This window comes from Actinoplanes sp. NPDC051470 (assembly GCF_040682035.1).
GTDB lineage: Bacteria > Actinomycetota > Actinomycetes > Mycobacteriales > Micromonosporaceae > Actinoplanes.
Genome location: NZ_JBFBAA010000003.1, coordinates 1 through 56,756 on the forward strand (window position 1 = coordinate 1; position 56,756 = coordinate 56,756).

The window sequence follows — 56,756 nt, forward strand, 5'->3', positions numbered from 1 at the left end:
ACCGCACCGACGCCCAGAACCTCACCACCGCCGCACCCTGGACCTCACCCTGGCTACCCCAGAGTTACGGGAAACAGTTCCTGCCAGGGGCTTAGATGATCATCTCGACGGCCAGCGCGGCGATCACCGCGCTGGAGGTCAGGGCCGTCACGAGCCGGCCACGCGTACCCGTCAGCAATCTCCCGACCAGCGATCCCCCGCCCGCGATCAGCAGTTGCCAGCTCGCCGAGGCCAGGAACGCGCCCACCACGAACCACAGCCCGCCGCCCGCGCCACCGCGCCCCAGCACGAGCGCCGCGAAATAGACCACCGTGGCCGGGTTCAACAAGGTCAAGCCCATGATGCCGAGGTACGCCCGGAGCACGCCGGTCGGCCGATCGCGCTCGGCCGGCCGGGTCCGGCGCCGGCGCAGGGCCCCCACCGCGGTGAAGCCGGCGAACACCAGCAGCGCGATCGCCCCGATCCACCGCAGTGGCGTGGCGACGGGCGCGATGATCCCCGCGATGGCCGCGCCGCCCGCGACCGCGAGCAGCGCGTAGATCCCGTCGGCGGTGGCCGCCCCGAGCCCCGCGGCCGCCCCGACCCGCAACGATTCCCGGGCACTGAGCGTCACGATCAACGCACCGATGGCCCCGACGGGCACAGCGATGCCGTAGCCGGCGATCACGCCGGCCAGGAACGCCCCGCTCATGACCGCTGGAGAAGGACCGCCATCCGGCCGGCCGGCTTCTGCTGTCGCGCGGCGACGAGGCCGGCGCGAACAGAGACCCGGGTCCTGCGGTGAACGATCACGCGCCCATGATGCGCACCACACCGGCGATCACGCGACCGAATTCCGTGACGCGCCCTAGGGTGGAGCGGTGCCAGTCGTCTCGGAACTGATCCTGCTGCGCCACGGGCAGAGCGCCGCCAACGTGGCCTTTCCCGCGGCCGATGCCCAGGGCCTCGTGGACAGCGGCCTGACCGGTCGCGACCGTGATGTCGAGCTCACCGAGCTCGGCGTGACCCAGGCCCGAGCCGTCGGGGCCTGGCTGGCCGGGCTCCCCGCCGACCGCGTTCCCGAGATCCCGATCACGTCGCCCTACCTGCGCGCCCGCGAGACCTGGCGGATCGCGGCCGAGACGTCCGGCCTGGGCTTCCCGCCCGCGACGACCGACGAACGCCTCGTCGACCGCCTGCTCGGCGACCTCGAGATGATGACCCGCGCCGCGGTGGAACGAGACTTCCCCGACGACGCCCGCTTCCACGGCACCAGCGACTACCAGTGGCGGCCCCGGAACGGCGAGTCCTTCGGCGACATCCGCATCCGGCTGAAGTCGTTCCTCGACGACGTCAACGAGCAGCACGCCGGCCGCCGCGTCGTCGTCACCGCCCACGACTCCGTCGTCCTGATGATGCGCGCGATCATCGAAGACCTCGACTGGGACGGCGTCGACCGCGTCGCGGCCGGCAACACCGTTCGCAACGCCTCGATCACGGTCTTCGACGGCCGCGGCGGCACCCTGGTGCTCGACCGCTACAACACGGTCGACCACCTCGACGATGTCCCACCCCTCACCCTGCTGCCGCCGGTTCGGGCCGTCTTCGACGCCACCAACGCCGCCGACTCGGACGCCTTCGTGGCCGCGTTCGCCCCCGACGGCGTGATCGACGACTGGGGCACCACCTACCAGGGCCACGACGGCATCCGCGGCTGGAACAACACCGACAACATCGGCGTCCAGGCCCGGCTCGACCCGTCCGGCGCCGCCTGGGAACACGACGAGTACGTGGTCACCGCCACCGTCTCCGGCAACGGCTTCAACGGCGAGAGCCACTTCCGCTTCCAGGTGGCCGACAACCTGGTCACCCGCATGACGATCCGCGCCTGACGGTCGCCCGGGTCCATCTCCACTTTGGATGGTTATGGTGAACCTGGAAGAAATCGTGGCCGCCGGATCGTCGAGCCGCTCGGCCTGACCGGAACGCACCTGCCGGGAGCACAGACCACGCTGCCCTCGCCTCATGCCCGGCACTACTCCCCGCTCATGGTGCCCGGCGCGGAGCAACAAGACGTGACCGAGCTGAACGCGAGCTACGCCTGGGCGGCCGGCGGCGTGATCTCCACCCTCGACGACCTCACCCGCTTCCTCGCCGCGCTGCTGGCCGGTCACCTCCTGCAGCCCGTCCTGCAGGAGCAGATGTTCACCGGCGCGCCCGGCAGCACCTACGGCCTGGGCATCATCCGCTGGCCGCTGGCCGGCAACCGAACGGTGTGGGGCCACAACGGCATGATCCACGGCTCCTTCACCATCGCCGCCGGAACCCGCGACGGCACCCACGTGGCCGCCGCCAACATCAACAGCGACAACCGCGACTACCCGATCGACGCGTTCAGCGACCTGTTCAACGCCTGACGCGCGGGCACCCGGCTGCCCCTCCCACCGGGCGGAGCCGGTGCGGAACGGGCCAGCCGCGTCCGGTCGGTCATCCTTTCGCCACCACCGACGCGCGGGCACCCCTCGCCACCACCGGCACGCGGGCACCCCTCGCCACCACCGGCGGGCGCATCGTCTCGACCCTGGCACCGACGCAGAGGCGGGGCGCTATCGCCAGCCCGTCTCGATCAGCATGAACGGCCAGCGTTCGCGGGGGTGGGCGAAGACGGCCGGCTTGCCGCGACGGACCAGACGCACCGCCTCGGCCAGGGCCTCGGCCGGCGGGTGACCCTCGGACAGGGACCGATAGAACGCCTCGACCAGTGTGCGCATCGGGCGGTCATGAACCGGCCAGCGGGTCAGCAGCACGGCCCGAGCGCCGGCCGCGAACAGCGCCCGGCTCAGCCCGACAATGCCTTCACCGGAGCGGTCCGCGCCCACGGCCGACGCGCAGGCCGACAACGTGACAACGTCGGCGCAGAGGTCGAGCGAGAACAGCTCGTAGGCGTGCAGCGGCCCCCCGGCCAACGCCAGGGCGGAGTAGAGCGGCTCGTCGTCGCGGGCCAGCGCATGCACCGCGAAGTGGACGTACCGGCTGCCGGCCGCATAGGTGCGGACGGCCTCGGCGGAGGCATCCGGTCCGGAGAGGCACACAGTCTCGCCACTCAGGCACGCCGCCGCCGACTCGATCTCCCGCCGGGATCCGCGGCAGCCCCGGCGCCTCGGCCACCGCAAAGCCCGCGAACTCCCGCGTCACCCGAGCCCGTCGCCGACCCCCGAACCGCACCACCGTCGTAGCAGACGGCGCATAGGAGACAACGCGTTCGGTGAGCGCCTCGAACGGAAGGTAACCCAGCGTCACATCAGCGCAGACAACCAGCCGGCCGTCCGTCGGCATCCCCGCGAGCAACCACTCCCCCAGCCGCCTCCACGCTGCCTCGGGTGGCGCCGCGGCTCCAGGGTCTCGACAGCTGTCGAGCACCTCGCCGACCGCCACGCGCAGCTCAGCCGCGCCGGGCTCCAGCCGCCGGAAGTCGAACGAGTCACAGGTAACCGTCCAGCGAAAGACTTCGTCGTCGGTGACCTCGTAGAGCGCCAGCATGACTCCACCGCCCAGCACCGCCTGAATCTCCGCAACGGTGCACGGCACGGGGTAATCACGCTGCGCCGACACCGGCTCACCGGCCAGCCGCCGCAACCGCTCCCGCTCGGCCCGCGCCTCCAACGCGTCACGCTCAGCTTCCAGCACCCGCCGGACATCGTCAGCGGCGCCACCTTCCGCCCCGGCCGCCCGGTGACCGGCAGCGCCGCCTTCCACCCAGGACGCCCGGTCAACGGCGCCGTCCAAGCCATCAGGTTCCGCCTCAGGCAACGGGCGGACGACGCGGCCAGGTTCCACCTCCGGTGACGGCCGGACAACGCGGGCAGGTTCCACCTCCGGTGACGGCTGGACGGCACGGGCAGGTTCCGCAGGTGGTGACGGGGTGGCGGTGGCGGCCAAGGTGTCGAGTTCCGTGTAGATCCCGGCCAGGCGGCGCTGGATCGGGTCGGCGGCGATCGGCGCGGGTGTGCCGGCCGACAGGAGTTCGGCCAAGGTTCGGGCGCGGAACGCCTCGGCGGCGGCGAAGGCGGCCTCGGCGTCCCCGGGCGCCTGCCGACGGGCCGACACCTCGATGCGCCCGTGGTAGACCTCGCGGGTAGCGCCGAACCAGCGCTCCAGCCCGGGCTCCCTCGCCGAGCCGAGCCGGTAGCGCTCGGCCAGCGCGATCGCCTCGTCGTAGCGGGCCGCGGCGGCGTCCAGGTCGTCACGCCGGCGCGCGAAGTCGCCGAGCATGGCGAGGATGGGTTGCAGCTCGCGCAGGCGGGTGGAGACCTTCGAGCAGATTTCGTACGCCCGGAGCGCCATCGCCTCGCCGGCCCGCGGGTCGCCGAGGAGGTCGTGCGCGCGGGCGGCGACGAGGCAGGCCTGGGCCAGGTTCCGGTTGGCCGCGGGCGCCGCGTCGATCGTCTGCCGGGCCAGGCTCAGCGCACCGGCGTAGTCGCCGGCCTCCAGCAGCTCGCCCGCCCGGTGGGCGCGGGCCACGGCCAGGGCGGGCGACGCCGGCGCCACCCGGCGGCCCAGGCCGACCGCTTCGTCGAGCAGCTCGGCCGGTGGCGGCCGGTCGGGCAGCCCGGCCAGGTTGCCGATCGCGTTCGCCAGCTCGATCGAGCCCGGGGCACACATCCGGCGCACCCGCACCGCCTCTTCGAAATGGCGCCGCGCCTCGGTCCAGTTCCGCAGCTCGGAGTAGCAGGCCCCGATGTTGTTGAGCACCGTGCCGCGCTCCCGCGACGGTCGCGGCAACGTCCCATCCCCCTCGCGGCCGACAATGGTGTCCAGGCTGCGGCGAAGCATGACCAGCGCACCCGCGAAGTCACCACGGTTCATCCGCTGGTAGGCCTGCTCCTGCTCAACCCGCTCACGCCGCTTCGGACCAAGTCCGGGCAACCGCAACGCCTCAGCCAGCGCCGCCTCGGCTCCGTCGGGGTCTCCCGCCGCTTGCAACGCAAGCGACAGATTGGTGAGCGTGGTGTGCTGTGAGGCCGCACTCTCGTGACTGCGCCGCTTCCACTCAACCGCCCGACGCAACAGACCGACCGCGTGTTCAGGGCGACCAAGCAACGTGTACGCCCGACCGAGATTCCCCAGCGCCGCCGAAGCCAGCGCATCGCTGACCCCAAGCGCCGCATAGCCGCCCATCGCCACCTCGAGGCAGACGCGCGCAGCCTCGAGATCTCCACGTTCAAGCGCGGCATACCCCTCGGCCGCCTGCGCGTCGACGTCGCCCCGGCTCCTCCGCTTCACATCAGAACCTGACGGACCGCCCGCAAACACACGTCAATCCGCCCAGCCACCCGACCCAGACCCAGATCAATCCGACGGCCGCCCACGCGAAGCCCGGCAGAGCCCGGCAGAGCCGACGACCGCATCACGCGAGACGCGCGTTCACGGCCTTGCGCACCGGCCCCGGTCGCGGAGTGCCACGACGGGTCGGTGTTGCGGTTGGTGGAGGCCGTTGGGCGTACCTTCGCACGGTTTTGATCGTCAGTCGGTGTTGACCCAGGCGCGGAGGCGGTCGAAGGTCTGGTCGCCGGTGGTGGAGAGGGCGGCCAGCGGGCTGCGGCCGTAGAGGCCGAGGAGCAGGTCGCTGGCGGTGCCGGTGACGGTGGCCGTTGATGACGACGGTGGGGCGGTGAGCAAGGACGCGCCGGACGGGGTGAGGTTGGTGGACCAGGAGCGGCCCTCGGTGGCGGTCAGGGTGAGGACGGCCGGTGGGTGGGGCCAGGCGCCCATCGAGCCCAGGCTGACCTCGACGAACTCGGCGATCGCGTCGGACGCCACCTCGACGGGGAGTGGGCTGGGCTTGCCGATCGCCTCCTCGGCGTCCCAGGCGTGGACCGCCGCCTCCTGCACCTGGTGGCGGGCCACGGCGCCGGCCGTCTGGGGCGCACCGGACGCGCCCCACCAGGTGAAGCAGGGCTGGTCGGGGGACGCCTCGCGTAACGCTGACAGCAGGTCGGCGGTCGAGGCGTCGAACCAGGTCAGCAGCTCGTCGGCCGGGGACGGCTCGTGCCAGGTGGGACGCTCGCCGCGCAGGCGGACCGACTCGGCCCAGAAACGCTGCACGCCGCCGAGGTGGGTGGTGAGGTCGTGCAATGTCCAGCCCGGACAGCCGGGGACGCGGGCCTCGACCGAAGGGGCGGAGGCGACCGCGTCTCGCAGCGTGGCGGAACGGGCGGCGATCTGAGCGAGGTAGTCCATGGCCGATGTTCTATCAGCGGGCTACGACAAAAATCGGCTCAGACGTTGAAGCCCAGGGCGCGCAGCTGGTCGCGGCCCTCGTCGGTGATCTTGTCGGGGCCCCACGGCGGCAGCCAGACCCAGTTGATCCGGAAGTCCTTGACCAGACCGCCGCCGGGGCCGGTGGTCAGGGCGGCCCGGGTCTGGTCCTCGATGACGTCGGTGAGCGGGCACGCCGCCGAGGTCAGCGTCATGTCCAGCGTCGCCACGTTCTCGTCGTCCACGTGCGCGCCGTAGACCAGACCGAGGTCGACGACGTTGATCCCGAGTTCGGGGTCGACGACGTCTTTCATGGCTTCTTCGATGTCCGCGATGGAGGCCTTCGAGACCTCCGACGGAACGGTGGACTCAGTCATACCGTTACCTCCACACCGGCGCGTGCCGCGGCGTCCTTGAACGCCATCCACGGCAGCAGCGCACACTTGACCCGGGCCGGATAACGCGCCACCCCGGCGAACGCGATCCCGTCACCCAGCACCTCTTCGTCCGGCTCGACCTGGCCGCGACCCTGCATCAGCTCGACGAAGGCGTCGTGAATCTTCGCCGCCTCGCCGATCGGCTTCCCCTTGAGCAGCTCGTGCAGCACCGACGCGGACGCCTGGCTGATCGAGCAGCCCATGCCGTCGTACGAGATGTCGGAGAGGTCGTCGGTCACCCGGATGGTGATCTCGTCACCGCACGTCGGGTTCACGTGGTGCGCCTCGCCCGAGTAGGGGTCGCGCAGCCCGCGGCCGTGCGGGTGCTTGTAGTGATCCAGGATGATCTCCTGGTAGAGCGCATCGGTCATGGCCCGAACACCTTCTTCACCTGCTCGACCCCGGCCGCCAGAGCGTCGATCTCGGCGGTCGTGTTGTAGAGGTAGAACGACGCGCGGGTCATCGACGAGACGCCGAACCGCGCACACACCGGACGTGCGCAATGATGCCCCACCCGGACCTCGACGCCCAGGTCGTCCAGGATCTGCCCGACGTCGTGCGGGTGAACCCCGGCGACGTCGAACGACACCGTGCCGCCACGGCCGTCGGGGGTTCCGGGGCCGAAGACCCGGACGCCGTCGATGCCCGCGAGCGTCTTCAGCGCGTACCCGGTGAGCTCCATCTCATGCTCGTGGATCGCGGCCATGCCGATGCCGGAGAGGTAGTCGATCGCGGCACCCAGCCCGACCGCCTCGGCGATCGGCGGGGTGCCGGCCTCGAACCGGGCGGGCGGCGCGGCGAACGTCGTGTGTTCCATCGTGACGGTCTCGATCATCGAGCCGCCCCCGAGGAACGGCGGCATCTCGGCCAGCAGCGTGCCACGCCCCCAGAGCACGCCGATGCCGGTCGGGCCGAGCATCTTGTGGCCGGTGAAGGCGATCAGGTCGGCGCCCAGGTCGACCACCGAAAGAGGCAGATGGGGTACGGACTGAGAACAGTCGAGCAGCACCGTCGCACCGACCTGGTGGGCCCGCTCGACGATCCGGGAGACGTCGTTGATCGTGCCGAGGATGTTCGACATGTGGACGAGCGACACGATCCGGGTCCGCTCGTTGACCAGCGTGTCGAGGGCCGACTCGTCCAGCCGGCCGTCATCGGTCACGCCGAACCAGCGCAGCGTGGCGCCCGTACGCCGGCAGAGGAGCTGCCACGGGACGATGTTCGAGTGGTGCTCCATCTCGGAGACCACGACCTCGTCGCCGGGGCCGAGCTCGAGCAGCTGGCCCAGCGAGTGGGCGGCCAGGTTGATCGCCTCGGTCGAGTTCTTGGTGAACACGACCTCGTCGGCCGACCGGGCGCCGATGAACGTGGCCACCTTGGCCCGGGCGTCCTCGTACGCGGTGGTCGACTCGGTGCCGAGGGTGTGCACCGACCGCGACACGTTGGCGTTGGACCGCTCCCAGTACGAGCGCATGACGTCGAGCACCTGCACCGGCTTGTGCGAGGTGTTGGCGCTGTCCAGGTAGACCAGCGGATGCCCGTTGATCTCCCGGCTCAGGATCGGGAAGTCCTCCCGCACCCGTGCGACGTCGAAGCCACTCATGCTGCGCCTTCCTTTGGCATGCCCTTCTGGCCCTCGCCTGCGACGCCGTCCGCAACCGCCGGGCAGTGCCGCTCGGTGCAGGCGGTCATGCCGGCGAGCCCGCCTTCTCGACGAACTCGGCGTAACCCGAAGCCTCGAGCTCCTCGGCCAGCTCGGAGCCGCCCTCCTTGACGATCTTGCCGGCCACGAACACGTGGACGAAGTCGGGCTTGATGTAGCGCAGGATCCGCGTGTAGTGGGTGATCAGCAGCAGGCCGGACTCGCCGGTCGCGCGGACCCGGTTGACGCCCTCGGACACGACCTTGAGCGCGTCGATGTCGAGGCCGGAGTCGGTCTCGTCGAGGATGGCGATCTTCGGCTTGAGCAGCTCGAGCTGCATGATCTCGTGGCGCTTCTTCTCGCCGCCGGAGAAGCCCTCGTTGACGTTGCGCTGGGCGAACGCCGGGTCCATGTGCAGCTTCTCCATCGCGCCGCGCAGCTCGCCGGCCCAGGTGCGGAGCTTCGGCGCCTCGCCGTCGATGGCGGTCTTGGCGGTACGCAGGAAGTTCGCCACCGACACGCCGGGCACCTCGACCGGGTACTGCATGGCCAGGAAGAGGCCGGCCCGGGCGCGCTCGTCGACGGTCATCGCCAGCACGTCGTCGCCGTCGAGCGTGACCGTGCCGCCGGTGATCTGGTACTTGGGGTGGCCCGCGATGGAGTAGGCCAGCGTGGACTTGCCGGATCCGTTCGGACCCATGATGGCGTGCGTCTCGCCCGACCGCACGGTCAGGTCGACGCCGGCCAGGATCGGCTTGAGCTCGCCCTCGGGCAGCTTCACCGACACCTGCAGGTCGCGGATCTCCAGGGTGCTCACGGCATTACTCCATTGCTCGGTGTCGTCGATACGTAGATGTCGCCGTCGCGGATCTCGACGGGGAAGGTCGCCACCGGCTCGGTGGCGGGCAGGCCGCTGGGCTCGCCGGTCCGCACGTCGAAGCGCGAGCCGTGCAGCCAGCACTCGAGCGTGCAGCCGTCGACCTCGCCCTCGGAGAGCTGGATCGAGGCGTGGCTGCACTCGTCGCGTACGGCGTAGAACTGGTCGTCGTCGGCGTGCACGACCGCGATCTCGACGCCGTCGACCTCGGTGGCCAGGACCGAGCCCTTCGCCACCACGTCGGCCGGCCCCACGAACTGGAAACTCATGCCCCGGCCTTGGCCAATCTCGCCTCGATCGCGTCGCCCAGCCGCTCGCGCAGCTCCTCGGACGGGATCTTGTTGATCAGTTCGGCGAAGAAGCCGCGGACCACCAGCTTGCGGGCCTCACCCTCGGGGATGCCGCGCGCCATCAGGTAGAACAGCTGCTCGTCGTCGAAGCGGCCGGTCGCGCTCGCGTGTCCGGCGCCGGCGACCTCGCCGGTCTCGATCTCGAGGTTGGGTACGGAGTCGGCCCGCGCGCCGTCGGTCAGCACGAGGTTGCGGTTGATCTCGTACGTGTCGGTGCCCGTGGCCGCGGCCCGGATCAGCACGTCGCCGACCCAGACGGTGTGCGCCGACGCACCCTGCAGGGCGCCGCGGTAGCCGACGTAGCTGCGGCAGTCGGGCACGCCGTGGTCGACGAGCTGTCGGTGTTCGATGTGCTGGCCGGCGTCGGCGAAGTAGAGACCCCACAGCTCGGCGTCGCCGCCGCGCCCGGTGTACTCGACGCTGGCGAACTGCCGGAGCAGGTCACCGCCGAGCGAGACCTGCACGTGCTGGACCCGCGCGTCCCGGCCGACCTGGAACTTGATGTGCTGGGCCTGCACCGCGCCGCGGTCCCACTCGGTGAGCGTGACGAACGTCAGCTGGGCGCTGTCGCCGAGCACGACCTCGATGTTGTCGGCCAGCGTCACCGTGCCGGTCTGCTCGAGGATCAGCGTGAGCTTGGCGAAGTTGCCCACCTTGACGAAGGTGCGCGCCCCGGCCGCGTCGCCGCCCCGGCCGACCCGCCGGATCAGCACCGGCTCGTCGGCCTCGGTCTCGGCGGCGACGTCGATCAGCGTCACGCCGGCCGCGGAGCCGTAGGCGAGGGCGCTGATCCGGTCGAACGGCGTGAGGATGTCGTCGACCGACTCCACGTCCTTGATCGACACGCCGGGCGGCAGCTGGTCGTGCTGCCACTCCGGCGCGGTGCCGGTCAGGGCGGACGCGGTGATCAGCTCACCGAGCCGCTTGATCGGGGTGAAACGCCACTCCTCCTCGAGCCCGCCGACCTTGGGGAAGTCGGTGACGTCAAAGGAGCGCAGCACCTGGGACTTGGTGCTGGGCGGCGGAGCTGCCAATGCGTCGGTACTCATCTCATCCTTCGGCTTAAAGCTGGACCACAGGTGCGGGGCATCTGGGCGGCTAGCCCACTGCCCCTTCCATCTGGAGTTCGATCAGGCGGTTCAGCTCGAGCGCGTACTCCATCGGGAGTTCCTTGGCGATCGGCTCGATGAAGCCACGGACGATCATCGCCATCGCCTCGTCCTCGGTCAGGCCCCGGCTCATCAGGTAGAAGAGCTGGTCGTCGCTGATCTTGGAGACGGTCGCCTCGTGGCCCATGTTGACGTCGTCCTCGCGGATGTCCACGTACGGGTACGTGTCCGACCGGGAGATCGTGTCGACCAGCAGCGCGTCGCACTTGACCGTGCTCTTGCTGTGGTGCGACCCGTCCAGCACCTGCACCAGACCGCGGTACGACGTGCGGCCACCGCCGCGGGCGATCGACTTGGAGATGATCGTCGAGGAGGTGTGGGGCGCGGCGTGCACCATCTTGGCCCCGGCGTCCTGGTGCTGGCCCTCGCCGGCCATCGCGACCGAGAGCACCTCGCCCTTGGCGTGCGCCCCGGTCATGTAGACGGCGGGGTACTTCATCGTCACCTTGGAGCCGATGTTGCCGTCGACCCACTCCATGGTCGCGCCCTCTTCGCAGGTGGCGCGCTTGGTGACCAGGTTGTAGACGTTGTTCGACCAGTTCTGGATGGTCGTGTAGCGGCAGCGGGCGTTCTTCTTGACGATGATCTCGACGACCGCGGAGTGCAGCGAGTCGGACGAGTAGATCGGCGCCGTGCAGCCCTCGACGTAGTGCACGTAGGCGCCCTCGTCGACGATGATCAGCGTCCGCTCGAACTGGCCCATGTTCTCGGTGTTGATCCGGAAGTAGGCCTGCAGCGGAATGTCGACGTGCACGCCCTTCGGCACGTAGATGAACGAGCCACCCGACCACACCGACGTGTTCAGCGCGGCGAACTTGTTGTCGCCGACCGGGATCACGGTGCCGAAGTACTCCTTGAAGACGTCCTCGTGCTCACGCAGGGCCGTGTCGGTGTCGAGGAAGAGGACGCCCTGCTCCTCGAGGTCTTCACGGATCTTGTGGTAGACGACCTCGGACTCGTACTGCGCCGCGACGCCGGACACCAGGCGCTGCTTCTCGGCCTCGGGGATGCCCAGCTTGTCGTACGTGTTCTTGATGTCGGCCGGCAGGTCGTCCCAGGTGGCGGCCTGCTTCTCGGTGGAGCGCACGAAGTACTTGATGTTCTGGAAGTCGATGCCGGTGAGGTCGGCGCCCCAGTTCGGCATCGGCTTGCGGTCGAACAGGCGCAGGCCCTTGAGCCGCAGGTCGAGCATCCACTGCGGTTCGTTCTTGAGCGCGGAGATGTTGCGCACCACGGCCTCGGACAGGCCCCGCTGGGCGGTCGCCCCGGCGGTGTCGGCGTCGGCCCAGCCATATTCGTACTTGCCCAGGGCGGCGAGGTGCTCTTCCTGAGTGACGATCTGGTCGGTCATATCTGTGTCCTAACCGTGGTTGCGTTCTCACGCGCCGGACCCGGGATGTGCGTGGTGCACACCCCGTCGCCGTGCGCGATGGTGGCGAGACGCTGCACGTGGGTGCCGACGAGCCGCTGGATGACCGCGGTCTCGGCGTCGCACAGCTGGGGAAACTCGGCGGCCACGTGCGCCACCGGGCAGTGGTGCTGGCAAAGCTGGCCGCCGGTCGCGATCGTCGTCGCGCTGGCAGCGTATCCCTCGGCGGTGAGCGCCTCGGCAAGCGCCTCCGCCCTGGCGATCGGGTCGTCCCCGGCCTCCAGCAGAGCGGTGCGGCAGCGCTCCTCGAGCGACGCGACCTGGGTGGCGGCGAAGGCGGTGACCGCTTCGGGACCGCACTGGTCGGCGATCCACCGCAACGCGGCGGTGGCCAGGCCGTCGTAGAAGTGTGGGAAGCTCTCGCGCGCGGCCGCGGTGAGCACGAACGCCTTGGCCGGACGGCCCCGGCCGCGGGGCGCCGAGTTGCGCGACTCACGAACCTCGACCAGCTGGTCGGCGAGCATCGCGTCGAGGTGCTTGCGGATCGCCGCCGGGCTCAGCCCGAGATCGGCGCCGAGCTCGGCCGCGGTGGCCGCGCCCCGCTCGAACAGGAGCTGGGCGACCCGGTCACGGGTGCGGACGTCCGGCGCGGCGGCCGTGGCCCCCGCGTTGCTCCGGATCTGCACCTCGTATTTCACTACGACAACGTTACGTATTTCGGCGGGCCGCCGCAAACCAGCCCGCCGGTGATCCGGAACACCCGCGTACGATCCGCCTGGTGAGCGTTCGCCTCCCCCTGCGCCCCCTGGCCCTCGCGTCCCTCGTGCTGAACGCGCTGCTGGTGGTGACCGGCGGCGCCGTCCGCCTGACCGGCTCCGGTCTCGGCTGCCCCACCTGGCCCAGATGCACCGACGCGTCGTACACGACGACCGCCGCGATGGGCGTGCACGGGGCGATCGAGTTCGGCAACCGGCTGCTCGGCGTCGTGATCGGGCTGGTCGCGCTGGCCACGTTCATCGCCGCGCTGTTGGAGAAGCCGCGGCGCCGCGGGCAGGCCCGGCTGAGCTTCGCGCTCGGGCTGGGCGTGGTGGCGCAGGGCGTGGTCGGCGGCATCACCGTGCTGACCGGCCTCAACCCGTGGATCGTCGGCGCGCACTTCGTGATCTCGATGGTGATGACCGCCGGGGCGTACGTGCTGTGGAAGCGCACCGCCGAGCCGGACGCCCCCCGCCTCCCGCTCGTGCCGGGGCCGCTGCGCACCCTGGCCCGCGTCACGGCCGTGGTGAGCGCGGCGGTGATCCTGGTCGGCGTGGTCGTCACCGGCAGCGGCCCGCACGCCGGCGACGCCGAGACCCCGCGCAACGGCTTCGACCCGACCACCATCTCCCAGGTCCACGCCGACCTGGTGTTCCTGCTGATCGGCCTGTCGGTGGCGCTGTGGTTCGCGCTGCGGGCGGCGGACGCGCCGCCGGCCACGGTCCGGGCGGCCGGCGTGCTCGTCCTGGTCGAGCTGGGTCAGGGGCTGATCGGCTTCGTGCAGTACTTCACGCACCTGCCGGTCCTGCTGGTCGGGGCGCACATGCTCGGCGCCGTGTTCGTCTGGCTCGCCACCCTGGCCGCGGTACGCGCCCTCAGCGCGAGCCCCGCGCCCGCCCCGGCCACGCCGGCCGCCGAGCCGGTCCCGGCCACCAGCGCCGCCTAGGGGTCGTTGGGGGCGATCCGGCCGAAGCCGGCCAGTCCGCCGTGCTGCCGCAGGTGCTCGACGTCCTGGTAGTCCACCGGCCGCCCGGGCAACGGCGACGCGCGCTCCGGACGGAACGCGTCCATCATCAGGGCGAAGAGCCGGTGGAAGGCCATCTCGCCGAGGTCGTCGTCGGCCGCCGGCACCAGCCGTGACACCGCCGCCAGCATCAGCAACAGGTCGCCGCCGTCGATGTCCGGGCGGATCGAGCCCTGCTCCTGACAGCGGCGCAGGAGCCGGCTGACCACGCCGAGGAGTTCGTCCCGCTGCTCCTGGATCACCGGGTTGTCCTTGATCGCCTGGACCGCGACCGCCGAGACGGACGTCATGACGATGCCCAGGTAGAGGTCGCGAATGGCGTGCAGGAGGGCGTCGAGGGCCACGGCCGGATCCGGCTCGTCCCGCTCCAGCCGACCGGCCAGCTCCGCCATCCGCCGCAGGTTGTCCTGGCTGACCGCCTTGATCAGCTCGGAGCGGTCCGGGAACCGCCGGTAGAGGGTGCCGACGCCCACCCCGGCCGCCCGCGCGATCTCGTCCATCGGCACGTCCGGACCCTTGCGCAGGAACATCGTCCGGGCCGCCTCGATGATCTGTTCCCGGTTGCGCCGGGCGTCGGCACGGAGCGTGGCCGACGTCTGCTGATCCACCGCATCTCCCTCCGACCCGCTGACCTGGCCGTGGCCCGGAGTATGGCATGCATCGCGCGGAACTCTTCCGTCCGCTGTGGACGAACGGTGCGCTGCTGAGTACGCTGCGTTAAGCGGAAGAAAATCCTCCGGATAACCCATTGAGGTGATCATCGTGACGGAACCAGAGCCCTTCCCGGTCGCGCGCCGCTGCCCGTTCGCCGAACCCGCCGAGTACGCGCAGACCCGCGACGAGGCGCCGATCAGCAAGGTCCGGCTCCAGGGCGGCGCCGAGACCTGGTGGGTCGCCCGGCACACCGAGGGCCGGGCCATCCTCGCCGACCGCCGGTTCTCCTCGGACCGCCGGCGGCCCAACTTCCCGGTCCCCGGCGCCGCCAAGGGCCTCCGCGAACGCCTCCGGGCCCAGCCACCGTCCATGATCGGCATGGACGGCGAGGAGCACGCCGCCGAGCGCCGCGCCCTGATCGGCGAGTTCACCGTCAAGCGGCTGGCCGCCCTCCAGCCGCGCATCCAGCAGATCGTCGACGGCTTCGTCGACACCATGCTGGCCGCACCCGAGCACCCGATCGACCTGGTCCGGGCGCTGTCGCTGCCGGTGCCGTCGCTGGTGATCTGCGAGCTGCTCGGCGTGCCGTACGACCAGCACGAGTTCTTCCAGAGCCGCACCACGGCGCTGATCCGCCGCGGCACCCCCGAGGACGAACGCACGCGGGCCCTGGCCGAGCTCCGCGGCTACCTCGGCGACCTGATCGTGCGCAAGGAGTCCGAGCCGGGTGACGACCTGTTCAGCCGCCAGATCGCCCTGCGCCGCGAGGCCGGCCCGCTCGACCACCCGGGCCTGGTCAGCATGGCCTTCCTGCTGCTCGCGGCCGGCCACGAGACCACCGCCAACATGATCTCGCTCGGCGTCGTCGGCCTCCTGAACCACCCCGCCCAGCTCGCCCGGATCAAGGCCGACCCGGGCCTGACGCCGATGGCCGTCGAGGAGCTGCTGCGCTACTTCACCATCGTCGAGACGGCCACCTCACGCGTCGCGACCGAGGACGTGGAGATCGGCGGGGTGCGGATCAACGCGCACGACGGGGTGATCGTCTCCGGCCTGTCCGCCAACTGGGACCCCCGGGTCTTCCCCCGCCCGGCCGACCTGGACATCGATCGTCGCGCCCGCAACCACATCGCCTTCGGGTACGGACCGCACCAGTGCCTCGGCCAGAACCTGGCCCGCCTCGAGCTCCAGATCGTGTTCGACACCCTGTTCCGGCGGATCCCCGGCCTCCGGCTCGCCGAACCGGTGGACGAGGTCCCGTTCAAGAACGATTCGGTCATCTACGGCGCGTACGAGCTGCCGGTCACGTGGTGAGGAGGCCATCTTGCGGATCAAGGCGGACACCGGCGTCTGCGTCGGCGCGGGTCAGTGCGTGCTGACCGATCCCGACGTCTTCGACCAGGACGACGACGGCATCGTCGCGCTGCTCACCGACCGGCCGGAGGGCGAGGCGGAACGACGCGCCCGGGACGCGGTCATGCTCTGCCCGTCCCAGGCGTTGTCGATCATCGAGGAGTAGCACCCAGGCGGGCGACGATCGCGTCGGCCATCCGCTCGGCCGAACCGGGCGCGTAGGTCCAGAACAGCGACGGCTCGGTCAGCTCCACCTCGACCAGCAGCGGCGCGTCGTCCGGGCCCGGGATCAGGTCGACCCGGGCGTAGAGCAGGCGGTCCGGCGAGGGCAGGGCGGCGATGGCGCGCTCGCCGACGGCCAGTTCGGCCTCGGTCGGCGTACGCGGGCTGATCTCCTCGTTGTACTCCGCGTCCTTGTCGCCGAGGTCGGGCCCGGTCAGCAGCGGCCCCTTGCGGATCGCGTGGCTGAAGGCGAGCCGCCCGTCCGGGCCCGGGGTGTAGAGCAGCGCCGTCTCGCCGACCCCGTCGACCGCGGTCAGGTAGGGCTGCACCATCGCCGTACGCCCCGCCTCGTGCAGCCGGGCGACATGCGCGACCGCGACGCCGGCCTCGCCCGGCAGCGCGTACCGGCCGGTGTCCTTGCTGCCGGCGCTGATCGTGGGCTTGACCACCCACTCGCCGGCGTCGGGCGGCGTCCACGCCTCCCCCGGCTCCACGAACGTCGTCGGTGTCACCGGCAGGCCGGCCGCGGCCAACTCGCGCAGGTAGTGCTTGTCCGTGTTCCACTCGACCACGGCGGCCGGGTTGGCCAGGGCCGGGACGGTGTGGGCCCAGGTGACGAACCGGTCCCGCCGCGCCGGGTAGTCCCAGGTGCTGCGGAGCACCGCCAGGTCGTAGGACGGCCAGTCGGCCGCCGGGTCGTCCCACCTCGGGGACTCGACGGTCACCCCGCGGGCGCGCAGAGCGTCACGCAGCGGGAACTCGTCTTCGTACAGCTCCGGGAAGATGTCACAGGTTACGAGGGCGACCCGGGATGCCTCCCGGGTCGCCACGTCTTCATCTCGGGTCATGCGGCTATCAGATCAAGGGTGGGCCCGGTTCAGCGAGCCATGCTCCGCCGTGCCATCGAGCGCCACAGGTCGTTGCTGGGACGCATCTGCTCCATCAGTTCGCGCTCCCACTCGTTCTCCACCGCGACACCGGCCGCGTCGCACGCCTCGCGCGCCACAGCGGTGCTGTGGGCGAACTGGTCGGACCACTCGCCGTCGTCGCCGACCAGGACGATGCGCGCGCCCTTCTTGCCGACGTACTCGATGACGGCCTTCGCCCCACCGTGCTCGCCGGCGAACGACTTGATGCCGGCGGTCAGACTCGTATCGGAACCTTCTGCCATGGACCGAAGAGTAAGCAGACTTCGGGCGAAGGCAAGAAGACATGCCCGGTAATTGTGATGCCAATTACCTGCGGGTTTAAGCGTTCAGCACATTGGTTCATACCGATTTTGTCCGAATTGCACCCCGAGACGGTTCCACCGAAGGGCGTACCCCGAGTGTCGGACAAATCCGACATCGAGTCACACCAGAGCGTCGACCGCGACCGCGATGAAGAGGATCGTCAGGTACGTGGTGGACCAGTGGAACAGCCGCATCGGGCGCAGCGGGCGCCCGGCGCGGGACCGCCGGACGAGGAGCACCGCCTCGGCGAGGAAGAGCCCGCCGACGAGCAGAGCCGCGGCGCCGTAGATCGGGCCCAGGCCGAGCGGCCAGGCGGCCAGCGAGGCGGCCACGGTCAGCACGGTGAAGACCAGGATCTCGCGGTTCACCCGGGCGGCGGAACGGACCACCGGGAGCATCGGAATGCCGGCCCGCGCATAGTCGTCCTTGTACTTGATGGCCAATGCGTAGAAGTGCGGCATCTGCCAGAAGAAGACAACTGCGAAAAGCGCCCAGCCCATCGGGGCCACGCCGCCGGTCACCGCGGCCCACCCGATGATCACCGGAGCGGCGCCGCAGATGCCGCCCCAGAAGGTGTTCTGCGAGGTCCGGCGCTTGAGCCACAGCGTGTACACGACGTCGTAGTAGAAGATCGCCGCGGCGGTCAGCGCGGTCGCCAGCCAGTTGGTGAAGACCGCCATCAGCACCACCGAGATCACCGCGAGGGTGAACCCGAAGACCAGCACCGCGCGGGGCGTCACGCCGTGGGCCGGCAGCGGGCGCCGCTTGGTGCGGCGCATCAGCTGGTCGATGTCGCGGTCGATGTAGCAGTTCAGCGCGCTGGCCGCGCCGGCCGCCAGCGCCCCGCCGACCAGCACGATCGCCATCAGGCCGAGGTCGGGCAGCCCGCCCGCGGCGAGCATCATCGCCGGGATCGTGGTGACCAGCAGGAGCTCGACGATGCGCGGCTTGGTGAGCGCGACGTACGCACCGAGGACGGCCCGGAGATCGCGCTTGGCCGCCGTTCCCTCCCCGGCCTCGGCCGGCTCGGCCCGGAGGCCGGAGGGCCGTCCCTGGGCGGGACGCTCGGTGATCATGCTCACGGACAGCCACCTTCCGGCATCGGAACAACTGCGTCGCGGCCGTTGCCGTTGTCGATCCGGCGGCGCGCTCGGACAGACTACGCGCAGCCTGGGACCCTGCTCCGACGACCCGTCGTAGATGCCGGGCGTCACAGGTTTGAACCCCACTGTCCGCTCTCAGCGTATGGGCCTGTGCCGTTCGCCGGGCGTGGGTTTACCGGCAATGGATAGGGTCAACTTCATAAGCAATCCGATAAAGACATGCCCGAGGAGCACACCGACGTGGCTGCCAAGTCTCCAGAGCTGAACTGGTCCGACCTCGACAAGCGGGCGGTCGACACCGTCCGAGTCCTGGCCATGGACGCCGTCGAGAAGTCCGGCAACGGCCACCCGGGCACCGCGATGAGCCTCGCCCCGGTCGCCTACCTGCTGTTCAACCGCGTGATGCGACATGACCCGACTGACCCGCACTGGGCCGGGCGCGACCGGTTCGTGCTCTCCTGTGGTCACTCCAGCCTCACCCTCTACATTCAGCTCTATCTCTCCGGCTACGGCCTGGAGATCGACGACCTGGCCGCGCTGCGGCAGTGGGACTCGCTGACCCCGGGCCACCCGGAGTACGGGCACACCCCCGGCGTCGAGGTCACCACCGGCCCGCTGGGCCAGGGCATCGGCAACGCGGTCGGGATGGCGATGGCCGCCCGGCGCGAGCGGGGCCTGTTCGACCCGACCGGCGAGCCGGGCGCCTCACCGTTCAACCACAACATCTTCGCCATCTGCTCGGACGGTGACATCGAGGAAGGTGTCAGCCACGAGGCCAGCGCCATCGCCGCGGTGCAGAAGCTGGGCAACCTCACGCTGATCTACGACGACAACGAGATCTCCATCGAGGACGACACCCGGATCGCCAAGAACGAGGACGTGGCGGCGCGCTACGAGGCGTACGGCTGGCATGTCCAGACCGTCGACTGGCGCACCGGCGACGCCGACCAGGGCGACTACCACGAGAACGTCGAGGCGCTCTGGGCGGCGATCCAGGCGGCCAAGGCCGAGACCGGCCGCCCGTCGTTCATCGCGCTGCGCACGATCATCGGCTGGCCGGCGCCGAACAAGCAGAACACCGGCAAGATCCACGGCTCCGCCCTGGGCGCCGACGAGGTGGCCGCCACCAAGCGGGTGCTGGGCTTCGACCCCGAGAAGACGTTCGACGTCGCGCCCGAGGTCATCGAGCACACCCGCCAGGTCCGCACCCGCGGCCAGGAAATGCGCGCCGAGTGGCAGAAGTCGTTCGACGCGTGGGCCACGGCCAACGACGACGCGAGCGCCCTGTTCCACCGGCTCGACGGCAAGAAGCTGCCCGAAGGCTGGGAGAAGTCGCTGCCCGAGTTCCCGGCCGACGAGAAGGGTCTGGCCACCCGGGCCGCGTCCGGCAAGGTGCTGGAGGCGCTGGCCCCGGTGCTGCCCGAGCTGTGGGGCGGCTCGGCCGACCTGGCCGAGTCCAACAACACCACGATGAAGGGCGAGCCGTCGTTCATCCCGGCGGAGTACGCGACCAAGGCGTTCCCCGGCAACGAGTACGGCCGCACCCTGCACTTCGGCATCCGCGAGCACGGCATGGGCGCGGTGCTGAACGGCATCGCGGTGCACGGCGGCACCCGCCCGTACGGCGGCACCTTCCTGGTCTTCAGCGACTACATGCGCGGCGCCGTCCGGCTCTCGGCGCTGATGAAGATCGGCGTCGTCTACGTGTGGACGCACGACTCGATCGGCCTGGGCGAAGACGGTCCGACCCACCAGCCGATCGAACACCTGACCGCGCTGCGGGCCATCCACGGGCTCGACGTGGTCCGCCCGGCCGACGCCAACGAGACCGCGTGGGCGTGGCGGGGCGCGCTGGAGCACAACGACCGGCCGACCGCGCTCGCCCTGAGCCGGCAGAACCTGCCGACCATCGACCGCTCGAAGTACGCGAGCGCCGAGGGCACCCTCAAGGGCGGCTACATCCTGTCCGAGGCGTCCACCGGCTCGCCGAGCGTGATCCTGGTGGCCACCGGCTCCGAGGTGGCGATCACCCTCCTCGCGCAGGAGCGGCTGGAGGCGGCCGGCACGCCCACCCGGGTCGTGTCGATGCCCTGCCAGGAGTGGTTCTTCGAGCAGGACACGGCGTACCAGCAGCAGGTTCTGCCGCGAGGTGTTAAAGCCCGCGTAACCGTCGAGGCTGGCATCCGGATGAGCTGGGACCGCATCCTGGGAGAGGCCGGCGAGGCGGTGAGCATCGAGCACTACGGCGCCAGCGCTCCCGCCAAGATCCTGTTCGAGCAGTTCGGGTTCACCGCGGACAACGTGGTGGCCAAGGCCAACGCCGCCCTCGCCAAGGTCGGCGAAATCACCGGTCACACGACCGGTAGCTGAGGAGTAGCACGATGACCGACCGACTGGCCGAGCTGTCCGCCGCAGGGGTGGCGGTCTGGCTCGACGACCTCTCCCGGGTGCGACTGCACACCGGCTCGCTCGACCAGATGCGCCGCGAGCAGCACGTGGTCGGCGTGACCACCAACCCGACCATCTTCGCCAAGGCGCTGTCCGACGCCGGCTCGTACGACGAGCAGCTCAAGGACCTGGCCGCCCAGGAGGTGACCGTCGAAGAGGCGGTGCGCCTGCTGACCTCGTACGACGTGCGCTGGGCGTGCGACGTGATGCGGCCCGCGTACGACGCCTCCAACGGGGTGGACGGACGGGTCTCCATCGAGGTCGACCCGCGCTCGGCCTTCCTGACCGAGAAGACGCAGTCCGAGGCCAAGACGCTGTGGTGGCTGGTCGACCGGCCCAACCTGTTCATCAAGATCCCGGCGACCGAGGCCGGGCTGCCGGCGATCACGGCGACGCTGGCCGCGGGCATCAGCGTCAACGTCACGCTGATCTTCTCGCTCGAGCGCTACCGCGCCGTGATGGACGCCTTCCTGGCCGGCATCGAGCAGGCCAAGGCCAACGGGCACGACCTCACCAAGATCGCCTCGGTCGCCTCGTTCTTCGTGTCCCGGGTGGACACCGAGATCGACAAGCGTCTCGACAAGATCGGCAGCGAGGAGGCCAAGGCGCTCAAGGGCAAGGCCGCGGTGGCCAACGCCCAGCTCGCCTACCAGGCGTACGCCGAGGTCTTCGGCTCGGACCGCTGGCAGGCCCTGGCCGACGCCGGCGCCCACCCGCAGCGCCCGCTGTGGGCCTCCACCGGCACCAAGAACCCGGCCTACAAGGACACCATCTACGTCGAGGAACTCATCGCCCCCGGCGTGGTGAACACGATGCCCGAGTCGGTCATCAAGGCCTACGAGGACCACGGCGAGACCCGGGGCGACACCGTCACCGGCAGGTACGCCGAGGCCCAGAAGGTCATGGACGACGTGGCCGCGATCGGCGTCGACCTCACCGACGTCTTCAAGGTGCTCGAGGACGAGGGCGTCGAGAAGTTCGAGGCGAGCTGGGGCGAGCTGCTCGAGGACGTCAAGAAGTCGCTCGACGCCGCCAAGGCGGGCTCGCCGAGCCCGAGCGACGCCGCCGACAGCTAGAGGCGTCGAACGGAGGCCGCCGCGGGCATCTGGCCTGCGGCGGCTTCCCCCGCGTAACCCAGCGACATTTGGCAGGATGGACCTCGTGGGCAATCCGCTGCGTACCGCACAGGACCGTCGGCTTCCCCGGATCCCGGAGCCGTGCGCTCTGGTGATCTTCGGAGTCACCGGTGACCTCTCCCGTAAGAAGCTCATCCCGGCCGTCTACGACCTGGCCAACCGCGGCCTCCTGCCGCCCGGCTTCGTGGTCCTGGGCTTCGCCCGGCGCGACTGGGGCGAGGGCGAGTTCGAGTCGCTCGCCTACGAGGCCGCCAAGAAGGGCGCCCGGACGACCTGGCGCGAAGACGTCTGGACCCGGCTGGCCAGCCAGTTCCAGTTCGTGCCCGGCTCGTTCGACGACGACGCCGCCTTCGACCACCTCGCGGCCACCCTGGACGACCTGCGCGAACGCAACGGCATCCCGGGCAACGCCGCCTTCTACTTCTCCATCCCGCCGGCCGCGTTCCCGCTGGTGCTCAACCAGCTCAACCGCACCGGGATGGCCGACAACGCGAAGTCCGGCGGCTGGCGCCGGGTCGTCGTCGAGAAGCCGTTCGGCAACGACCTGCAGAGCGCGATCTCGCTGAACCAGCTGGTCGACGAGGTCTTCACGCCCGAAGACGTCTACCGCATCGACCACTACCTGGGCAAAGAGACCGTCCAGAACATCATGGCGTTGCGCTTCGCGAACAGCCTGTTCGAGCCGGTCTGGAACTCCAAGTACGTCGACTCGGTGCAGATCACGATGGCCGAGGACGTCGGCATCGGCACCCGCGCCGCCTTCTACGACGCGTCCGGCGCCGCCCGCGACGTGCTCCAGAACCACCTGCTCCAGCTGCTCGCGCTGGTCGGCATGGAAGAGCCGACGAGCTTCGACCCCAATGAGGTACGCGCGGAGAAGCTCAAGGTCCTCAAGGCGATCAGCCTGCCCGAGGACATCGAGCAGGGTTCCGTCCGCGGGCAATACCTCCAGGGCTGGGTGGCCGGCGAGCGCGCGGTGGGCTACCTGGAGGAGAAGAACATCCCGGAAGACTCGACCACGGAGACGTACGTGGCGGTCCGGCTCGGGATCCAGAACCGGCGGTGGGCGGGCGTCCCGTTCTTCGTACGCGTGGGGAAGCGCATGCCCCGCCGGGTGACCGAGATCGCGATCCTCTTCAAACGCGCGCCCCATCTGCCCTTCGACCCGGCCGACGTCGAGATGCTGGGCCACAACCAGCTGGTCGTGCGGGTGCAACCGGATGAGGGCGTGGTGCTGAAGTTCGGGTCCAAGGTGCCGGGCACCACGATGGAGGTCCGCGACATCGCGATGGACTTCCAGTACGGCGCGGCGTTCACCGAGTCGAGCCCCGAGGCGTACGAGCGCCTCGTGCTCGACGTCCTGGTCGGCGACCGGACCCTGTTCCCGGACGCGGCCGAGGTCGAACAGTCCTGGCGGGTCATCGACCCGCTGGAGGAGGCGTGGGCCGGTAAGAAGCCACATCCCTACCGCGCCGGCGAGTGGGGGCCGCGCGCGGCCGACGAGTTGCTGGCCCGCGAGGGTCGTTCCTGGAGGCGGGCATGATCGGGCTGTGGGACACCACCGGCAACGAGGTCGTCAAGGCCCTGGCCGCTGAGCGGCGCAGTGCCGGGGGCGTGGCGTCCGGTCTCGCCCTGACGCTGATCGCGGTGGTCGAGGAGAAGCAGGTACGCGAGGCCGAAGCGGCCGCCACGATCGCCGCCGCCGCACACCCGTGCCGGCTGCTCATCGTGGTCCGCTCCGACCTCGAGGCGAGCCGCAGCCGGCTCGACGCCGAGATCGTGGTCGGCGGCCGGCTGGGCCCGGCCGAGGCGGTGGTGATGCGGATGTACGGCCGCCTCGCCCTGCACGCCGAGTCGGTGGTCATGCCGCTGCTGGCGCCCGACGTGCCGGTGGTGACCTGGTGGCACGAGACGCCACCCGACCTGATCGCCAACGACTTCCTCGGCGTGGTCGCCGACCGCCGGATCACCGACTGCGCGCTCGCCACCGACCCGGTCGCGGCGCTGCGGCAGCGGGCGGCCGACTACGCCCCCGGCGACACCGACCTGACCTGGACCCGCATCACCCTGTGGCGGACCCTGGTCGCGGGCGCCTTCGACACCACCGAGGAGCGGGTCACCGGCGCGACCATCGTGGCGCCGCCGAGCGACCCGACGGCCGCGCTGATGAAGGGCTGGCTGCGGTCCCGCCTCGGCATCGAGCCGGTGTGGCAGCCGACCGACCGCTCGCCGCGCATGCATTCGGTGGCGCTGGAGTGCGCCAACGGCGACCGCGTGTCGGTCACCCGGGAAGAGGGCACGGCGCTGTTCAGCCGCACCGGCCAGGAAGACCGCTACATGCCGCTGCCGAAGCGGCCGGTGGGCGACGAGCTGGCCGAGGAACTGCGGCGGCTCGACCCCGACCAGATCTACGGCGAGGCGCTGGGGGCGATGGCCGGGCTGACCGGGCTCGACCACAAGCAGCCGTCCCGCGTACACGTCTGGAAGGACCCCGCCCTGGCCGCCCGCGCCGGCGACACGACCGGAGCGATGGCCGGGCCGGGCGGCTCCGCGGCATGAGCGAGACCGTAGTGGTGGTGGTACCCGACGCCGACATCCTGGCGTCGGCCGTGGCGGCCCGCCTGGTCGTCAAGATCATCGACGCCCAGGCGGAACGGGGCTGGGCCGGCGTGGTGCTCACCGGCGGCCGCATCGCCGGCAAGGTGCTGCGCGCGCTGCAGGAGCTGCCGGCGGCCGACGCGATCGAGTGGTCGCACGTCGACCTGTGGTGGGGCGACGAGCGGTTCCTGCCGTCCGGCGACCCCGACCGCAACGAGACCCAGGCCCGCGCCGCGGTGCTCGACGCGCTGCCGCTCGAACCGGCCCGGGTGCACGCCATGCCGCCCTCGGACGGCCCCGACGGCGACGACGCGGAGGCGGCGGCCGACCGGTACGCCCGTGAGCTGGCCGCCGCGGCCAAGCCCGGCAGCTCCGAACTGCCCCACTTCGACGTGCTGATGCTGGGCGTCGGCGAGGACGGCCACGTGGCGTCGATCTTCCCGGAACACCCGGTGGGCTACGAGACGGGTACGACCGCAGCCGTGCACAACAGCCCCAAGCCCCCGCCCACCCGCGTCACCCTGACCCTGCCCACAATCAACACGGCCGAAGAGGTCTGGCTGATCGCCTCCGGCCCCGACAAGGCCGCCCCCGTCGGCATGGCCCTCGAGGGCGCCGGCCCCAAGCAGATCCCCGCGGCCGGCGTGTCCGGCACCGAGAAGACCCTGTGGCTCCTCGACCGGGCGGCCGCGGCCAACGTGCCGGCCAAGATGCGCAGCCTGCGCTGACCCACCCTCCCGGCCGGTCAGCCCACCGGGCCTCTCACGGTCGGGCCGCCGGGCCTCTCGCGGTGGGCCACCGGGCCTGGAGTCGGCCCGGCGCCGGGCGGTCAGCCTTCCGGGCGCGGCGACTCGCCCGGCGGCTCGCCCGGAGTCGGCCGGGCGTCACTGTCCTGGGGGCCCCGCCGCGGCGGAACCTCATCGCCCGGCTCCGGCCCCGGTGACGACCGGACGTCGCCCGGCCGGGCTCCAGGCCTGGTCGGCGCGGGCGGCGCCGGCTCATCGGGTCCCGACTCCTCAGGCCGCGGCGACTCCTCCGGCCGCGACGGCGTGGGCGCGATCGAGGAGGGCCCAGCCGGCGGCACCGCGGGTTGCGCGGGCGGCCCGTCCGGCTGCTTGATCACGAGTACGGCAAAGAGCACCGCCATCGCCGCGGCCCCCGCGAGCCCCGGCACCAGCCACTGCCGCAGCCGACTCCGGCCCCGTACTCCCGACCGCCCCGCCTTCCCCGCGTCGCCCTGCGCGCCACCCGGCAGTTCGGCCGGCAGTTCGGCCGGCCGCAGCCGCTCCGGGGTGATCTGCCCCGCGCGGGCCGCGAGCGCCCGGCGCACCCGGACGTCCAGTTCATCGCTCATCGCCGACCCTCCAACGCCCCACGCAGAATGGTCAGCGCCCGGCTGGCCGTCGACTTCACCGTCCCGCGGGAGACCCGCAGTGCGTCCGCGATCTCCTGCTCCGACAACTCCGACCAGTAGCGCAACACCACCACCTGCCGCTGCCTCGCGGTCAGCCGCCCGAGCGCCGCCAGCACTTCCCGATCCCCTTCCCCCAGCAGCGCCAGATCCTCCGCCGCCGGTGCCACTCCGACCCTGGGCGCGACATATGCCCGCGCGACCTTCCGCCGCCGCAACGCCGACCGCGCCGCATTGAGCACCGCGGTGGTCAGGTAGGCCGCCGGATCATCCACCCCGCGCAGATCCTCCCCATGCCGCCGCCACAACTTCGCGAACGCCTCCTGCACGATGTCCTCCGCCGAGCCCAGGTCATCGACCATCAACACGGCCAGCCGCACCAGCCCGAGCCGTCGAGCCCGATAAAGCTCATCAAACCCACCGCCCGCCCCGACACCGGCGCCCGTCCCCGCAGCCCCCGGTCCCGCAGCGCCTTGGCCCACAGCTCCCGGACCCGCAGCTCCCGGGCCCGAACCAGCCGCGCCCCAAACTCGTCCCACCCCGACACGCGCCTCCGGGGACCGCCCCGCCGCCGCGGCGACACCGCCCGCCATCGAGCGGAACACGCGCAGCAGCCGCCCCCACCAGACCGGGGACGACAGGGGAAGAAGAAGACTCATCGCATCCAGACAACCGAGAAGTGGACCCGTGGACAATGGCGCCCCGCGCCGCCCTCCGCCACGGAGTGAGCATGACAGCCCGTCGCCCCTTTGCTCTGCGCACTCATACTCACCCCCCTTCCCACCTGCAGAAACATCGTGGCGGGTGGCTGGCGCGCTCATCCCGGGCAGCCGGCCAGGCCAGCTCGCCGGGCCGTAAACGGCGACTGACCTGGGATTTCTTCAAACTCAGCATCGCCGGGGCGGCGGTGGACCGGGGGTGAGTATTTGTGCGCAGAGCAAAGGGGGTGGGGCAGGGTCAGGTCGGGGGTCAGCGCCGAGACCGCGACCCAGTGTCGTCGGCCGGCCGAGGCCGCGACCCGGGCGACGCCGGACGCGGCGTGGCCTCGGCCGGCGCCCGCCCCTTCTGATCCCGCGGCGGCGTGGGCGCACCACGTCGCGCGGCCGGCGACTCAGCCGGCCTCGCCGGGCGAGCCTTAGGCCGGCCACCAGGCGAATCCACCGGCGGCCGAGCCCCCGGCGAAACCCGGGCGGGGGCCCCAGGCGAAACCGGAGCCGGAGCTCCAGGCGTGGCCTCAGCCGGCGCCCCGGGCGAAACCGGAGCCGGCGCCCCGGGCTTCGTCTCAGCCGGCGCCCCAGGCGAGCGCGGGCCAACCGCGGGGGGCACCGGCCGAGGTGTGGCGTCATCCGCGTTGGCCGCCAGCGCCGCCACAGCCGTGCCACCCAACCCGGCCACCACCGCCGCGGACACCAATACCACCGTGCGCATGCGTCCCATCAAGCCACTCCCAAGCGTCGAGGATCGTTCCCTACGCCTGGACGGACGCTTCAGCCCGAAATCGGTTGGCTATCGCCGCGTGATCCACGTCACCCTGAGAGCGCTCTCTAAACTGAGCGATGTGCAGCCGATGATCCGCTCCTACCGCCCGTCCGACCTCGACGCCGTCTACGACATCTGTGTCCGAACCGCCGACAGCGGCGGCGACGCCCGTGGCACCACCATCGACGACCACCTGGTCGGTGACATCTTCGCGGTGCCGTACGTGACGCTCGAGCCGGAACACGCCTACGTCCTGGATGACGGCGAGGGGCATGCGGTCGGCTACGTCCTCGGGACCGCCGACACCCCGGCGTTCGTGCGCCGCTTCCGCGAGGAGTGGCTGCCGCTGGTCAAGACCCGTTACCCCGCCCCGAACGACCCGCCGGTCAACCAGACCGACTTCTGGCTCGGCCTGGCCCTCGACCCCGAGCGCATGCTCGTGCCGGAGATGGCCGACTACCCCGCCCACCTGCACATCGACCTGCTGCCGGAGTGGCAGGGCAAGGGCTTCGGCCGTGGCCTGATGGAGGCGTTCCTGGCCGGCCTGCGCCGCGCCGGCGTCACCCGGGTGCATCTGGGCATGGCCCGTGACAACACCGGCGCCCGCGTCTTCTACGACCGGCTCGGCTTCACCGAGATGCCGGTCGCCGACGCGGGCGCGCTGTTCCTGGTGCGCGAGACGGCGTAACGCGACCTACCGGCCGCGGCGCTGGCGGACCTTGGCCAGCGCCTCGGCCAGGATCGCCTCGCCGTCGGCCTCGGAGCGACGCTCCTTCACATAGGCCAGGTGCGACTTGTACGGCTCGGTACGCATGCGACCGGGCGGCTTCTCCCGGTCGAGCCCGGCCGGCTGACCGCAGCGCGGGCAGTCCCACGTCTCGGGCTCCGCGGCGTCGGCCGCGAACTTGACGATCGAGTCGTGCCCGGCGGCGCAGAAGTAGGTCACCTCCCGGCGGGGGGCGGGCTCACTGCGCTCGTCGGGGCGCATCGGGCTGGAGCCGACGCGGCTACCGCGGATGGCGCTGCCACTGGACACGGACGCAACTCCTGTCAGGCAAAGAATGACGGCACCCAGTTCTGAGAAACGGGGCCCGAGAAAAGTACGTCGCTAAAAGAACCGCGCGACCCGGAGTGACCGGACCGCGCGGCAGAGTCTACGACTCCGAAGTCGAGATAAGAAGGCTCGCCGTCAGCCCGCCTGGTGGACCTTGAGCCAGAGCCCGAGGCCGACGATGCAGGCGAACCACACGACGCCGACCAGAACGGTGTATCGGTCGAGGTTCTTCTCGGCCACCGAGGAACCGGACAGGCTGGAGGTGACACCGCCGCCGAACATGCTGGACATGCCGCCGCCCTTGCCGCGGTGAAGCAGGATCAGCAACGTCAGGATGAGGCTCGTGAGCACGAGCAATGACATCAACGTGTACGCGAACCAGGTGGGCATGGCCGGGGTCAGTCCTCTCAAAGGGCACAACAGCGCCGCAATAATAGCGGAATACCCGGCCGCCACGGTGGGCGGCCGGGTGGTGTCAGCGAGCCACGTGCTCCTTGAAGCGGCAGATGGACGCGAATTCCTCCGCGTCCAGGCTGGCGCCACCGACGAGAGCGCCGTCCACGTCCGGCTTTGCCATGATCGCGGCGATGTTCGCCGCCTTCACGGAACCGCCGTACTGGATGCGGATCGCGTCGCCGATCTCCGCGCCGTGCGCCTCGGTGATGCGGACCCGGATGGCGCCACACACCTCCTGCGCGTCGTCGGGAGTCGCGGTCTTGCCGGTGCCGATCGCCCACACCGGTTCGTACGCGATCACGGTCTGCTTGATCTGGTCGGTCTTGAGCCCGTCCAGACCGGCGTCGACCTGGCTGAGCACGTGGGCGACCTGATCGCCGGCCTCGCGCACCTCCAGGCCCTCACCGACGCAGAAGATCGGCGTCAGCCCGGCCGCGAACGCGGCCTTGACCTTCGCGTTGACCAGCGCGTCGTCCTCGTTGTGGTACTGCCGGCGCTCGCTGTGGCCGACAACCACGTAGGTGCAGCCGAGCTTGGCCAGCATGGCGCCGGAGATGTCCCCGGTGTACGCCCCGCCGGTGTGCGGCGACAGGTCCTGCGCGCCGTACACGATCTGAACCTTGTCCCCGTCGACCGAGGTCTGCACGCTGCGCAGGTCGGTGAACGGCGGCAGCACGGCCACCTCGACCGCGGCGAGCTGCTCCTCGCTGAGGCTGAACGCCAGCTTCTGCATCAGGGCGATGGCCTCGAAGTGGTTGAGGTTCATCTTCCAGTTGCCGGCCATGATCGGCCGGCGGGTCTGGTCAGCCATCACTTCTCCAGAGCGGCGACGCCGGGGAGGGTCTTGCCCTCGAGGTACTCCAGCGACGCGCCGCCGCCGGTCGAGATGTGCCCGAAGGCGGACTCGTCGATGCCGAGCGTACGCACGGCGGCCGCCGAGTCGCCGCCACCGACCACCGAGAAGCCGTCGATCTTGGTGATCGCCTCGGCCACGCCCCGGGTGCCGGCCGCGAACGGCGCCAGCTCGAACACGCCCATCGGCCCGTTCCAGAACACGGTCTTCGCCGGCCCGATGGCCTCGGCGAAGAGCGCGACCGAACGCGGGCCGATGTCGAGCCCCAGCCGGTCGGCCGGGATGTCGGAACTGTCGACCGTCTCAAACGAGGCGTCCGCGCTGAAAGCAGTGGCGGCGACGACGTCCACGGGGAGCACGATGCGGCCGTCGGCCGAAGCCAGCAGATCGCGACAGGTGTCGATCATCTCGTCCTCGAGCAGCGACTTCCCGACCTCGTGGCCCTGGGCCTTGAGGAACGTGAAGCACATGCCGCCACCCACCAGCAGCTTGTCCACCTTGGGCAGCAGCGCCTTGATCACGGCCAGCTTGTCGGACACCTTCGAACCGCCGAGCACCACCACGTACGGCTGCTCCGGGCTCTCGGTGACCTTCTTCAGCACCTCGAGCTCACGCAGCACCAGGCCACCGGCGTAGTGCGGCAGCAGCGCCGGCACGTCGTACACCGAAGCGTGCTTGCGGTGAACCGCCCCGAACGCGTCGTCCACGTACGCGTCGCCGAAGGCGGCGAGCTGAGCGGCGAACGCACCGCGGTCGGCGTCGTCCTTCGAGGTCTCCCCCGCGTTGAAGCGCAGGTTCTCCAGCAGAAGGATCTGCCCGTCCAACAACGCGTCCACCGCCGCCGACGCCGCGGGTCCCACGGTGTCCGAGGCGAAGATGACCGGCGTGCCGAGCAGCTCGCCCATCCGGGTCGCGACCGGGTCGAGGGTGAACGCCGGGTCGGGCGCGCCCTTCGGCCGGCCCAGGTGGGAGAAGACGATGACGCGGGCGCCGGCGTCACGCAGCGCGATCACGGTCGGCAGCACCGCGCGGATCCGGCCGTCGTCGGTGATGACACCAGCCTGTTTCTTGTCGAACGGGACGTTCAGGTCGGCACGCACGAGCACGCGCCGACCCGAGACACCCTCGCCGAGCAGGTCGTCGAGAGTCTTCAAGATCAGCCGACCAGCTTCACCAGGTCGACGAGGCGGTTCGAGTAGCCCCACTCGTTGTCGTACCAGCCGACGACCTTGACCTGGTTGCCGATCACCTTGGTCAGGCCGGCGTCGAAGATGCATGAGGCCGGGTCGGTGACGATGTCGGACGAGACGATCTGGTCCTCGGTGTAGACCAGGATGCCCTTGAGCGGGCCGTCCGCGGCCGCCTTGATCGCGGCGTTGACCTCGTCGACCGAGGTCTCCTTCTTGGCCTGGAAGGTCAGGTCGGTGGCCGAGCCGGTCGGGATCGGCACGCGCATCGCGAAGCCGTCCAGCTTGCCCTTGAGCTCGGGCAGCACCAGGCTCACGGCCTTGGCCGCGCCGGTCGAGGTCGGCACCACGTTGAGGGCGGCGGCGCGGGCGCGGCGCAGGTCCTTGTGCGGGCCGTCCTGCAGGTTCTGGTCCTGGGTGTAGGCGTGGATCGTGGTCATCAGGCCACGCTCGATGCCGATCGTGTCGTTCAGCACCTTCGCCATCGGCGCCAGGCAGTTGGTGGTGCAGGAGGCGTTCGAGATGACCGTGTGCTTCGCGGCGTCGTAGAGGTGGTCGTTGACGCCCATCACGATCGTGATGTCCTCGTTCTTGGCCGGCGCCGAGATGATGACCTTCTTCGCGCCGTTGTCGGCGTGCACCTTGGCCTTGGTGGCGTCGGTGAAGAAGCCGGTCGACTCGATGACCACGTCCGCGCCGACGTCCGACCACTTGAGGTTGGCCGGGTCACGGTCGGCGAACGCCTTGAAGGTCTTGCCACCGACGGTGATCTCGTCCGCGGTCGCCTTCACCTCGGCGTCCAGGCGGCCCAGGATCGAGTCGTACTTGAGCAGGTGCGCGAGCGTCGCGTTGTCGGTGAGGTCGTTCACCGCGACGATCTCGATATCCGCGCCGGACTTTTGCACGGCCCGGAAGAAGTTGCGGCCGATGCGGCCGAAGCCGTTGATGCCAACCCGGATGGTCACAGGGTCTCCTCGTGCTAGGCCGACCTGTTCTAATCTCGGCCGGCGAGTCTTGGTGTGGCCGTCGCAGCCGCATCTGTGCAGCGCGGTCGGGCCATGCTTAGCGGCACCGTCGCCGTCAACCGCACCCTATCCGAGGTGCGGCTCGGCCTCGCTGCCGGGGCGCGATCCCACCGTTACTTAAAACCTATAAGGGGTACGCGCACAGTAGGTGCTCGTTATCACCCACGGCCTCCCTGCAACTCCAGGCCGTGGGGAACCATCCGGGTCGGCGGGGCGCGGCAGCGGTGTGCGCCCGCCCCGGCCACCCTCGGGTGTGCGCCGCGGCCAGCCTCAGCAGGCCATCATTTCGGGGGTCACGGCGGCCTCGGTGTCGGGGATGCCCAGGTCGCGGGCACGCTTGTCGGCCAGGGCCAGGAGGCGGCGGATGCGGCCGGCGATGGCGTCCTTGGTCAGTGGCGGGTCGGCCAGGGCGCCCAGCTCCTCCAGGGAGGCCTGGCGGTGTTCCAGGCGGAGCTGGCCGGCGCTGGTCAGGTGGTTGGGCGCCTCTTCGGAGAGGATCTCCAGGGCGCGGGTGACGCGGGCCGCGGCGGCCACCGCGGCGCGGGCCGAGCGGCGGAGGTTGGCGTCGTCGAAGTTGGCCAGGCGGTTGGCCGTGGCGCGCACCTCACGGCGTACCCGGCGCTCTTCCCAGGCCAGCACCGAGCCGTGCGCGCCGATCCGGGTGAGCAACGCCGCGATCGCGTCGCCGTCCTTGATCACCACGCGGTCGACGCCGCGTACCTCGCGCTCCTTGGCCGTGATGCCGAGCCGGCGGGCGGCGCCGCGGAGGGCGAGCGCCGCCTCGGGGCCGGGGCAGGTGATCTCGAGGGCGCTGGACCGGCCGGGCTCGGTGAGCGAGCCGTGCGCCATGAACGCGCCGCGCCACGCGGCCACCGCGCAGCAGACGTTGGCCGAGACGACGTGCGGCGGGAGGCCACGCACCGGGCGGCCGCGCACGTCGAGCAGGCCGGTCTGGCGGGCCAGGGCCTCGCCGTCCTTGACGATCCGGACGATGTAGTGGCTGCCCTTGCGCAGGCCGCCGGAGGCCAGCACGTGCACCTCGGACTGGTAGCCGTACACCTCGTGGATCTCACGCCGCAGGCGCCGGGCCACCGCGCCGGTGTCGAGTTCGGCCTCGACCACCACCCGGCCGGAGACGATGTGCAGGCCGCCGGCGAACCGGAGCAGGGCCGCCATCTCGGCGCGGCGGCAGCAGGGCTTGGGTACGTCGACCCGGCTCAGCTCGTCCTTGACCGCCGCTGTCATCGCCATCGTCTTCGTCACCTCATGTGCCGGATCTTCAACAGTGTGTGCCGTGTTGTGCCTGATGCTTAACGATCGGCACCCAGGACAGGCACCAGTGCAACACCCAACGACTCAGGATCATGCCTGGCGCTGCCGTCCGCAACGGCCAGTGGTGCCAGAACCAACCTGGCGCCCAGGGCCTCCGCGGCATGATGCACCGGTTCGGGCTCGCCCACCCATTTCGCGTCGGCCAGCACCACGTCGGCCCGCAACGCGGGAAGGTACCAGTGCAGCGCCCGCAGGTGGTCGGCCACGGACAGGCCGAGCGTCTCGTTGTCGGCCGCCAGGTTGAGCGTGACCAGTTTGCGGCCCGGGCTGGCGACGATCGCCTCGGCCAGCTCGGGCACCATCAGGTGTGGGAGCACGCTGGTGTACCAGCTGCCCGGCCCGAAGATCAGCCAGTCCGCCTCGGCGATCGCGGCCAGCGCGTCCGGGCAGGCCGGTGGCGCCGCCGGGACCAGGCGTACCGCCTCGACGTGGCCGGTGGTGATCGCCACCTGGTGCTGACCGCGGACCGTGATCGTCTCTTGAGGCCGCTCCGGGTCGTGACCGCGCACGTCGGCCTCGATGCCCACCGCGTGGCAGGCCATCGGCAGCACCCGGCCGTGCGCGCCGACCATCCGCTCGGCGTGCTGCAACGCCACGACCGGGTCGCCGAGCAGTTCCATCAGGCCGAGCAGCAGCAGGTTGCCGACCGCGTGCCCGCTCAGCGGGTCGGGGTCGCCCTCGCCGACCGCGGCGAACCGGTGCTGGAGCAGCTGCGCGGTGCGCTGGGCGGTGGCGTCGCCGTCGGCCAGCGCGGCGAGCGCCTGACGCAGGTCGCCGGGTGGCAGCTGGGCGTCACGTTCGGCCCGGAGCCGGCCGCTGGACCCGCCGTCGTCGCCGACCGTGACGACCGCGGTGATGTCCAGGTCGAGCTGGGACAGCCGCAGCGCGCGCAGCGAGGCGCTGAGGCCGTGCCCACCACCGAAAGCGACGACTCGCGTCGGTCCGGTCACTCGCGCCCCAGATCGCGGTGCGAGGCGTGGGCGGAAAGGCGGATGTCTCGCAACTTGCTGGTCAACTCCTCGGCGATGGCGACGCTGCGGTGCTTGCCACCGGTGCAGCCGATGGCCACGGTCAGGTAACGCTTGCCCTCACGCTCGAAGCCGGGCGCGGTGGTGGCGATGAGCGAGGCGTACGTGGACACGAAGTCCCCGGCGCCCTCCTGCCCCAGCACGTACCCACTGACCGCCTCTTCCAGACCGGTGTGGTCGCGCAGCTCGGGCACCCAGAACGGGTTCGGCAGGAACCGCGCGTCCATCACGTAGTCGGCGTCCGGCGGCAGCCCGTACTTGAACCCGAACGACAGCACCGTGATCCGGAGCTTGCGCGCGTCTTCACCGCCGAACAGCTCCTCCACCCGGCGGCGCAGCTGGTTCACGTTGAGGTGGCTGGTGTCGATGATCACATCGGCCTGCTCGCGGGCCTCTTCGAGCAGCTTCCGCTCGGCGGCGATGCCGTCGGCCAGCCGTCCGTCACCCTGGAGGGGGTGTGACCGCCGCACCGACTCGAAGCGCCGGATCAGCACCTCGTCGTCGGCGTCCACGAACACCACCCGGGGCGAGAAGCCACGTTCCTCGAGGGCGTGGACCGCGCCGCCCAGGTCGGTGGAGAACGCGCGGCTGCGTACGTCGAGGACCATCGCGGTACGCCGGGCGGCCCCGCCGGCCTTGGCCGCCAGCTGAGCCATGTCGAGCATCAGCGCCTGCGGCAGGTTGTCCACGACGTAGTAACCGACGTTCTCCAGAGCGCGGGCAACCGTGCTGCGCCCGCCGCCGGAGAGCCCGGTGACGATCACCAGGTCGGTCTCCTCCTCGGACCCCAGCGTCTCGTCCGCCATCTCGGTCACGCACGCCTCCCGCGTCACTTTCCGCCCCCGTCGGGCGACACTGCATCCTAGGCCGACCGCCCGGCCGGTTTCCCCGGGACGCACTGTCCGCTACCCGATCGGTCAGCCCTCCTGGGCACTCCCGGCCCTCACGTCATGCCCCGGTGGCCCACCGTCCACCCGGTCGTCACCCGCGCCGTCCCCCACCGTTGCGCCGTCCCCCACCGTTGCGCCGTCCCCCACCGTTGCGCCGCCCGCCCACGTCTCGTCGGAGGCGGGCCGGCGGGCCGGGCGGGCGGCCTTGCTGCGATTGGCGCCCGACTTCGTCCGGCCGGCGCCACCCGTCTTCGGCTCGCCCGCGGTTGCCTGGGTCAGGTCGGCTCCGTCGGCCGGGTCCGTTCCCGCCGCGGACGCGGGCGCCACGTTCTCGCCGGCCGCCGTCTTCTCGCCGGCCGCGGGCCGGAGGGCGGCGAGCACGGCCTCGGCGGTGCGCTTGCCGATGCCTTGGACCTCGGTGACCTCTTCCACGGTGGCCTGGCCGAGGCGCTTGAGCGACCCGAAGTGGCGCAGCAGCGCCTTGCGCCGGGTCTCACCCAGGCCGGGAATGCTGTCCAGGGCCGAGGCGGTCATCCGCTTCGACCGGCGCTGCCGGTGGAACGTGATCGCGAACCGGTGTGCCTCGTCGCGCACCCGCTGGAGCAGGTAGAGCGCCTCGGACGTACGCGGCAGGATGACCGGGAAGTCGTCGCCCGGCAGCCACACCTCTTCGAGCCGCTTGGCCAGCCCGCACAGCGCCACGTCGGTGATGCCCAGGTCGGACAGGACCGCGGCGACGGCGTTCACCTGTGGCTGGCCGCCGTCGACCACGACCAGCTGGGGCGGGTAGGCGAACCGCCGCGGCTTGCCGGTCAGCGGGTCGATGCCGGGCAGCTCGGTGGTGGCGATCTCGCCGCTCACCGCCCCGCCGCCGTCGTCCACTTCGGACTCCGGTGTGTCCCGGGGCGCGTCGGCGTCGGCCTGTGCCTTGTACCGGGCGAACCGCCGGCGCATCACCTCGCTCATCGCGGCCAGGTCGTCCGTACCACTGCCGTCGGGGTTTCCGCGCACCGCGAAGCGGCGGTATTCGCTCTTGCGGGCCAGCCCGTCCTCGAAGACGACCATGCTGGCGACGACGTCGGTGCCCTGGATCTGGGACACGTCGAAACACTCGATGCGCAGCGGCGCCGACTCCATGCCGAGCGCCTCGGCGATCTCGTCGAGCGCCTTGCTGCGGGTGGTCAGGTCGCCGGCCCGGCGAAGCTTGTGCCGCGCCAGAGACTCGCCGGCGTTGCGGGCCACGGTCTCCATCAGCGACCGCTTGTCACCCCGCTGCGGTACGCGCAACGTGGCCCTGCCGCCGCGCTTGTCGGAGAGCCACTCGTCGAGCGCCGCGGAATCCGACGGCAGCTCCGGGACGAGGATCTCCCTGGGCACGTCGCCGCCCTGCTCCGCACCGTACATCTGGGAGCAGAAGTGATGGACCAGATCGCCCGTGCTCAGATCTTCGACCTTCTCCACCACCCAGCCGCGCTGGCCGCGCACCCGGCCGTCGCGGACGTGGAAGACCTGGACGGCCGCCTCCAGCGGGTCTTCGGCGAACGCCACCACGTCGGCGTCGGTGCCGTCGCCGAACACCACGGTCTGCTTCTCCATCGCCCGGCGCAGCGCCGCGATGTCGTCCCGCAGCCGGGCCGCCCGCTCGAACTCCAGCTCCTCGGAGGCGGCGAGCATGTCACGCTCGAGCCGCTTGACGAAGGTGTCGGTCTTGCCACCCATGAAGTCGCAGAAGTCGAGGACGATCGCGCGGTGTTCGTCGGCGCTGACCGTGCCGACACAGGGCGCCGAGCACTTGCCGATGTAGCCGAGCAGGCAGGGCCGCCCGATCTGCCCCGAGCGCTTGAAGACGCCGGCCGAGCAGGTTCGGGCCGGGAAGACGCGCAGCAGCAGGTCGAGCGTCTCGCGGATGGCCCACGCGTGGGAATAAGGCCCGAAATAGCGGACGCCCTTACGCTTGGCGCCGCGCATCACCTGCAGCCGCGGGTATTCCTCGTTCAAGGTCACGGCCAGGAACGGGTACGACTTGTCGTCCCGGTACTTGACGTTGAAGCGCGGGTCGAACTCCTTGATCCAGGTGTATTCGAGCTGGAGCGCCTCGACCTCACTGGTGACCGTGACCCAGTCGACCGAGCCCGCGGTGGTCACCATCTGCTGCGTACGCGCGTGCAGCGACCAGGTGTCGGCGAAGTAGGAGTTCAGCCGGCTGCGCAGGCTCTTCGCCTTGCCGACATAGATGACCCGGCCCTGGGGATCACGGAAGCGGTAGACACCCGGAGCGTCGGGAATGGTCCCCGGAGCGGGTCGATAGCTGGACGGGTCAGGCACGGGTCCCACAGTAATGCGGACCCCTGACAGAATGGCCCGACCGGAGGTCCGTTGCCGCCGCCACGGCGTCGGGCCTCCGGCCTTGCTCTCGCTGTCTTCGCGGCCCCGGGCGGCCCCCAGGCGACCAGGTCGAGCCGGCCGCCGGCCCTCTCGTCCGGCGCGGCCCTCGTCCCGCCGGGATACCTGGCCGGCACGGTCCGGCCGGCCCCATCACCGGGCCGACGCGGGCGTCGGGCCGTTCCGCGGTCGGCCGGTCAGGCCGCGACGATGTTGTCGCCGTCCACCTTGACCTGGGTCTCCGGCAGCGGCTGGCGCGCCGGCCCGCTCTGCGGCGAACCGTCGGTGATCGAGAACTCGCTCTTGTGGCACGGGCAGAAGATCACCCCGCCGTCGACCTTGCTCACGTCGCAGCCCTGGTGGGTGCACACCTTGCTGAACGCCTTGAAGGTGCCGGCCTGCGGCTGGGTGATCACCAGGTCGCCCTTGATGATGCCGCCGCCCTCCGGCACGTCGGCGACCGCGGCCAGGGCGGCGCCGCCACCCGAGGTGGAGCCGCCACCGTTATTGCCGGCGCCCGGGCTGGCACTGCCGGCCGGCACCGGGTCGGTGGTGTAGCCCGGCTGGTTCTGCCCGGAGCCACTGTTGGTGCCGCAGGCCGCCAGCAGGCAGGCGGCGCCGACGGCGCCGGCCCCCGCGAAGACCGCCCGGCGAGGCGCGCCGGTGCCCCGGTGCTCGCAGGTGGTCTCAGCCTCGGGCCTCGTCTGCACGTCAGTCATCTGTCGGAACCCTCCCAGTACCCGTCTGTCCGCGCACGACGGTCACGCGGCGTTGCCACTGAATACGCTTCTGCCCGTCGAGCGGTTCATAACTTGAAGCTGCAATTATTAGCCCACGAGCCTGAGAATTGTCTTAATTTCCCGCTATCGGCGCTGGATTTGCAGGGATTTCCCAGGTTAGCGAGCGCGACAGACGTCACAACGGCGCCCCCTCACCACCCGTAGCGGATCGAAACCAGGACATCACGCACAGTTGCTTTCGAATCCCCACGCGCGCGCCGCCACCTCCCCCACCCCTGTCATGGGTGGGCCAAACGTAGGCCCGAGGTACGACAACTTCCACCCGTCGTCCACAGGCCGCCAAGCCGAACACCAACACGAGCGGGACCGCCACGCCACGCGCGGGACCGCCACGCCACGCACGAGACCGCCACACCACGCACGAGACCGCCACACCACGCACGAGACCGCCACCCGAGCGGGGCCCGCGCGGGCAGCCCCACGCGAAGCCAGAGATGCCACGGGAGCAAACAAAGCGAGCCCGCGCACACGGCGCGGGCTCGCTGGTGAGACGTCGGCTACGAGGAGGTCTTGGCTCGTGAGCGCGCGGGCGCCTTCTTGGCCGGAGCCTTGGCGGCCGCCGGAGACGCCGACTTGGCCGCCGCCGATGGGGCCGCAGCCGACTTCGCCGCCGCGGGCTTGGCCGCCGCGGCCGACTTGGCGGCCGGCGTCCGGGCCGCGGCCGGCGCCTTGGCCGTGGTGGTCCGGCTGCCGTTCGACGCCTTGGCCGCGACCGCCGCCTTGGCCGGCGCCTTCGCCGGCGCCGAAGTGGCCGACGAAGTGGCCGACGATCTGGCCGCAGCCGCCGTGGCCGTCGGCCGGCCGCCCGCCAGCGCCGCCGCGGCGGTCGACTTGGCCGCGGGGCGGGCGCCGTTGGCCTTGGCCGCCCGGGCCACCGCCTTGGCCGAGCCGGCCGGCTCGCCGGACAGGCCCAGGACCGGCCGCAGGAAGGCGCCCGTGTGGCTCTCGACCACCTCGGCCAGTTCCTCCGGCGTGCCGGCGGCCAGGACCAGGCCGCCCTTGTTGCCGCCCTCGGGGCCCATGTCGATCAGCCAGTCGGCGGTCTTGATCACGTCGAGGTTGTGCTCGATCACGATCACCGTGTTGCCCTTGTCGACCAGGCCGTTGAGGACCATCAGCAGTTTGCGGATGTCTTCGAAGTGCAGGCCGGTGGTCGGCTCGTCGAGCACGTAGACCGTGCGGCCGGTCGAGCGTTTCTGCAGCTCGGACGCCAGCTTGACGCGCTGCGCCTCGCCGCCGGAGAGGGTGGGGGCGGGCTGACCCAGGCGTACGTAGCCGAGACCCACGTCGACCAGGGTCTTGAGGTGGCGGTGGATGGCGGGGATGGCCTCGAAGAAGCCGGACGCCTCCTCGATCGGCATCTCCAGCACCTCGGAGATGGTCTTGCCCTTGTAGTGCACCTCGAGCGTCTCGCGGTTGTAGCGGGCGCCCTTGCAGACCTCGCAGGGGACGTAGACGTCGGGCAGGAAGTTCATCTCGATCTTGATGGTCCCGTCGCCGGCGCAGTTCTCGCAGCGGCCGCCCTTGACGTTGAACGAGAACCGGCCGGGGCCGTACCCGCGGACCTTGGCCTCGGTGGTCTCGGCGAAGAGCTTGCGGACGTTGTCGAAGACGCCGGTGTACGTGGCCGGGTTCGACCGTGGTGTGCGGCCGATCGGCGACTGGTCGACGCCGACCACCTTGTCGACGTGTTCCATGCCGCTGATCCGGGTGTGTCGCCCGGGCACCATGCGCGCGCCGTTGATGGTGTTGGCCAGAACCGTGTAGAGGATGTCGTTGACCAGCGTCGACTTGCCGGAGCCGCTGACCCCGGTGACGGCGATGAACTGCCCGAGCGGGAAGCCGACGGTCAGGTTGCGCAGGTTGTGTTCGCGCGCGCCCTGCACGACCAGCTCGCGCCCGGCCGTCTGGGGACGCCGGTGGCCGGGCAGCGGGATCTTCTTGCGGCCGGACAGGTAGGCACCGGTCGGCGACTGCTTGTTGGCCAGCAGGCCCTTCACCGAGCCGCTGTGCACGATGTTGCCGCCGTGTTCGCCGGCGCCGGGGCCGATGTCGACGATCCAGTCGGCCGTGCGGATGGTGTCTTCGTCGTGTTCGACCACGATCAGGGTGTTGCCGAGGTTCTTCAGCCGGACCAGCGTCTCGATCAGCCGGTGGTTGTCGCGCTGGTGGAGGCCGATGGATGGTTCGTCGAGCACGTAGAGGACGCCGACCAGGCCGGAGCCGATCTGGGTGGCGAGCCGGATCCGTTGGGCCTCGCCGCCGGACAGGGTGCCGGCGCCGCGGTCGAGGGAGAGGTAGTCGAGGCCGACGTCGACCAGGAACCGCAGCCGCGCGTTGATCTCCTTGAGCACCCGCTCGGCGATCATCTTCTGGCGGTCGTCGAGCTCGATGGTCGACAGCAGCTCGGCGCACTCGCCGATGGACAGGTTGCAGACCTCGGCGATGCTCCGGCCGGCGATGGTCACCGCGAGCACCTCGGGCTTGAGCCGCGAGCCGCCGCAGGTCGGGCAGGGCACGTCGCGCATGTAGCCCTCGTACTTGTCCCTCGACCAGTCGCTCTCGGTGTCGGTGTGCCGGCGCTCGATCCACTGGATCACGCCTTCGAAGCCGGTGTAGTAGGACCGCTCACGGCCGTACTTGTTCCGGTAGCGGACGTGGACCTGGTCTTCCGAGCCGTGCAGGATCGTCTTCTGCGCCCTCGACGGCAGCTGCCGCCACGGGGTGTCGACGCTGAACTTCTCCGACTTGCCGAGGGCTTCGAGCAGGCGCAGGAAGTATTCCAGGGTCGAGCCGCCGGACCAGGGCTGGATCGCACCCTCGCGGATGCTCTTCTCCTCGTCCGGGATGATCAGCTCGGGGTCGACCTCTTTCTTGGTGCCCAGGCCGGTGCACTCGGGGCAGGCGCCGTAGGGCGCGTTGAAGGAGAAGACCCGGGGCTCGATGTCCTCGATCGCCAGCGGGTGGTCGTTGGGGCAGGCGAGGTGTTCGGAGAAGCGCCGTTCGCGGGCCGGGTCGTCTTCGGGCAGGTCGACGAAGTCGAGCAGGACGATGCCGCCGGCCAGGCCGAGCGCGGACTCCACCGAGTCGGTCAGCCGCTGTTTGCTGGCCGCCTTGACGCTGAGCCGGTCGACCACCACCTCGATGGTGTGCTTCTCCTGCTTCTTCAGCTTCGGCGGCTCGGTCAGCGGGTGGACCACGCCATCGACGCGCGCTCGCGCGTACCCCTTGGCCTGCAGTTCGCCGAAGAGGTCGACGTATTCGCCCTTGCGGCCGCGGACCACCGGCGCGAGCACCATGAACCGGGTGCCCTCCTCCATGGCGAGGACCCGGTCGACGATCTGTTGCGGGGTCTGCCGGCTGATCCGCTCGCCACACACCGGGCAGTGCGGGACGCCGGTTCGGGCGAAGAGGAGCCGCAGGTAGTCGTACACCTCGGTGATCGTGCCGACGGTCGACCGCGGGTTGCGCGAGGTGGATTTCTGGTCGATCGAGACGGCCGGGGACAGGCCCTCGATGAAGTCGACGTCGGGCTTGTCCATCTGCCCGAGGAACTGCCGCGCGTACGACGACAGCGACTCGACATATCGCCGCTGGCCCTCGGCGAAGATGGTGTCGAACGCGAGGCTCGACTTGCCGGAACCGGACAACCCGGTGAACACGATCAGCGCGTCGCGGGGCAGGTCGAGGTTGACGTCGCGGAGGTTGTGCTCCCGCGCGCCGCGGACGATCAGTCGGTCGGCCATCAGGCAGGCGCTCCGTACATGTGTATGAGAGTCAGCAGAATCGCGGCCACTCTAGCCACGAGGTATGACAAGAACGGGCCGACGCAGTACAGCGTCGTGCACCTGACGCACATTCCCGCAGATCCGGCGGGCCAACCGTCACTCGTTGGAGCGAAGCGGAGGCACCGGGAGATCCCGCACGTCCCAGAGCAGCACCCCGCCGACCTGCTGCGGATCGCGCCCGAGCAGATCGGTCAGCGTGACGCCGAGCGCATCAACGTTACGACTTCCCGGCACCAGCACGACCACCGCGGCCCGCCAATAGGTGAGGTCCGCCACGGCCGCCGAGCGGTCCTCCGGGGTCAACGGCGGAACCTGCCCGTACTCCCGAACCTTCCAGAGCAGCACCGACGTCGGCCGGTGGGGCGCGTTCCAGGAGCCGGTGAGGTTGCCGGGCGGACCGGCCGGCCCCATGAAGTAGCCGCGCGGCACCCGGAAGGCCAGGTTGCTGAGCCCGGCCCAGCGCATCGCCTCCCGTCCCGTGGTGACCTCGGGCAGCGGCACCGGCACCAGGCTGCGGTCGTCGGCGACGTAGTCACGCCACATCCCGTCGGCGATGAACGGCGGCAGCGGCGCGGCCGGGATCGTCGGCAGCGGTTTGGGCAGCACCGGGACCAGCGCCACGGCCAGCCCGATCAGGAACCAGCGCCGCGAGCGGCCGGTCAGGCGTACCCCCCGATCGATGATCAGGGCGAGCAGGACGCCGACGACCGTGGCCGTGACCATCGCGAACCGGGTCACGCTGACCAGGTTGATCACCGGCAGGTGGCTGATCAGCCCGAACGGCAGCGGGATCGTCGTGGTCGTGCCGGAGACCCGCAGGTGGGGGCCCATCGAGACGAGAAGCATGACCAGGCCGGCGATCGCCACCGAGCGGGCGGCGACCGAGCGCCACACCAGGCGCGTCCCGATCACCAGCAGGACCAGCAGCGGCAGGCCGAAGAAGGTGTTCTCCTCGGTTCCGCTGACGCTGAGGACGCCCGCCACGTACGAGTTGCCGGCCAGCGACTGGCGGGCGTACGCGCCCAGCGAGAGCAGATCGGTGACGTACTCGTCGGGGGTGAAGGGCTGGCCCTGGTAGCTGCCCTTCCCGGTGAATTGCCACCACAGGGGGTACGCCAGGAGCACGCCCGAGGTGATCGCGGCGACACCGACTCCCGCGGCGACCCGGCCGGCCACCGCCCTGGCCTCGGAGCGCGCCATCAGGGCGTACGCGATCACGAAGACACCCAGCGTGAGGGCCGCGAAGAGCAGGACCTCCTCGTTGATGAAGACCTGCAGCACGATCAGCAGACCGAGCGTGACGCCGCCGCGCACCGCGCGGCCCGGCTCACGCAGCCGGATCACCTGCCAGACGATGAACGGCACCACGAACTGGCTGACGAAGTTGATGTGCCCGTTGGCGTGCGACACCATCGCCGGGCAGAAGCCGCACCACAGCGCGCCGATCCAGGCCGCCAGCCGGCTGGTCACCAGGTGCCGGGAGAACACCCAGTACCAGGCGGCCGCGGTGCCGGCCAGGCCGAGCGTGAGCAGCAGCACCACCGAGACCGCGGCGCCGAGGAAGTGGGTGATCGGCGCGACCGGCAGGGTCAGGGCCAGGACCGTGGTGTTGGCCATGATGTTGACGCCGTCCGGCACGTTCAGCCGGTCGGAGAAGAACGGGTTGTCCCCGTGGAACAGGACCCGTTCACCGTGCGCCACCACGAAGAGGAAGAAGCCGTGGTCGTCGTCGTTGTGCGACAGCACCCGGCCGCTCGGGTCGGCCCAGAGCCGGATCAGCACCAGGGCGGCCAGCGCCGGGAAGCTCACCCAGGCCCACCACTCGCGGGCGGTTCGAACTGGGCCCGGAGAAAGATCGGCCTGCACCCCGAGGAGTCTAGAGGCGGCGCTTCCGCCGTCCGGCGGCAGCCAGCCGGGCGCTCTCGAGGGCTACCTCTTTGTGCAGTTTGCGCCAGCTGTCGAGGCGGCGCCGGGTCAGCGAGCCGGTGGCGATCGCGTCACGCACCGCACACGCCGGCTCGGCCTCGTGCCGGCAGTCACCGAACCGGCAGAACACCGCCAGCCCCGCGATGTCCGCGAACGCCTGATCCAGCCCCGACTCGGTGTCGAGCAGGCCCACGCCCCGGATGCCCGGTGTGTCGAGCACCGCTCCCCCGCCGGGCACCGGCACCAGGTTGCGGTAGGCGGTCGTATGCCGTCCCTTGCCGTCCGTCCGGATCGTCTGCACCGGCATCACATCGGCCCCGGCCAGCGCGTTCACGATCGTCGACTTGCCCGCGCCGGACCGGCCCAGCAGGGCGAGGGTGCGGCCGGGCGGGACCAGCGCTCGCAGTTTGGCCAGACCTTTGCGCTTGGTCACGCTCACGGCGTGCACGGGTACGCCCGGAGCGATCTCGCCGATCTGCCGGGCGATGGCGGCGGGGTCGCGAGCGGTGTCGGCCTTCGAGAGCAGCAGCACCGGCTCGGCGCCCGACTCCCAGGCCAGCGCCAGCAGCCGTTCGATCCGGGCGCTGTCCGGCGCCGGATGCATCGGTTCGACGACGGCGACGGTGTCCATGTTCGCGGCCAGCACCTGCCCGCCGGCGTCCTTGTCGGCGGTCCGGCGGATCAGGGTGGTCCGCCGGGGCAGAACGGCTTCCACAGTGGTACGCCGGTCGGGCCACAACCGGAGCACCACCCAGTCGCCGGAGCACGGCAGCCGGGCCGGGTCGCCGGCCGCGGTGATCAGGAGCCCGCCGGCCAGCGAGGCGCGGTGCACGCCGTCGGCGGCCAGGACGGTGCAGACGCCACGCTCGGCGCGCAGCACCCGGGCGGGTTGTGAGTCGGTCGCGGGTCGATAGGAGGATGCGAACGTATCGTCCCAGCCGAGCTGGGACAGGTCCTGTTTCATGGAAGCCCTTAGTAAAAGGGAGAGACGGGCGTCAGCCCCAGCTCTCCGGCAGACGGGACGCACCAACGACGCGCAGCACGAGACCCACCCCCTTCCGCGAGCTCCGATCGAGGTCCTGAAACCGACGGTACGTGCGCTCTCACCGGCGGGAAAGCGAATTCCGGTGCGGGCGCTCGGGGCGCGGCGGATAGGGTCTTCATCGTGACCATCGATCCGCTCGTGCTGATGACCGATGTCGAGGCCGCCACGGCGCGCCTCCTGCGTACCGCCGAGGGCCTCGAGCCGTTGGCCGTCTCCCGGCCCTCGGCGTTGCCCGGCTGGACCGTGGGACACGTGCTGACCCATGTGGCCCGCAACGCCGACGCCTACACCAACCTGCTGACCTGGGCCCGGACCGGGGTGGAGACGCCCGCGTACGCGTCGCCGCAGGCCCGCACCGAAGGCATCGAGGGTGGCGCCGAACGGTCCCTCCGCGACCAGGTCGTCGATGTCCGCGAGTCGCACGAGCGCTTCGCCGACGCGGCGGCCACGATGACCGCCGAGGCCTGGACGTTCTTCCTCGAGCCGACCGGCCAGTCGGCGGCCGCGATCCCGTGGGCCCGGCTGCGCGAGGTGGAGGTGCACCACGTCGACCTGGCCGCCGGGTACGGTCCGGACGAGTGGTCCGACGCCTTCGCGCTGCGGCTGCTGAGAGAGATCGTGACCGGGTTCGGCGACGACGGGTTCGCGGCGGTGCTCCGGCCGTACGGCGTCGACCATCCCCTGCTGATCGGCGGCGACCCGGACGCGCCCGTGGTGGGCGGGCCCACCCGCTCGATCGCGGCCTGGCTCTCCGGCCGCGGCGACGGCGCCGACCTGACCGTCTCGCCCGACGGCGAGCTTCCCGTGGTTCCGAGGTGGAAATGATGAGCGACTACACCGGCGACGTCACCTCCGGCGGCGCGCCCGCCGTCCGCGAGCTGCCCGGCCTGACCATCACCAAGCTGTCGGTCGGCCCGATGGACAACAACGCCTACCTGCTGCGGTGCGCGTCCGACGGCAGCCAGGTGCTGATCGACGCGGCCAACGAGGCCGACCGCCTCCTCGACCTGATCGGCCCGGCCGGCCTGACCGCGGTGATCACCACCCACCGCCACGGCGACCACACCGCCGCCCTGGCCGAGGTGGTGCGGGCGACCGGCGCCGAGTCGGTGGCCCACACCGACGACGCGCCCGAGATCCCGGTGGTCACCCGCACGGTGACCGACGGCGAGACGATCGCGGTCGGCGACTGCACCCTGGAGGTGATCCACATCGTGGGCCACACCCCGGGCTCGATCACCCTGGCCTACCGCGACCCGTCCGGCACCGCCCACCTGTGGACCGGCGACTCCCTGTTCCCCGGCGGCGTCGGCAACACCCGCGGCAACAAGAAGAACTTCGCGTCCCTGATCGGCGACGTGGAGTCGAAGCTGTTCGGCCGCTTCCCCGACGACACCTGGTTCTACCCGGGCCACGGCAAGGACTCGACCCTGGGCGCCGAGCGCCCGGCCCTGCCCGAATGGCGCGCTCGCGGCTGGTGAGCCCGGCTCTCATCCGTTCTGGCAGTAGGGAAACATCGTCCACACGTTGGAGAAGCCCTTGCCGAGGTAGCCGTTCGGCGTCACCGGTCGTCGGCCGTGAGGCGGCCGTCGTGGAGGCGGAGGACCCGGTCGCAGCGGTCGGCCACCTGGTGCTCGTGGGTGGCCACCACGATGGTCAGGTCGGGCAGGGCCACCTCGCCCATGATGGCCGCCGCCAGGCGACCGGCCGGCCAGCCGAGGTAGGCCAGGACGGCCAGTTCGCGGCGGCGGTCGCGGACGGCCGCCGCCACCGCGTTGCCCAGGAACAGCACGCAGACCACCAGGACCGGGCCGGACAGCAGCAGGCCCTTGCGGTCGGCGGCCTGCACGATGGCGACCCGAGGTCGGCGCCGTCCCCCAGGGGCGCGCCCTTGGTGCGGATCTGCGACGTGGTCGCCGAGCCGCTGAGCACGATGAACCCGGTGGTCGCGGCCAGGATGCCGGCCAGCATGGCCAGCACACGCCGAGGGCGGCCGCGCAGTTGCGAGACGACGAACCTCAGCACGGGATCACTGTATTTCGACCTTGTGTCCCTTCTCTAGCCAGATGAAGGAACCCCCCTCGGTCCATGTGGAGCGCCGATGCCTGACACCCTCGAGATCGGACTGGTCGCGAGCAACGACCGGTACGACGACGACGATCCACGCTGGCTCACCCAGACCGCCACCCTCGTGCGGGATCTTCGCCGGGACACCGGGGCGGTGGGCGTGCGCCGGACGCCGGTGCCCGGCACGAAGGGCGCGGTCGACCAGCTCATCCTGTCCCTGGGCTCGGCCGGCGTGTTCAGCGTCGCCGTCCAGCTGATCACCACCTGGGTCAAGCGCGACCGCCACCGCTCGGTCGAGCTGACCTTCACCGACGCCGAGGGCAATCCCCGGTCCGTGCGCGTCTCGGCCGAGAACGCCGGGGCCGATGCCCTGGCGCCCCTCATCACAGCGGCAACGGAGCTCGCCAAGGAGCGGTGATGACGTACCGGGCCCTGCTCATCGGCAACAGCGCGTTCGAGTCGGACGCGGGCCTCAATCCGCTGAACGCCCCGACCAAGGACGTCGCCCGGCTGCACCGCGCGCTCGTCGACCCGGCGACCGGCGTCTTCGCCGAGGAGAACGTCCGGCTGGTCATCGAACGCAGCTCGCACGACCTGCTCGACGAGCTCGACACGTTCTTCTCGGCGGCCCACCGCGACGACCTGCTGCTGCTCTACTACAGCGGTCATGGGCTGCTCGACGAGCGCAACCAGCTCTTCCTCTGTGGCCGGAACACCCGGTCGGACAAGCTGCTCCGGACCGCGGTCAGCAACGTGCGGATCAACGAGTTCATCGAGCAGTCGGTGGCCCGCTGCACCGTGATCATCCTGGACTGCTGCAGCAGCGGCATGTTCAAGGGCGGCGACGTCTCGGCGCCGCTCGCCGGCCCCGGCCGCTACGTGGTGTCCAGCACCCGGGGCACGGCGCTGGCCAACGACGCGGCCGTGCCGACCGGTACCAGCCTGTTCACCGAGCATCTGGTCACCGGCCTGCTCGGCGCCGCCGAGGACAGCGACGGCGACGGCTACCTCGACCTGCGCGAGATCTTCGACTACGTCCGCAAGAAGCTGACCGCCACCACGAAACAGATCCCGCACTGCCGCTTCGACGGCGACGCGGCGGTCACCCTGGCCAAACGCCCCGCCGCCCCGGTACCGGCCGCTCCGGCCGTGGCCGCCGCCCGCGCCGGCGATCCGTCGTTCGTCCTGTCCGAGAACGTGATCACGTTGCGCGACGTCGGGTCGGACGAGCGGCTCACCCCGGAAGTGATCGAGATCTACCCGCTCACCGACGCGCCCGTGAACTGCACGGCCGAGACCGCGGACGCCTGGCTGAGCGCCGAGGTGAGCGGCGGTCGCCTGACCATCGGCCTGCGCCCGCGCCCGGGCCCCAACCGCGGCAAGGTCGTGGTGCGAGACCGCGATTCGGGTACGGCCCAGGTGGTCCGGATCCACGTCACCGTCGAGCGATCGAGCCGGCCGGCGCCCACCACGGCCGAGCCGACCGCGACCGTGCCGGACGCGACCGTGCCGCGCACGCCCGTGCCGCCGACCCGTGTTCTGGCCCGGGTCCCGATGCCGCACGCCGTGGCCGATCCTCCTCGCCCGGCGGAATCCGGCGGCGGCCGACGACGGAAGAAGAAGTGGCTCGTGGTGGCCGCCGCGGCCGTCCTCCTGACCGCCGGCGCGCTGGTGCCGCTGTGGTGGGACCGGGAACCGCCGTCGGGCCCGACCACGCCGATCCCGTCGCTGGTCGAGGTGACCGCTTCGGCGACCAGCGCGGCGACCACGGGCGGCACGGCGGCCACCAACGAGGTCAAGGTGCCCCCGGTCGGCACCAAGCACAAGACCACCGATCCGCCCCCGCGGTGCGAAGTGCCCAACGTGATCGGTCAGACGGTGGACACGGCCAGGGACGTGCTGAGCGCGGCCGGGCGCACCGCTCGGATCGAGCAGGTGTTCTCCCCCGCGCCCGAGGGGACGGTGGTCGGCCAGGACCCGCCGGGTGGCACGGAGAACGGGTGCGGTGGGTCGGTGTCGCTCTCGGTGTCGAAGGGGCCGGACACGACCGGATCGACGGATCCCGTCATCTCTCAGGGCCAGTCCTGACGATCAGCCGAGAGCGGGGCGGGGCCCAGAGCGGCAGAACGGGCCCTACGTGGTGGCCGGCGGGGTGGTGTGGATCGTGGGGTCGCCCTGGACGAGCCAGATCTGGGGGTTGTCGATCGGGGTGAAGGAGCGGTCGCCGCCGGGTTCGCGGGTGGTGGGGACGGTGTCGCCGCTCGGGGTGTGGATGATGAAGTTGACCGGCTTGGTGTCGTCGGTCAGCGGGATGTCGAACTCGGCCCAGCCGCCGGCGATCCGGGCCGGCGGCAGCGGCCGGTCCCACGCGACCCGCGCCAGCGTCGCCGGGTCGATGCCGTCGCCCCACAGGTGCAGGCCCCAGCCGTCGTAGTCGCCGGCCGGGCGGTGGTAGCGCAGCGTCGCCACGGTCACCGGCGGCCCGGCGTACCGGACGGTGCGCACCGCGCTGGTCACCCGGGTGCCGTCCGGTTCGGCGAGGATCGCGCGGTAGCGGACCTGGGCGCCGGCCGCCAGGTTGAGCGGCGCGAGGTTGTCGAAGACGGTGTACGCGGGCGACGACGTGTCGCGGCCGATCGTGGTCCACCGGCCGCCGTCGACGCTGCGCTCGAAGCGGACCACGTGGGAGGCCCGTTCGGGGTTGGCGACCGCGCGCACCTCGACCGTGCCACGCACGTTGGCGGCCTCGGCGGGCGCCTCGATGGTGATCGTCGGCGAAGGCACGGCAGCGGAGACCGGGGACGAGGCCCGGGTGTGGCCGGCGTTGTCGAGGACCACCGCGCGGTACTGAAGCTTGGTCGCGGTGGGCAGGGCGGAGACGTCGTGGAAGACGCGGTACGGCGCGGTGTCGTCGGTGCCGATCGGCTTCCAGTCGCCGCGACCCGCCTTGGCGTAGAACGTGACCTCGTTGAACGAGTCGCTCCCGACGTCGGCCGTCACCTGCATGCGCCCGGACACCGGGGTGGGAGCGCCGAGCGACACCGCGGGCGCCCGGCCGGCGGCCGGGATGCGGCCGGCGGATCGGTAGACCACGGTGGACAGCGGCGGCACGGTGACGGTGAGGCGGCGGTCGGCCGCCGACCGGGAACGACCCGACGCGCCGTAGATCGCGGCGAAGTCGCCACGGGCGAGGTAGGTCGGGACGGCGACCGTACGCGGCTGTTCGCTGTTGTTGAGCGCGACCACGTACTCGCGCTGCCGTTGCCGGTCGACGCGGGAGAAGGCGTAGACGCCGGCGTCCTGGTCGGCGTACCGATGCTGGTGGGCGCCGTCGCGCAGCGCCGGGTGCTGCCGGGTGAGCGTGGCCAGGTCGCCGATGGCCCGGTAGAGCGGATGGGTGGCGACGAAGTTGTCCTGCGCGTGGGTGGCGTCCGTGCCCAGCAGGTCGTCGTCGAGGTAGTCGGGCACCCGGCTGGCGAACATGGTCTGCCGCGCGTCCTGGTCGCCGCCGGGACCGGTGAAGCCCTGCTCGTCGCCGTAGTAGACGACCGGGTTGCCGCGGGAGAAGTACATCAGCTCGTGCGCGAGCCGGTCGCGAGCCACCCATTCGGCGTCGCCGGCGCCCGGGTTGTCGGCTCGCACGAAGCCGCCGATCCGGCCCATGTCGTGGTTGCCGAGGAAGGTCGGCAGCTCGTAGACGTTGGAGTCGGCGTCGGTGTACCAGTCGTCGCCGGTGAAGAAGCCGCCGAGCGCCGCCGCCGGCCGCCCGCGCGAGGCGTAGTCGCGCGCCGCCTCCTGGAACGGGAAGTCGAGCACGGCCTGCATCTTGTCGGTGGTGGTGAAGTGTGAGGTGAACGGCCGGCTGGTGTCGAAGACCTCGCCGAACATGAAGAACTCGGTCTTGCCGTGCGCACGGGCGAACCGCAGGATCTCCGGGCCGAACCGCTGCCAGAACTCGTCGTTGACGTGCTTCATGGTGTCGATCCGGAAGCCGTCCACGCCGAAGTCGCTGATCCACGTCTTGTAGATGTCGGTCATGCCGCGCACCACGCGTGGGTGTTCGGTGAACAGGTCGTCGAGGCCGAAGAAGTCGCCGTAGAGCGAGTTCTCGCCGGTGAACGTGGTGTCGCCGCGGTTGTGGTAGAGCGTGACGTCGTTCAGCCAGGCCGGGACCTTGAGGTCGCGCTCGGCCGGGTCGAGCACCGGCGTGTACGGGAACGAGGTCGCCGGGTCGAGCGTCGGGAAATCGCCCGTCCCGGCATAGTCACGATCGTCGAAGACCTTGCCTGCGGCGCTGCGGTACGGCGAGACGTCCTTCGACACGTACGGCTGCCGCGCGCCTTCCTCGTACCCGATGACGTCGGCGGTGTGGTTGGTGATGATGTCGAAGTAGACCTTCATGCCCCGCTGGTGCGCGGCGTCGATCAGCGCCTTGAGGTCGGCGTTGGTGCCCAGGTGCGGGTCGATCTGGGTGAAGTCGGTGATCCAGTAGCCGTGGTACCCGGCCGACGGCCCGTCCTCGAGCTGCACCGCCTTGTTCTTGAAGCTGGGCGTCAGCCAGATCGACGTGGTGCCCAGCCCCTGGATGTAGTCGATGCGCTCGCGCAGCCCGGCCAGGTCACCGCCGTTGTAGAAGCCCTTGCGGGCCGGGTCGAACCCGGACACCAGCGGGTCGTCGCCGAGCCCGCCGCGGTCGTTGGCGGCGCTGCCGTTGGCGAAGCGGTCGGCCATCACGAAGTAGAAGTTCTCGTCGGTGACCGGGGCGCGCAGCCCGTGGCGGCCGGGGAGGCCGGCGTCGGCCTGCGCGGGCGTGGCGATCACCCCGCCCGCGAGCACGGTGGACAGCAGGACGGCCAGACCGCGGCGGATGCGCATGTGGGTTCCTCCCGTGCTTAACGCAGCGGAAACATTCAAGCACGTAGGGCGCGTTCAGGTGACGGTCATGTGGTGGTCAGATCGATGCGGGAGCGTTCGGCCATGCGCCTTCGATCAGGACTTGTCGTACTTCTGGCGGTCGCCGGCGCCGGTGTGGCGCCGGTCCCGGCCCTCGCCTCCGCGCCGAGGAGGATCGTCGCGGCGGTGGAGACGCCGGCGCTCTTCGACGACGAAGCGGGCGGGGACGCCGACGCGGACGACCCGGCGATCTGGATCCACCCGTGGGACCGGGCGCGCACCCGGATCATCGGTACCGCCAAGAACGGCGGACTCCGGGTGTACGACCTGGGCGGACGCGAGGTGCAGTCGATCCCGGTCCCGGCCGGCGGACGCTTCAACAACGTGGACGTCGTCAGCGGGTTCCGGCTGGGCGGCCGGCGTACCGATCTGGCCGTGGTCACCGACCGCGGCCGCGACCAGCTCCGGGTCTATCGCATCGACCCGGTCGCGGCGAAGCTGGCCGACGTCACCGTCGGCGACGCCCCGCTTCTGTTCTCGCGGGACCAGGCCGAGGTCGGGGCGCAGGCGACCGGGTACGGGCTGGCCATGCGCGGCGCCGTCGCGGTGGTCAGCCGCCGCCACGCCACCCGGCTGGGCACGTTCGAGCTGGTGGCGAAGAAGGATCGGGTGACCTACCGGAAGGTGGACACGCTCGACCTGCCGAAGGCGTTCACGCTGCGGGACGGCAGCTCGTGGACGCCCTGCGCCGAGCCGGGTGAGGACCCGCAGGTCGAGGGCATGGTCGTGGACGCCGACCGAAACGTGCTCTACGCCGGTCAGGAGGATGTCGGGCTGTGGCGGATCGGGCTGAGCCCCGACGGGCGGTTCGGCCGGCGATCCATCGTCGAGCGCACGGCCGAGTTCGGCGTGCCGGCGACGTACGACCCGTCGACCGAGGAGTGCGTGCCCGGCGTGGACCCGGGCGAGGGCGGGCGGATCCACGCCGACGTCGAGGGCGCGACGATCTACCCGGCCGGCCGCGGCGAGGGCTATCTGCTGGTCAGCGGCCAGGGCGACAGCACGTTCTTCGTGTACGACCGACGTACCAACCGACTAGTTGGTAACTTCGTCGTGGCCGACGGCCCGCGGGTCGACGGGGTTCAGCACTCCGACGGCGCGGCCGCTACCGCGGTGCCGCTGCCGGGCTACCCGCGCGGCCTGCTCGTGCTGCACGACGGCGAGAACACGCCGGACGAGGGCCGGGTCAGCACCAACTTCAAGGTCGTGGACTGGCGGAAACTCGTCCAGCCAAGCTGGCTACGCGCGGTCTGATCAGAACCACGCCTTCACGTCGAAGATCACCGAGTCGTCGCCGACGAAGTCGTCGCTCATGTTGTTCGCCTTGGTGACCTCGATGACAGCCCTGCTGTTCCGCCCCGCCACGCAGAAGCGGAAACCCGGCTTCAGTTCCCGCCGCCCGATCACCTCGGTGTAGGCGGTGGCGGCTTCACAGGTCGCCAGGGTGCCCGGGTCGCCCGGCTGCAACCTCGACAGGCCGCCTCCCCATTTGTTGATGAACCCGTTGTCGAAGTCCAGATCGCAGTTGTCGCAGTAGTCGCGCACGTTCCAGTTCGGGTTGTCGGTGTCCAGATCCACCACGTATCCGTTGTTCAGCGTGATGCTCTCGGCCCGCCGCGGTTCCGCTCCGGCCACTGCGTCCACCGGGGCGGACTCGCTGGAGGACGGGTCGGCGGCAGGCTCGCTGGGGTCCGCGCTCTCCGTGGGTTCCGCGCTTTCCAGGGGCGGCGGCGAGGGCTCGGCCGTTGTCGTGGCCGGCACCGTGATGATCGCGGCGGGCGACGCCTGGGGCTCGCTGCCGGGAACCACCCAGGCGGCGACGGCCACCAGCACGGCCACGACCGCCACCCCGATGGCGATGACATTGGTCCGGCGCCCGGTCGACGGGCGCTTCTCGTTGCGTTGGTCGTACTCGGTCATCTGCGGTCTCCGAGGTCGTGGACGGCCCTGTCTCTCCTCGGCCGGTGACTGACGGACGGCCCGCGTCAACAAACGTTGACACCCATGGCCCGTGTCAACTACGGTTGACGCCATGACCGTGTTGACCAAGGTGGCCGCCGCGACCCCCGCGCGGCCCCCGTCGCGCGCCAGCCGGCTGCTCGCCCTCGGCCTGCTCGCCGGCCCGCTCTTCACCGCCGGCTACCTGGCGCTGGGCGCCGTCCACGGCGACGGCTACTCGGTCGTGCGCCACCCGGTCAGCTCGCTCGCTCTCGGCCCGCTCGGCTGGGCCCAGGTCGCGAACTTCGTCGTGTGTGGACTGCTGGTCGTGCTGTTCGCGATCGGCCTGCGCCGCAGCCTGCGCCCCGGCCGGGGTGCGGCCGCCGTCCCCGCGTTGGTCATGACCTGCGGAATCGGGCTGATCGGCGCGGGCGTCCTCCGGTCCGACCCGGTCGGCGCGACCGTCTTGACGTGGCACGGCCAGCTGCACAACCTGGCCTTCGCGCTGCCCGGTTTCGCCGCGCTGACGCTGGCCATGGTGGCCGCCGCGATCACGTTCGCCCGCCGGGGTTTCGCCGTCTACTCGATGGTGAGCGCCCTGGCCTTCGCGACGCTGTTCGGCGTGGCGATGCTCGGCTTCTTCGGCGTCGACCCCTGGGCCACGACGGCCGGCCTGTGGCAACGCCTGTGCCTGTCGACCGGCTTCCTCTGGCTGGCCCTGCTGGCGATCAGCCGCCGCCGTGTCACTCCAACGGGGTAGCGCGGCAGGCGCCTCGAACGACGACCACGCGCCACGGCGACTAATTCTCGAACGGATTGACCACGGCGACCCCAGTCCGCTCGACGTCCTTGACGTTGCGCGTGACCAGCGTGAGCCGGTGGGCTTTCGCCGTCGCGGCCATCAGCGCGTCGACCACCGGCGGTGGCTGTGGGACCGCGAGCAGCCGGCCCCACTCTTCGGCCGCGGCCACCGACACCGGCAGGACGCGGTCCTGGTAGACCTTGACCAGCTGATCGAGCCACGAGTCGAGCGCGTCGGCCCGGCCCTGGTCGCCCGGGCGGGTCAGTTCGATCCCGCGGCGGATCTCCCCCACGACGAGCACGCTGATGTAGGCCACGGCCGCGGAGTTGTCCCGGAACCAGGCCACCACGTTGCGATCGGGTCTGCTCTTGCGCATCTCGGACACCACGTTGGTGTCCAGCAGGAAGGCCACGCTCAGCCGCCGAGGTCAAGGTCGCGGGGCGGGGCCGACGAGCGTTCGATGTCGAGGTCGCCGTCGATCGTCGGACCGGACTGGAGGAATTGCATGAACCCGACGGTCTCGCCGCGCAGCCGCCGGTATTCCACGATGTCGATCATCACAGCCACCTGCTCGCCATGTTTCGTGACGATCTGCGGTTCGCCGGCCTCAGCGGCCCGCAACAACTCGCTGAATCTCTGCTTCGCATCCTGCACCTGCCAGATCATTCGGCTACCCCCACCGACGAGAATAGCACCGCCTAGACAGACTAGACAGAAATCCCGAAGTCCTCGAGGGCGCCTGTGTACAACTTCGGCGGCGGTGGGGCGTACTCGCCCCGGGTGGAGGTGGTGGCGCCCAGCCGGATCAGGGCCTCGGCCATCGTCACGGCCGCGGCCACCCCGTCGATGACCGGGACACCCAGCTCGGTCGACACCGCGGCGCAGAGGTCGGCCATGCCGGCGCAGCCCAGCACGATCACGTCCGATCCGTCGCGGTCCAGGGCCGTACGCGCCAGATCCACCACCCGCTCGAGCACCGCCGGGTCGGACTCCAGCGCGAGCACCGGGATGTCGCAGGCGTACACCCCGCGGCAGGCCCCGGGCGGGACGTAACGCGCGGCCAGCTCCCAGGCCCGGCCCTTGGTGCGGTCGAGCGTGGTGACCACGCTGAAGCCCCGCCCGAGGAAGCCCGCCGCGTGCATCGCCGCCTCGGCCATCCCGATCACCGGACCGCGGGCCACCTCCCGGGCCGCGTCCAGGCCGGGGTCGCCGAAGCAGGCCAGCACAAAAGCGTCAGGCGGGGCGGACGAAGAAGACAGGGAGGCCAGCAGGCCGGGCACCGCCAGCGCCTCGTCGTAGTGGCTCTCGATCGAGGCCGGCCCCATCGGCGAGGTGACCGCCTCGATCACGGTGCCCGGGCCGGCGACGGCCCGGGCACTCCGCTCGATCAGCGCCGTCATCGACGCCGTGGTGTTGGGGTTGATGACCCTAATCAACACGGGACAGTTCCCGCACCCGGTAGACCGGCGCCAGCAGGTAGTAGGTGACGAAGCCGAGGCCGCAGCCGATGAACCAGCTGTACTGGGCGATGTCGTGCATGCCGGGCCCGCCGGCCCACAGCACCGGGATCACCGCGATGATCGCGCCGACCGCGGTGGCGATGATCGCGGCCGGGTTGTAGCCCTTGTGGTAGTGGTAGCGGCCGCCCGGGTCCATCGTGAACATGTCGTCCACGTCGACCTTCTGCCGCCGGATCAGGTAGTAGTCGGCGATCAGCACGCCGAACAGCGGGC

At 71.0% G+C, this 56,756-nt stretch carries 52 protein-coding genes and 3 pseudogenes (1 of these 55 running past the window's edge); 17 read left to right on the forward strand and 38 right to left on the reverse strand.

What is annotated here, in order from left to right; translation table 11 throughout:
- Positions 1–91: 91 nt before the first annotated feature.
- Positions 92–691: a LysE family transporter gene (locus AB0M54_RS07145; protein WP_364469693.1), complete on the reverse strand. Its 600-nt coding sequence runs from the start codon at positions 689–691 to the stop codon at positions 92–94.
- 169 nt (positions 692–860) lie between these two features.
- Here AB0M54_RS07145 and AB0M54_RS07150 point away from each other — a divergent pair, with 169 nt between their 5' ends.
- Entirely contained in the window at positions 861–1,871 is a 1,011-nt protein-coding gene (locus AB0M54_RS07150; protein WP_364469695.1) for a histidine phosphatase family protein, read from the forward strand.
- A gap of 24 nt (positions 1,872–1,895) precedes the next feature.
- Positions 1,896–2,396, forward strand: coding sequence for a serine hydrolase (locus AB0M54_RS07155; RefSeq protein WP_364469697.1), 501 nt, complete (start codon positions 1,896–1,898; stop codon positions 2,394–2,396).
- A gap of 189 nt (positions 2,397–2,585) precedes the next feature.
- On the opposite strand, the gene AB0M54_RS07160 is transcribed toward AB0M54_RS07155, so the two are convergent.
- From AB0M54_RS07160 to AB0M54_RS07210, 11 genes and pseudogenes are all read right to left on the reverse strand, one after another.
- Positions 2,586–3,071 (reverse strand): CHAT domain-containing protein, encoded by a 486-nt coding sequence (locus AB0M54_RS07160; RefSeq protein WP_364469699.1) that lies wholly within the window; start codon positions 3,069–3,071, stop codon positions 2,586–2,588.
- 1,582 nt (positions 3,072–4,653) lie between these two features.
- Positions 4,654–5,157 (reverse strand): annotated as a pseudogene (locus AB0M54_RS07165) (tetratricopeptide repeat protein); the annotation flags it as partial.
- Positions 5,158–5,502: 345 nt separating this feature from the next.
- Positions 5,503–6,219 (reverse strand): maleylpyruvate isomerase family mycothiol-dependent enzyme, encoded by a 717-nt coding sequence (locus AB0M54_RS07170; RefSeq protein ID WP_364469701.1) that lies wholly within the window; start codon positions 6,217–6,219, stop codon positions 5,503–5,505.
- 38 nt (positions 6,220–6,257) lie between these two features.
- On the reverse strand, positions 6,258–6,614 hold the full coding sequence (locus AB0M54_RS07175) for a metal-sulfur cluster assembly factor (RefSeq protein ID WP_364325109.1): 357 nt from the start codon (positions 6,612–6,614) through the stop codon (positions 6,258–6,260).
- Complete coding sequence (sufU, locus tag AB0M54_RS07180) at positions 6,611–7,045, reverse strand: Fe-S cluster assembly sulfur transfer protein SufU (RefSeq protein WP_364325112.1); 435 nt, start codon at positions 7,043–7,045, stop codon at positions 6,611–6,613. Before sufU ends, AB0M54_RS07175 begins: the two co-directional genes overlap by 4 nt.
- Entirely contained in the window at positions 7,042–8,277 is a 1,236-nt protein-coding gene (locus AB0M54_RS07185) for a cysteine desulfurase (RefSeq protein WP_364325115.1), read from the reverse strand. Before AB0M54_RS07185 ends, sufU begins: the two co-directional genes overlap by 4 nt.
- Before the next feature lie 85 nt (positions 8,278–8,362).
- Positions 8,363–9,133 carry a Fe-S cluster assembly ATPase SufC gene (gene sufC / locus AB0M54_RS07190; RefSeq protein ID WP_364325118.1) on the reverse strand — a complete coding sequence of 257 codons (771 nt, stop codon included), beginning with the start codon at positions 9,131–9,133 and terminating at the stop codon, positions 8,363–8,365.
- Positions 9,130–9,462 carry a non-heme iron oxygenase ferredoxin subunit gene (locus AB0M54_RS07195; RefSeq protein ID WP_364325121.1) on the reverse strand — a complete coding sequence of 111 codons (333 nt, stop codon included), beginning with the start codon at positions 9,460–9,462 and terminating at the stop codon, positions 9,130–9,132. The genes sufC and AB0M54_RS07195 overlap by 4 nt, the downstream gene beginning before the upstream one ends.
- Entirely contained in the window at positions 9,459–10,592 is a 1,134-nt protein-coding gene (sufD, locus tag AB0M54_RS07200; protein ID WP_364469703.1) for a Fe-S cluster assembly protein SufD, read from the reverse strand. Before sufD ends, AB0M54_RS07195 begins: the two co-directional genes overlap by 4 nt.
- Positions 10,593–10,641: 49 nt before the next feature.
- Positions 10,642–12,063, reverse strand: a complete 1,422-nt coding sequence (sufB, locus tag AB0M54_RS07205; protein WP_364325127.1) for a Fe-S cluster assembly protein SufB — start codon at positions 12,061–12,063, stop codon at positions 10,642–10,644.
- Positions 12,060–12,779, reverse strand: coding sequence for a transcriptional regulator (locus tag AB0M54_RS07210; protein WP_364325129.1), 720 nt, complete (start codon positions 12,777–12,779; stop codon positions 12,060–12,062). The genes sufB and AB0M54_RS07210 overlap by 4 nt, the downstream gene beginning before the upstream one ends.
- A 71-nt stretch (positions 12,780–12,850) precedes the next feature.
- Between AB0M54_RS07210 and AB0M54_RS07215 the strand changes: the two genes are divergently transcribed.
- Positions 12,851–13,783 carry a COX15/CtaA family protein gene (locus AB0M54_RS07215; RefSeq protein ID WP_364470033.1) on the forward strand — a complete coding sequence of 311 codons (933 nt, stop codon included), beginning with the start codon at positions 12,851–12,853 and terminating at the stop codon, positions 13,781–13,783.
- Here AB0M54_RS07215 and AB0M54_RS07220 read toward each other — a convergent pair.
- Positions 13,780–14,469 (reverse strand): TetR/AcrR family transcriptional regulator, encoded by a 690-nt coding sequence (locus tag AB0M54_RS07220; protein WP_364325132.1) that lies wholly within the window; start codon positions 14,467–14,469, stop codon positions 13,780–13,782. The genes AB0M54_RS07215 and AB0M54_RS07220 overlap by 4 nt on opposite strands.
- 145 nt (positions 14,470–14,614) lie before the next feature.
- Between AB0M54_RS07220 and AB0M54_RS07225 the strand changes: the two genes are divergently transcribed.
- The gene (locus AB0M54_RS07225) at positions 14,615–15,829 is read left to right on the forward strand and encodes a cytochrome P450 (RefSeq protein ID WP_364325135.1); all 1,215 of its coding nucleotides are present in this window, start codon (positions 14,615–14,617) and stop codon (positions 15,827–15,829) included.
- A 10-nt stretch (positions 15,830–15,839) separates the two neighbouring features.
- Positions 15,840–16,034 carry a (4Fe-4S)-binding protein gene (locus tag AB0M54_RS07230; RefSeq protein ID WP_364325138.1) on the forward strand — a complete coding sequence of 65 codons (195 nt, stop codon included), beginning with the start codon at positions 15,840–15,842 and terminating at the stop codon, positions 16,032–16,034.
- Here AB0M54_RS07230 and AB0M54_RS07235 read toward each other — a convergent pair.
- From AB0M54_RS07235 to AB0M54_RS07245, 3 genes are all read right to left on the reverse strand, one after another.
- Entirely contained in the window at positions 16,021–16,938 is a 918-nt protein-coding gene (locus AB0M54_RS07235; protein ID WP_364469705.1) for a hypothetical protein, read from the reverse strand. The two genes, AB0M54_RS07230 and AB0M54_RS07235, sit on opposite strands and share 14 nt — an antisense overlap.
- Positions 16,939–16,967: 29 nt before the next feature.
- Positions 16,968–17,261, reverse strand: a complete 294-nt coding sequence (locus tag AB0M54_RS07240) for a hypothetical protein (protein ID WP_364325144.1) — start codon at positions 17,259–17,261, stop codon at positions 16,968–16,970.
- A 180-nt stretch (positions 17,262–17,441) separates the two neighbouring features.
- Positions 17,442–18,398 carry a heme o synthase gene (locus tag AB0M54_RS07245; protein WP_364470035.1) on the reverse strand — a complete coding sequence of 319 codons (957 nt, stop codon included), beginning with the start codon at positions 18,396–18,398 and terminating at the stop codon, positions 17,442–17,444.
- 246 nt (positions 18,399–18,644) lie between these two features.
- Here AB0M54_RS07245 and tkt point away from each other — a divergent pair, with 246 nt between their 5' ends.
- The 5 genes from tkt to pgl all read left to right on the forward strand — a co-directional run bounded on the left by tkt (position 18,645) and on the right by pgl (position 25,335).
- The gene (gene tkt / locus AB0M54_RS07250) at positions 18,645–20,795 is read left to right on the forward strand and encodes a transketolase (protein ID WP_364469707.1); all 2,151 of its coding nucleotides are present in this window, start codon (positions 18,645–18,647) and stop codon (positions 20,793–20,795) included.
- 11 nt (positions 20,796–20,806) lie between these two features.
- The gene (gene tal / locus AB0M54_RS07255) at positions 20,807–21,949 is read left to right on the forward strand and encodes a transaldolase (protein WP_364325150.1); all 1,143 of its coding nucleotides are present in this window, start codon (positions 20,807–20,809) and stop codon (positions 21,947–21,949) included.
- Positions 21,950–22,034: 85 nt separating this feature from the next.
- Positions 22,035–23,552 carry a glucose-6-phosphate dehydrogenase gene (zwf, locus tag AB0M54_RS07260; protein ID WP_364325535.1) on the forward strand — a complete coding sequence of 506 codons (1,518 nt, stop codon included), beginning with the start codon at positions 22,035–22,037 and terminating at the stop codon, positions 23,550–23,552.
- Complete coding sequence (locus tag AB0M54_RS07265; protein WP_364469709.1) at positions 23,549–24,568, forward strand: glucose-6-phosphate dehydrogenase assembly protein OpcA; 1,020 nt, start codon at positions 23,549–23,551, stop codon at positions 24,566–24,568. The genes zwf and AB0M54_RS07265 overlap by 4 nt, the downstream gene beginning before the upstream one ends.
- Entirely contained in the window at positions 24,565–25,335 is a 771-nt protein-coding gene (gene pgl / locus AB0M54_RS07270; protein ID WP_364325156.1) for a 6-phosphogluconolactonase, read from the forward strand. Before AB0M54_RS07265 ends, pgl begins: the two co-directional genes overlap by 4 nt.
- Positions 25,336–25,436: 101 nt before the next feature.
- Here the strand turns inward: pgl and AB0M54_RS07275 are convergent, their stop codons facing one another.
- A complete protein-coding gene (locus tag AB0M54_RS07275; RefSeq protein WP_364469711.1) occupies positions 25,437–25,961 on the reverse strand; it encodes a hypothetical protein in 525 nt (174 codons plus the stop codon).
- Entirely contained in the window at positions 25,958–26,839 is an 882-nt protein-coding gene (locus tag AB0M54_RS07280; RefSeq protein ID WP_364469713.1) for a SigE family RNA polymerase sigma factor, read from the reverse strand. Before AB0M54_RS07280 ends, AB0M54_RS07275 begins: the two co-directional genes overlap by 4 nt.
- Positions 26,840–27,585: 746 nt before the next feature.
- On the opposite strand from AB0M54_RS07280, the gene AB0M54_RS07285 reads away from it, so the two are divergent.
- A complete protein-coding gene (locus tag AB0M54_RS07285) occupies positions 27,586–28,185 on the forward strand; it encodes a GNAT family N-acetyltransferase (RefSeq protein WP_364470037.1) in 600 nt (199 codons plus the stop codon).
- Between the two features lie 6 nt (positions 28,186–28,191).
- On the opposite strand, the gene AB0M54_RS07290 is transcribed toward AB0M54_RS07285, so the two are convergent.
- The 13 genes and pseudogenes from AB0M54_RS07290 to rsgA all read right to left on the reverse strand — a co-directional run bounded on the left by AB0M54_RS07290 (position 28,192) and on the right by rsgA (position 45,182).
- Complete coding sequence (locus AB0M54_RS07290) at positions 28,192–28,533, reverse strand: RNA polymerase-binding protein RbpA (protein ID WP_364325164.1); 342 nt, start codon at positions 28,531–28,533, stop codon at positions 28,192–28,194.
- 153 nt (positions 28,534–28,686) lie between these two features.
- A complete protein-coding gene (gene secG / locus AB0M54_RS07295; protein WP_364325167.1) occupies positions 28,687–28,941 on the reverse strand; it encodes a preprotein translocase subunit SecG in 255 nt (84 codons plus the stop codon).
- Between the two features lie 85 nt (positions 28,942–29,026).
- The gene (tpiA, locus tag AB0M54_RS07300; RefSeq protein ID WP_364325170.1) at positions 29,027–29,818 is read right to left on the reverse strand and encodes a triose-phosphate isomerase; all 792 of its coding nucleotides are present in this window, start codon (positions 29,816–29,818) and stop codon (positions 29,027–29,029) included.
- The gene (locus AB0M54_RS07305; RefSeq protein WP_364325541.1) at positions 29,818–31,020 is read right to left on the reverse strand and encodes a phosphoglycerate kinase; all 1,203 of its coding nucleotides are present in this window, start codon (positions 31,018–31,020) and stop codon (positions 29,818–29,820) included. The genes tpiA and AB0M54_RS07305 overlap by 1 nt, the downstream gene beginning before the upstream one ends.
- Positions 31,017–32,012, reverse strand: a complete 996-nt coding sequence (gene gap / locus AB0M54_RS07310) for a type I glyceraldehyde-3-phosphate dehydrogenase (RefSeq protein WP_364325173.1) — start codon at positions 32,010–32,012, stop codon at positions 31,017–31,019. The genes AB0M54_RS07305 and gap overlap by 4 nt, the downstream gene beginning before the upstream one ends.
- 330 nt (positions 32,013–32,342) lie before the next feature.
- On the reverse strand, positions 32,343–33,323 hold the full coding sequence (whiA, locus tag AB0M54_RS07315; RefSeq protein WP_364325176.1) for a DNA-binding protein WhiA: 981 nt from the start codon (positions 33,321–33,323) through the stop codon (positions 32,343–32,345).
- Between the two features lie 59 nt (positions 33,324–33,382).
- Positions 33,383–34,354 carry a uridine diphosphate-N-acetylglucosamine-binding protein YvcK gene (gene yvcK / locus AB0M54_RS07320; RefSeq protein WP_364325179.1) on the reverse strand — a complete coding sequence of 324 codons (972 nt, stop codon included), beginning with the start codon at positions 34,352–34,354 and terminating at the stop codon, positions 33,383–33,385.
- Positions 34,351–35,238 carry an RNase adapter RapZ gene (rapZ, locus tag AB0M54_RS07325; protein WP_364325544.1) on the reverse strand — a complete coding sequence of 296 codons (888 nt, stop codon included), beginning with the start codon at positions 35,236–35,238 and terminating at the stop codon, positions 34,351–34,353. The genes yvcK and rapZ overlap by 4 nt, the downstream gene beginning before the upstream one ends.
- Positions 35,239–35,688: 450 nt before the next feature.
- Positions 35,689–37,647: pseudogene (gene uvrC, locus AB0M54_RS07330) on the reverse strand (excinuclease ABC subunit UvrC); the annotation flags it as partial.
- 254 nt (positions 37,648–37,901) lie between these two features.
- Positions 37,902–38,423 carry a Rieske (2Fe-2S) protein gene (locus AB0M54_RS07335; protein WP_364325182.1) on the reverse strand — a complete coding sequence of 174 codons (522 nt, stop codon included), beginning with the start codon at positions 38,421–38,423 and terminating at the stop codon, positions 37,902–37,904.
- 923 nt (positions 38,424–39,346) lie between these two features.
- Positions 39,347–42,250: pseudogene (gene uvrA / locus AB0M54_RS07340) on the reverse strand (excinuclease ABC subunit UvrA); the annotation flags it as partial.
- 138 nt (positions 42,251–42,388) lie between these two features.
- Positions 42,389–44,101 (reverse strand): hypothetical protein, encoded by a 1,713-nt coding sequence (locus tag AB0M54_RS07345; RefSeq protein WP_364325185.1) that lies wholly within the window; start codon positions 44,099–44,101, stop codon positions 42,389–42,391.
- A 67-nt stretch (positions 44,102–44,168) separates the two neighbouring features.
- Positions 44,169–45,182, reverse strand: coding sequence for a ribosome small subunit-dependent GTPase A (rsgA, locus tag AB0M54_RS07350; RefSeq protein ID WP_364469715.1), 1,014 nt, complete (start codon positions 45,180–45,182; stop codon positions 44,169–44,171).
- Positions 45,183–45,383: 201 nt separating this feature from the next.
- Here rsgA and AB0M54_RS07355 point away from each other — a divergent pair, with 201 nt between their 5' ends.
- Positions 45,384–46,088 (forward strand): maleylpyruvate isomerase family mycothiol-dependent enzyme, encoded by a 705-nt coding sequence (locus tag AB0M54_RS07355; RefSeq protein ID WP_364469717.1) that lies wholly within the window; start codon positions 45,384–45,386, stop codon positions 46,086–46,088.
- Complete coding sequence (locus AB0M54_RS07360) at positions 46,085–46,744, forward strand: MBL fold metallo-hydrolase (RefSeq protein WP_364470039.1); 660 nt, start codon at positions 46,085–46,087, stop codon at positions 46,742–46,744. Before AB0M54_RS07355 ends, AB0M54_RS07360 begins: the two co-directional genes overlap by 4 nt.
- Positions 46,745–46,824: 80 nt before the next feature.
- Here the strand turns inward: AB0M54_RS07360 and AB0M54_RS07365 are convergent, their stop codons facing one another.
- Positions 46,825–47,112 (reverse strand): FtsX-like permease family protein, encoded by a 288-nt coding sequence (locus tag AB0M54_RS07365; protein WP_364469719.1) that lies wholly within the window; start codon positions 47,110–47,112, stop codon positions 46,825–46,827.
- Positions 47,113–47,364: 252 nt separating this feature from the next.
- Here AB0M54_RS07365 and AB0M54_RS07370 point away from each other — a divergent pair, with 252 nt between their 5' ends.
- Positions 47,365–47,748: a hypothetical protein gene (locus tag AB0M54_RS07370; RefSeq protein ID WP_364325199.1), complete on the forward strand. Its 384-nt coding sequence runs from the start codon at positions 47,365–47,367 to the stop codon at positions 47,746–47,748.
- Positions 47,748–49,418, forward strand: coding sequence for a caspase family protein (locus tag AB0M54_RS07375; RefSeq protein ID WP_364469721.1), 1,671 nt, complete (start codon positions 47,748–47,750; stop codon positions 49,416–49,418). The genes AB0M54_RS07370 and AB0M54_RS07375 overlap by 1 nt, the downstream gene beginning before the upstream one ends.
- Positions 49,419–49,463: 45 nt before the next feature.
- On the opposite strand, the gene AB0M54_RS07380 is transcribed toward AB0M54_RS07375, so the two are convergent.
- Positions 49,464–52,205, reverse strand: a complete 2,742-nt coding sequence (locus tag AB0M54_RS07380) for an alpha-amylase family glycosyl hydrolase (protein ID WP_364469723.1) — start codon at positions 52,203–52,205, stop codon at positions 49,464–49,466.
- 102 nt (positions 52,206–52,307) lie between these two features.
- On the opposite strand from AB0M54_RS07380, the gene AB0M54_RS07385 reads away from it, so the two are divergent.
- Positions 52,308–53,537, forward strand: a complete 1,230-nt coding sequence (locus AB0M54_RS07385; RefSeq protein WP_364469725.1) for a phytase — start codon at positions 52,308–52,310, stop codon at positions 53,535–53,537.
- On the opposite strand, the gene AB0M54_RS07390 is transcribed toward AB0M54_RS07385, so the two are convergent.
- Entirely contained in the window at positions 53,538–54,203 is a 666-nt protein-coding gene (locus tag AB0M54_RS07390; protein WP_364469727.1) for a hypothetical protein, read from the reverse strand.
- Between the two features lie 112 nt (positions 54,204–54,315).
- Here AB0M54_RS07390 and AB0M54_RS07395 point away from each other — a divergent pair, with 112 nt between their 5' ends.
- Positions 54,316–54,981, forward strand: coding sequence for a DUF998 domain-containing protein (locus AB0M54_RS07395; RefSeq protein ID WP_364469729.1), 666 nt, complete (start codon positions 54,316–54,318; stop codon positions 54,979–54,981).
- Positions 54,982–55,021: 40 nt separating this feature from the next.
- Here the strand turns inward: AB0M54_RS07395 and AB0M54_RS07400 are convergent, their stop codons facing one another.
- The 4 genes in view from AB0M54_RS07400 to AB0M54_RS07415 are tightly spaced (at most 53 nt apart) and all read right to left on the reverse strand, a layout consistent with a single transcriptional unit that may run on beyond the window.
- Positions 55,022–55,435 (reverse strand): type II toxin-antitoxin system VapC family toxin, encoded by a 414-nt coding sequence (locus AB0M54_RS07400; protein ID WP_364469731.1) that lies wholly within the window; start codon positions 55,433–55,435, stop codon positions 55,022–55,024.
- 2 nt (positions 55,436–55,437) lie between these two features.
- On the reverse strand, positions 55,438–55,677 hold the full coding sequence (locus AB0M54_RS07405) for a type II toxin-antitoxin system Phd/YefM family antitoxin (RefSeq protein WP_364325217.1): 240 nt from the start codon (positions 55,675–55,677) through the stop codon (positions 55,438–55,440).
- Positions 55,678–55,730: 53 nt separating this feature from the next.
- Complete coding sequence (locus AB0M54_RS07410; protein WP_364325220.1) at positions 55,731–56,462, reverse strand: aspartate/glutamate racemase family protein; 732 nt, start codon at positions 56,460–56,462, stop codon at positions 55,731–55,733.
- On the reverse strand, positions 56,452–56,756 hold the 3' portion of the coding sequence (locus AB0M54_RS07415; RefSeq protein ID WP_364469733.1) for an NCS1 family nucleobase:cation symporter-1. Its footprint extends 1,189 nt past the window's final position; 305 of the gene's 1,494 nt are visible here — the last part of the coding sequence; its start codon lies off the right edge, out of view; its stop codon occupies positions 56,452–56,454. The genes AB0M54_RS07410 and AB0M54_RS07415 overlap by 11 nt, the downstream gene beginning before the upstream one ends.

Excerpts from the sequence above, each read along its gene's own strand:
- AB0M54_RS07145 (WP_364469693.1), bottom strand. The coding sequence starts at position 691 with ATGAGCGGGGCGTTCCTGGCCGGCGTGATCGCCGGCTACGGCATCGCT.
- AB0M54_RS07170 (WP_364469701.1), bottom strand. The coding sequence starts at position 6,219 with ATGGACTACCTCGCTCAGATCGCCGCCCGTTCCGCCACGCTGCGAGAC.
- AB0M54_RS07175 (WP_364325109.1), bottom strand. The coding sequence starts at position 6,614 with ATGACTGAGTCCACCGTTCCGTCGGAGGTCTCGAAGGCCTCCATCGCG.
- sufU (WP_364325112.1), bottom strand. The coding sequence starts at position 7,045 with ATGACCGATGCGCTCTACCAGGAGATCATCCTGGATCACTACAAGCAC.
- AB0M54_RS07185 (WP_364325115.1), bottom strand. The coding sequence starts at position 8,277 with ATGAGTGGCTTCGACGTCGCACGGGTGCGGGAGGACTTCCCGATCCTG.
- AB0M54_RS07195 (WP_364325121.1), bottom strand. The coding sequence starts at position 9,462 with ATGAGTTTCCAGTTCGTGGGGCCGGCCGACGTGGTGGCGAAGGGCTCG.
- sufD (WP_364469703.1), bottom strand. The coding sequence starts at position 10,592 with ATGAGTACCGACGCATTGGCAGCTCCGCCGCCCAGCACCAAGTCCCAG.
- sufB (WP_364325127.1), bottom strand. The coding sequence starts at position 12,063 with ATGACCGACCAGATCGTCACTCAGGAAGAGCACCTCGCCGCCCTGGGC.
- AB0M54_RS07235 (WP_364469705.1), bottom strand. The coding sequence starts at position 16,938 with ATGACCCGAGATGAAGACGTGGCGACCCGGGAGGCATCCCGGGTCGCC.
- AB0M54_RS07240 (WP_364325144.1), bottom strand. The coding sequence starts at position 17,261 with ATGGCAGAAGGTTCCGATACGAGTCTGACCGCCGGCATCAAGTCGTTC.
- AB0M54_RS07245 (WP_364470035.1), bottom strand. The coding sequence starts at position 18,398 with ATGATCACCGAGCGTCCCGCCCAGGGACGGCCCTCCGGCCTCCGGGCC.
- tkt (WP_364469707.1), top strand. The coding sequence starts at position 18,645 with ATGCCCGAGGAGCACACCGACGTGGCTGCCAAGTCTCCAGAGCTGAAC.
- tal (WP_364325150.1), top strand. The coding sequence starts at position 20,807 with ATGACCGACCGACTGGCCGAGCTGTCCGCCGCAGGGGTGGCGGTCTGG.
- AB0M54_RS07265 (WP_364469709.1), top strand. The coding sequence starts at position 23,549 with ATGATCGGGCTGTGGGACACCACCGGCAACGAGGTCGTCAAGGCCCTG.
- pgl (WP_364325156.1), top strand. The coding sequence starts at position 24,565 with ATGAGCGAGACCGTAGTGGTGGTGGTACCCGACGCCGACATCCTGGCG.
- AB0M54_RS07275 (WP_364469711.1), bottom strand. The coding sequence starts at position 25,961 with ATGAGCGATGAACTGGACGTCCGGGTGCGCCGGGCGCTCGCGGCCCGC.
- AB0M54_RS07280 (WP_364469713.1), bottom strand. The coding sequence starts at position 26,839 with ATGAGCGCGCCAGCCACCCGCCACGATGTTTCTGCAGGTGGGAAGGGG.
- AB0M54_RS07285 (WP_364470037.1), top strand. The coding sequence starts at position 27,586 with ATGATCCGCTCCTACCGCCCGTCCGACCTCGACGCCGTCTACGACATC.
- secG (WP_364325167.1), bottom strand. The coding sequence starts at position 28,941 with ATGCCCACCTGGTTCGCGTACACGTTGATGTCATTGCTCGTGCTCACG.
- tpiA (WP_364325170.1), bottom strand. The coding sequence starts at position 29,818 with ATGGCTGACCAGACCCGCCGGCCGATCATGGCCGGCAACTGGAAGATG.
- whiA (WP_364325176.1), bottom strand. The coding sequence starts at position 33,323 with ATGGCGATGACAGCGGCGGTCAAGGACGAGCTGAGCCGGGTCGACGTA.
- rapZ (WP_364325544.1), bottom strand. The coding sequence starts at position 35,238 with ATGGCGGACGAGACGCTGGGGTCCGAGGAGGAGACCGACCTGGTGATC.
- AB0M54_RS07335 (WP_364325182.1), bottom strand. The coding sequence starts at position 38,423 with ATGACTGACGTGCAGACGAGGCCCGAGGCTGAGACCACCTGCGAGCAC.
- rsgA (WP_364469715.1), bottom strand. The coding sequence starts at position 45,182 with ATGAAACAGGACCTGTCCCAGCTCGGCTGGGACGATACGTTCGCATCC.
- AB0M54_RS07360 (WP_364470039.1), top strand. The coding sequence starts at position 46,085 with ATGATGAGCGACTACACCGGCGACGTCACCTCCGGCGGCGCGCCCGCC.
- AB0M54_RS07370 (WP_364325199.1), top strand. The coding sequence starts at position 47,365 with ATGCCTGACACCCTCGAGATCGGACTGGTCGCGAGCAACGACCGGTAC.
- AB0M54_RS07375 (WP_364469721.1), top strand. The coding sequence starts at position 47,748 with ATGACGTACCGGGCCCTGCTCATCGGCAACAGCGCGTTCGAGTCGGAC.
- AB0M54_RS07380 (WP_364469723.1), bottom strand. The coding sequence starts at position 52,205 with ATGCGCATCCGCCGCGGTCTGGCCGTCCTGCTGTCCACCGTGCTCGCG.
- AB0M54_RS07385 (WP_364469725.1), top strand. The coding sequence starts at position 52,308 with ATGCGCCTTCGATCAGGACTTGTCGTACTTCTGGCGGTCGCCGGCGCC.
- AB0M54_RS07390 (WP_364469727.1), bottom strand. The coding sequence starts at position 54,203 with ATGACCGAGTACGACCAACGCAACGAGAAGCGCCCGTCGACCGGGCGC.
- AB0M54_RS07395 (WP_364469729.1), top strand. The coding sequence starts at position 54,316 with ATGACCGTGTTGACCAAGGTGGCCGCCGCGACCCCCGCGCGGCCCCCG.